This is a genomic window from Streptomyces sp. NPDC048297, assembly GCF_043201585.1.
Taxonomy (GTDB): domain Bacteria; phylum Actinomycetota; class Actinomycetes; order Streptomycetales; family Streptomycetaceae; genus Streptomyces.
This window is the reverse complement of the sequence record NZ_JBICZA010000016.1, coordinates 36498-94168: the sequence shown is the minus strand read 5'-3', so window position 1 is coordinate 94168 and position 57671 is coordinate 36498. Positions and strand designations below refer to the sequence as shown.

Sequence of the window (57671 nt, the reverse complement as noted above, 5' to 3'; positions counted from 1 at the left end):
CGTGCTGATGCTGCCGCTGCTGCTGGTCTCGATGGACGTCTCGGTCCTCTACTTCGCCATCCCGGCGATCAGCGCGGACCTGGAGCCGAGCGGCACCCAGCAGCTGTGGATCTTCGACGTCTACGGCTTCGTCCTGGCCGGCCTGCTGATGACGATGGGCTCGCTCGGCGACCGCATCGGCCGCCGCAGGCTCCTGCTGATCGGCGCCGCCTCCTTCGGCGCCGCCTCCTTGGTCGCCGCCTACGCCGACAGCGCCGAGACCCTGATCGCGGCCCGCGCCGTCCTCGGCCTCGGCGGGGCGACCCTGATGCCCTCGACCATGGCGCTGGTCCGCACGATGTTCACCGACCCCGGTCAGCGCGCGAAGGCGATCGGCGTCTGGTCCGGCGTGATGACCGGCGGCGTCGCACTCGGCTCGGTCCTCAGCGGTGTCCTGGTCCAGTACTTCTGGTGGGGCTCGGTCTTCCTGGTCAATCTGCCCGCGATGGCGCTGCTGCTGGTGCTGGGCCCGATCCTGCTGCCCGAGTCGAAGAACCCGGCCCCCGGCCGCTTCGACCTCCTGAGCGTCCCGCTGTCGCTGGCCGCCGTGCTCCCCGTGATCTACGGCCTGAAGGAGATCCCCTCCGAGGGCTGGCACCCGCAGTACGTCGTCTGTGTCACCGTCGGTCTGCTCTTCGCGGCCCTGTTCGTCCACCGCCAGCGCACGGCGGCCTCACCGATGATCTCGCCCGAGCTGTTCCGCGGTCGCGGCTTCGCCCCCGCCGTCCTGCTCAACCTCGTCTCGTCCTTCGCGATGATGGGATCGGTGTACTTCACCACGCAGTACCTGCAGTCGGTGCTCGGCAAGAGCGCCATGGAGGCGGCCCTGTGGGCGCTGCTGCCGTCGGTGCCGATCGGCATGGCCGCTCCGGCGGCGACCGCCCTGGTCCAGAAGGGCGTCGACCGCGCCCACGTGGTCACCGCGGGCTTCGCCGTCGCGGCGGCCGGCTACGGGATGCTGGCCCTGGCCGGCACGGACTCCCTCTGGCTCGTCCTCGCCGCGTGCGCCGTCCTCGCCTCCGGCATCGTCATGGTGATGTCCCAGATGACGGACCTCGCCCTCGGCGCGGCCCCGGTGGAGAAGGCGGGCGCCGCGTCCTCCCTGCTGGAGACGGGCGCGGAGTTCGGCGGCGCGCTCGGCATGGCGGCCCTCGGTTCCATCGGCACCGCGCTCTACCGCCACGACATCCCGGCCTCGGCGCCGTCCGCCGCGCACGAGACCCTCGGCGGCGCCCTGGCCGTCGCCGCCCACCTCCCGGGGCGCGCGGGAGACGCCCTGGCCACGGCGGCCCGCGAGGCGTTCACCCACGGGATGCAGGGCGCGGCGACGGCGGGCGCCGCGGTTCTCGTCCTCGCGGCGATCGCGGCGACGGTGACCCTGCGGGGCATGCGGGTCCGGCAGACCCCGGCCGAGGAGCCGAAGGAGACGGCCACGGTCTGAGCCCCGCCCGGCACACGGTACGCAGAAGGCGCCGGGCCGGCTGGAACTGTCCAGCCGGCCCGGCGCCTTCGGGGTCGAGGTCAGACCAGGTTCACCGAGCGGGCGGACGCCGCGCCGATCTCCTCGGCGACCTCGGCCAGAACGCCCGGGGCGACGGTGTCGTCGACGGTCAGCACGGCCAGCGCCTCGCCGCCCACCGCGGCACGCGCGACCTGCATGCCGGCGATGTTGAGACCCGCCTCGCCGAGGATGCGGCCGACGGTGCCGACGACACCGGGGCGGTCCTCGTAGCGCAGGACGAGCATGTGCTCGGCGAGCGCGAGGTCGACGTCGTAGTCACCGATCGCGACGATCTTCTGGAGGTGCTTCGGACCGGCCAGCGTGCCGGAGACCGACACCTCCTCGCCGGTGCCGAGCGTGCCGCGCACGGTGACCACGTTGCGGTGGTCGGCCGACTCCGAGCTGGTGGTCAGGCGCACCTCGACACCGCGCTCCTGAGCGAACAGCGGCGCGTTGACGTAGCTCACGGTCTCGTCGACGACGTCCTCGAAGACACCCTTGAGCGCGGACAGCTCCAGCACCTTCACGTCGTGCTGGGTGATCTCGCCGTAGACCTCGACGTCCAGGCGGACCGCGACCTCACCGGCGAGCGCGGTGAAGATGCGGCCGAGGCGCTCGGCGAGCGGCAGACCCGGCTTGACGTCCTCGGCGATGACACCGCCCTGGACGTTCACCGCGTCCGGCACCAGCTCACCGGCGAGCGCGAGGCGCACCGACTTGGCGACGGCGATACCGGCCTTCTCCTGCGCCTCGTCGGTGGACGCGCCGAGGTGCGGGGTGCACACGACCTCGTCCAGCTCGAACAGCGGGGAGTCGGTGCAGGGCTCCTTGGCGTACACGTCGAGGCCGGCGCCGGCGACCCGGCCCTCCTTCAGCGCCGCGTACAGCGCCGCCTCGTCGACGATGCCGCCGCGGGCCGCGTTGACGACGCGCACGGTGGGCTTGACCCGGCGCAGCGCCTCGTCGCCGATCAGGCCGAGAGTCTCGGGGGTCTTCGGCAGGTGGACGGTGATGAAGTCGGAGACCTCCAGCAGCTCGTCCAGCGACAGCACCTTGACGCCCATCTGCGCGGCGCGCGCGGGCTGCACGTAGGGGTCGTAGGCGACGACCTTCATGCCGAAGGCGGACATGCGCTGGGCGACCAGGGCGCCGATGCGGCCGAGGCCGACGACACCGAGGGTCTTCTCGGCCAGCTCCACACCCGTGTACTTGCTGCGCTTCCACTCACCGTTCTTCAGCGCGGCGTTGGCCTGCGGGATGTTGCGGGCGGTGGCGAGGATCAGACCGCAGGCCAGCTCGGCGGCGGTCACGATGTTGGACGTCGGCGCGTTCACGACCATCACGCCGGCCTTGGTGGCGGACGCGACGTCCACGTTGTCGAGGCCGACACCCGCGCGGGCGACGACCTTGAGCTTCTTCGCGGCGGCGATGGCCTCGGCGTCGACCTTGGTGGCGGAGCGGATCAGGATCGCGTCGACTTCGGCGATCGCCGGCAGCAGTTCGGCGCGGTCGGCGCCGTTGCAGTGCCGGATCTCGAAGTCGGGTCCGAGCGCGTCGACAGTCGCGGGCGACAGCTCTTCAGCGATGAGTACGACGGGTTTCGAGCTCACGTGAGGTCCTCACAAGTCCAGAGCATGCGGACGGCCGTCCCGACGGCCGCAGGCGGAGGAGGGGCTAGCCGCGGAAGACGCACGACGCTGTGGGCCTGACGCGTTGGTGTGCAGCAGTCTAGTAGCGCCACGGAGGCCGTCTTGCGCCTCTGCGGAAGGATCACCCGTCCGGGGCTGGACGGGGTGGACAAAGGGGGCCGGAGCAATCTGCTCCGACCCCCCTGGCATGAGGCTTACGCCTCCTCGTTGACCCAGCTCATCAGCTTGCGCAGCTGCTTGCCGGTGGTCTCCAGCAGGTGCTCGGAGTCCTGCTTCTTGTACTCGTTGTACTTCTTCAGACCGCCGTGGTACTCGTCCATCCAGTTACGGGCGAACGTGCCGTCCTGGATCTCGGCGAGGACCTGCTTCATCTCGGCCTTGGTGGCGTCGGTGATGATCCGCGGGCCGGTGACGTAGTCGCCCCACTCGGCGGTCTCGGAGACGGACCAGCGCATCTTCTCCAGGCCGCCCTCGTACATGAGGTCGACGATCAGCTTCAGCTCGTGCAGGCACTCGAAGTAGGCGATCTCGGGCTGGTAGCCCGCCTCGACCAGGGTCTCGAAGCCCGCCTTGACCAGGGCGGAGGTGCCGCCACACAGCACGGCCTGCTCACCGAACAGGTCGGTCTCGGTCTCCTCGGTGAAGGTCGTCTTGATGACACCGGCGCGGGTGCCGCCGATGGCCTTGGCGTACGACAGGGCGAGCGCGAAGGCGCCACCGGTGGCGTCCTGCTCGACGGCCGCGATGGCGGGGACGCCGCGACCCTCCTCGTACTGGCGGCGGACCAGGTGGCCCGGACCCTTCGGGGCGACCAGGGCGACGTCCACACCGGCCGGGGGCTTGATGAAGCCGAAGCGGACGTTGAAACCGTGGGCGAAGAAGAGGGCGTCGCCGTCGTTCAGGTTGGGGGCGATGGACTCCTCGTAGACCTGGGCCTGGATCGGGTCCGGGATCAGGATCATGATGACGTCGGCCTCGGCGGCGGCCTCCGCCGGGGTCACCACGCGCAGGCCCTGCTCCTCGGCCTTGGCCTTGGACTTGGAGCCCTCGTGCAGACCGACGCGGACGTCGACACCCGAGTCCCGCAGCGACAGCGCGTGGGCGTGGCCCTGGCTGCCGTAGCCGATGACCGCGACCTTGCGGCCCTGGATGATGGACAGGTCGGCGTCAGCGTCGTAGAACAGCTCGGCCACTTTGGGTTCTCTCCTTGGTGTGCAGGTTGTGCGTCCCACCGTATGCCGGTGGGGGGAAGGGAAGTCTGAGGGTCTCGCCATCCGGTCGGCGCGCGTCGTCCCGGCCGACCGGACAGGGCGTCATGCGGACCGGTCGAGTGCGCGCAGCGAGCGGTCGGTGATCGAACGCGCGCCACGCCCGATCGCGATCGTGCCGGACTGGACCAGCTCCTTGATGCCGTACGGCTCCAGCATCTTGAGCATGGCGGACAGCTTGTCACTCGATCCGGTGGCCTCGATGGTCACGGCCTCCGGGGAGACGTCGACGGTCTTGGCGCGGAACAGCTGGACGATCTCCACGATCTGGGAGCGCGTCTCGTTGTCGGCGCGCACCTTCACCAGGACGAGTTCGCGCTGGACGGCCGAACCGGGTTCCAGCTCGACGATCTTCAGCACCTCGACGAGCTTGTTGAGCTGCTTGGTGACCTGCTCCAGCGGCAGTTCCTCGACGCCCACGACGATGGTGATGCGGGAGATGTCGGGGTGCTCGGTGACGCCGACCGCGAGCGAGTCGATGTTGAAGCCGCGGCGGGAGAACAGGGCGGCGATGCGGGCCAGGATGCCCGGCTTGTTCTCCACCAGGACGGAGAGCGTGTGCTTGGACATTTCTCGTTCGTCTCTCTCGGTCGTCTCTCGTTCGTCGTCTCGCTCAGTCGTCTTCGCTGTCGCCGAAGTCGGGGCGGACGTCCCGGGCGGCCATGATCTCGTCGTTGGAGGTGCCGGCGGCGACCATCGGCCACACCATCGCGTCCTCGTGGACGATGAAGTCGATGACGACCGGGCGGTCGTTGATGGAGTTCGCCTCGTCGATGACCTTGTCCAGGTCCTCGGGCCGCTCGCAGCGCAGGCCCACGCAGCCCATGGCCTCGGACAGCTTCACGAAGTCCGGGACCCGGGTACCCCGGGCGGCCGGGTTCACGTCGTCCGGGCCGCTGTGCAGCACGGTGTTGGAGTAGCGCTGGTTGTAGAACAGGGTCTGCCACTGGCGGACCATCCCGAGGGCGCCGTTGTTGATGATGGCGACCTTGATCGGGATGTTGTTCAGGGCGCAGGTGGTCAGTTCCTGATTGGTCATCTGGAAGCAGCCGTCGCCGTCGATCGCCCAGACCGTGCGGTCCGGCATGCCGGCCTTGGCGCCCATCGCGGCCGGGACCGCGTAGCCCATCGTTCCGGCGCCGCCGGAGTTCAGCCAGGTGGCGGGCTGCTCGTACTGGACGAAGTGCGCGGACCACATCTGGTGCTGGCCGACGCCCGCGGCGAAGATCGTGCCCTGGGGGGCGAGCTGCCCGATCCGCTCGATGACCTGCTGCGGGGCCAGGGAGCCGTCCTCGGGCTGGTCGTAGCCGAGCGGGTAGGTGTCGCGCCAGCGGTTCAGGTCGCTCCACCAGGCGGTGTAGTCGCCCTTGCTGCCCTCGCTGTGCTCCTTCTGCACGGCCTGGACCAGGTCGGCGATGACCTCGCGGGCGTCACCGACGATCGGCACGTCGGCCTCGCGGTTCTTGCCGATCTCGGCCGGGTCGATGTCGGCGTGGACGATCTTGGCGTACGGGGCGAAGCTGTCGAGCCTGCCGGTGACGCGGTCGTCGAAACGGGCTCCGAGGGCGATGATCAGGTCGGCCTTCTGCAGCGCGGTGACGGCGGTGACCGCACCGTGCATGCCCGGCATTCCCACGTGCAGCGGGTGGCTGTCGGGGAACGCGCCGAGCGCCATCAGGGTGGTGGTGACGGGCGCTCCGGTGAGTTCGGCGAGGACCTTCAGCTCGGCGGTGGCCCCCGCCTTGAGGACGCCGCCGCCGACGTACAGGACGGGCCGCCTGGCGGAGGTGATCAGCTTGGCGGCCTCGCGGATCTGCTTGGCGTGCGGCTTGGTCACCGGGCGGTAGCCGGGCAGGTCCATGGTGGGCGGCCAGGAGAAGGTGGTCTTCGCCTGGAGGGCGTCCTTGGCGATGTCGACCAGGACCGGACCCGGGCGGCCGGTGGAGGCGATGTGGAACGCCTGCGCGATGACCCGCGGGATGTCCTCGGCCTTGGTGACCAGGAAGTTGTGTTTGGTGATCGGCATCGTGATGCCGACGATGTCCGCCTCCTGGAAGGCGTCCGTGCCGATCGCCTTGGAGGCGACCTGGCCGGTGATCGCGACCAGCGGCACCGAGTCCATGTGGGCGTCGGCGATCGGCGTGACCAGGTTGGTGGCGCCGGGGCCCGAGGTGGCCATGCAGACGCCGACCTTGCCGGTGGCCTGCGCGTAGCCGGTGGCCGCGTGGCCGGCACCCTGCTCGTGCCGGACCAGCACGTGACGGACCCGGGTGGAGTCCATCATCGGGTCGTACGCGGGGAGGATCGCACCGCCGGGAATGCCGAATACCGTCTCAGCGCCGACCTCCTCGAGGGAGCGGATGAGGGACTGCGCACCCGTGACGTGCTCGACGGGCGCGGACTGCTGTCCTCCGGAACGGGGCCGCGGCTGCGGATGGTGGGCCCCGGTGGCCTGCTCGGTCATCGGCATTCTCTTCTCGATGCTGAGGGTTTTTGCGAGGTTTGTTCGGAGTTGGACTGCCGCACGAATGGTGCTCGTGCAACAAAAAACCCCTCGTGCCGTAAGGCAAGCGAGGGGAGCGCGTCGGTGTGGTGGGCGCTGGGGATTGCGGAGCGTTCTCCGGTGTGTCCCAGCTCAGCCGACGCGCTGTCCAAGTACGAGAATTCGGGTGCGCATGGAACTGACCCTCTCCCCGACGTGCACCTAGTGTCAAGTGGGTGGGACAGGCGTCTCATTATGTGAACGAAGGGCACTTCCACCTCCGAGGACAGCGGCGGACACACCCCCTGTGTACACCCCCGCGCCGCCCCTTTGCAGGGCCCGCTCGCCTCCCGTGTGTCCCTGCGGCTCGCGCACCCCGCCCACGAGGGCCGGTTCGGCCGGTGCGCCCGGTACCGGGTAGTGGCCGGAACCGAGCGCCCGGCGCAGCCGGTACTCGTCCAGCGGGCCGGCGAACGCCATGCCCTGCCCGTGCGTGCAGCCCATCGCGCGCAGCGCCACGACCTGTTCCGGCCGGTCCACGCCCTCGGCGACGGACGGCAGCCCGAGATCGCAGGCGATGCGCAGCAGCCCGCCGGTGATCTTGTGCAGTCGCGCGGACTCCACGACGCCCTCGACCAGGCCCCGGTCCAGCTTGAGGATGTCCACGGGCAGTCTTCTGAGGGCCGCGATGGCCGCGTGGCCGGTGCCGAAGCCGTCCAGCGCGATCCGTACCCCGAGCCGGTTCAGGGCGGTCAGCCGGCGTTCCAGATCGTCCAGGCAGATCCTGGGGTCGGTGTCGGCCAGCTCGACCACCAGCGCGCCGGGCGGCAGCCCGTGCCGGGTCAGCAGCGCCTCGATGGAGCCGAGCGGCATCGAGCGGTCCAGCAGCCGCCGGGCGCTCATCCGTACGGCCACGGGTACGGCGAGCCCGGCCGCGGCCCGCTCGGCGGCCTCCTCCACGGCCTCCTGGAGGATCCAGCGCTCCAGCTCCGCCGTCTTGTCGCCGTCCTCGGCCACCCGGAGGAACTCGGCCGGGGTGAACAGCACGCCCTGGGAGGAGCGCCAGCGCGCGTGCGTGGCGACCGTCGTGATCCGGCCGCTGTCCAGGCACACCACGGGCTGGTGCAGCAGGGCGAACTCGCCGTCGTGCAGCGCGGCCCGCAGCCGGGTGGCCAGCTCCGCCTTGCGTACGACGTCCTGCTGCATCTGCGGCCGGTACAGCTCGACGCGGCCCTTGCCGGCCGCCTTCGCCCGGTACATGGCGAGGTCGGCGTTGCGCAGCAGTTCGCCCGCGCCGAGGCCGGGCTCGGCGAAGGCGACGCCGATGGAGGCGTTGACCCGGACGTCGTTGGTGTCGATGGCGTACGGCTGGGAGAGGGTCCCTCTGAGGCGGTCGGCCAGCTCCAGGATGTTCCGCTCCCGGGCGGCGCGGTCCCGGCTGCCGTCCCCGGTGATCAGGGCCGCGAACTCGTCGCCGCCGAGGCGGGCGGCGGTGTCGCCCTGCCGGACGGCGTCCTGGAGTCTGCGGGCGGCCTGGACGAGCAGTTCGTCGCCGGCCTGGTGGCCGATCGTGTCGTTGACGGCCTTGAAGCCGTCCAGGTCGATGAAGAGCACGGCCGTGCCGCACGGGGCGGCGCCCCGGTCGGTGGCGCGGCGGCCGGACAGGGCCTGCTGCACGCGCCGGGTGAACAGGGCGCGGTTGGGCAGGTCGGTGAGCGGGTCGTGCTCGGCGTTGTGCTGGAGCTGGGCCTGCAGCCGCACCCGCTCGGTCACGTCCCGGCTGTTGAAGATGAGGCCGCCGTGGTGGCGGTTGACGGTGGACTCGACGTTGAGCCAGCCCCCCCCGCCGCCGGAGCGGAAACGGCACTCGATGCGGGTGGTGGGTTCGTCGAAGGGGCTGGCGGCGAGGAAGCGGCGCACCTCGTGCACCACGCAGCCCAGGTCCTCGGGGTGGATGAGCCCGGCCAGTTCCGTGCCCACCAGGTCCTCGGCGGGGCGGCCGTAGACCCCGGCGGCGGCCGGGGAGACGTAGCGCAGGACGCCGTTGGGGGCGGCGATCATGATGACGTCGCTGGAGCCCTGCACCAGGGAGCGGAAGTGGTTCTCCTTCTGCGCGAGTTCCTGGGTGAGGGTGATGTTGTCCAGCAGCATGATGCCCTGCCGGATGACGAGGGCCAGGACGACGGCGCCCGCGGTGATCAGCACCACGTGGTCGGGCCTGCGGCCGTTGAGGACGTTGTACAGGATGCCGAGGGTGCACACCGCGGCGGCGAGGTACGGGGTGAGAGCGGCGAGCGAGCCGGTGAGGGGGCGGCCCGCCGGGTACCGGCCGGGCTCGGCGCCGGGGGCGGCGCCGTGTTCGCCGCCGGGTGCGGGCACGGGCGCGGGCTCGTGGGGGTGCGCGGCGGACGCGGTCGGCGCGGGAGGGTGCGCGTGCTCGGCGGACACGGGCGGGTGCGGGTGTCCGTCGGGCGCCGCGAGGGGGTGCGGGTGTCCGTCGGGTGCGGTCGGGTGGGTGTGTTCGGCGGGCGTATGGGCGTGCGAAGGTGCGGCGGGCGAAGGCGTGGCGGGGGTGCCGCGCTGGCCGGGCACGTGTTCGTGGACCACGCGCGCGTGCCCGTCCGGTCCGTGCGCCGGCGGCGCGCCCTTGCCGCGGGGTGCGGCCCAGGGGGCGTAGGCGAGCAGCAGGGAACCGGCGAACCAGCCCGCGTCCAGCAGTTGTCCGGAGTGGTAACTGCTGTGCAGCAGCGGCGAGGTGAACAGCGCGTCGCACATCACGGTCAGGGCGAGCGCGCCGATCGCGGTGTTCACCGCCGTGCGGTTGCCGGGGCTGCGGCGGAAGTGCAGCGCGAGGACCATGCTGACGAGCACGATGTCGAGCAGCGGGTACGCCAGCGACAGCGCGGTGTGTGCCACGCTCGGTCCGTCGAACCGGGCGGCCTGGGCGAGCGCGAGGCTCCACGACAGGGTGAGCAGCGACCCGCCGATCAGCCAGGCGTCCAGCGCCAGGCAGATCCAACCCGCCCTGGTCACCGGCCGCTTAGCGAGGACCAGCAGGCCCACGATGGCGGGCGGCGCGAAGCACAGGAAGAACAGGTCGGCGTAGCTCGGGCTGGGCACGGCCCGGCCCAGGACGACCTCGTACCACCCCCAGATCGCGTTGCCCAGGCAGGCCATCGCCGAGGACAGGGCGAACAGCAGCCAGGCGGGGCGGAAGCGGACCCGGGAGCTGCGGGCGAAGCGGAAGCAGGAGACGGCGGCGGTGCCGGCCGCGGCGCTCAGCCCGAAGTCGCCCATGAACAGCGCGACTTCCGGCGAGCCCCAGTCGAAGGCGGACCCGATTCCATAGGCCGCGCAGACCAGCGCGAGGGCGAGCTGCTGGGCCAGTCGCGCCCTGTCGCCGGTCAGCCGCGGACGGGACGGCGGCGCGCCCTTCGGCCGCGGCGCGCGCAGGGCTTCGTCGAGCGGGGCCGTCACGGAGGTCGGCGCGTTCACCGGAGACTCCCGGTTCGGGGCGCCCCCAGGTCCCTCGGGTCCCGGTGCGCGTACTTCCTGCGGCCGGCGTGACTGCGGTGGTGACTGTGCTGGGCCGCGTGGTGGCCGCGTCCGCGCGTGGGCGCCCGCCAGGGTCGCCGTCGGCGGCTCCGCCGCGTCGGATCGTTCGTCCATAGGCCGTACATCGCCCGTCGCCCCCCTCGCAGATCTGAAGTGTCCGTCCCCCGCGCCGAACGTCGACGGCGCAGCCCCTGTCGGGACGATACACCAGGATCGTCACTCAGGGACATAGGTTCTCTACGCTCCGTGACGATCACCGCATGGGGGACTACACCCCCGTGGTCAGGACCACGTTCCGCAGGGGCTCGTGGTTCACGAAACGGTTCAACTGGTCCACGAGCAGGCGTTTGGCGCGCGGCAGGAAGGCCGAACTGGGGCCGCCCACATGCGGGCTGATCAGCACACCGGGCGCCTGCCACAAGGGGTGCCCCGGCGGCAGCGGTTCGGGGTCGGTCACGTCGAGGGCCGCCGTGATGCGGCCGCTCTCCAGCTCGTCGAGCAGGGCCTTGGTGTCCACGACCGGCCCCCGGGAGACGTTCACCAGCAGCGCGCCGTCCTTCATCCGGCCCAGGAAACCGGCGTCGGCCAGGCCCCGCGTCTCGTCCGTGAGGGGCGTCGAGAGGATCACGACATCGGCCTCGGGAAGCAGTGCGGGCAATTCGGTGAGCGGGTGCACGGGACCGCGCGCCGTGGCGCGCCGGGAGCGCGCGACGCGCGCCACCCGCGCCAGTTCGAAGGGCGCGAGCCGGTCCTCGATGGCGGCGCCGATGGCGCCGTAGCCCACGATGAGGGCACTGCGGTCGGCGAGGGAGGGGTGGAACCCGCCCTGCCAGTGCTCTTCCCGCTGAGCGCGCACGAACTGGGGGATGCCGCGCAGGGAGGCGAGGATCAGGGTGAGCGCCAGCTCGGCCGTGCTCGCCTCGTGCACCCCGCGCGCGTTGCAGAGCCGCACACCCGGCACGATCGACGACAGCTGCGCGGTCATGTCGTCGACGCCGGCCGTGAGCGTCTGGATGACCCGGACGTTGGTCAGCCGCTCCAGCGGGCGCACCTTGACCGGGTACCGCTTCATGTACGGCACCACGTACATGACGCAGTCCGCCGGGTCGCCCGGGAACTCCTGGCCGCCGTCCTCGCCCCCGTCCCAGAACAGGTAACGGGGTCCTTCGGGGAGCCCCTCGATCTCCTCGGGCGGGATGGGAAGCCACACATCAGCAGTCATGCATGGAGGCTATGTCAGGCCGCGAAGAGGCAGAGGTTAGGTTGGGGACCGGGAAGAGGGAGGTTCGCGGGCAGGTGGAGCGCAGGACGATCGGCGCGGGGGCGCTTGCGGTGGGGGCCGTCGGACTCGGGTGCATGCCGATGAGCTGGGCGTACAGCGGCTCACGGCAGCGGGGCGAGGAGTCACTCAAGGCGGTGCACCGGGCGCTCGACATGGGCTCGACCCTTCTGGACACGGCCGACATGTACGGCCCGTTCACCAACGAGCTGCTGCTCGGGCGGGTGTTGAAGGAGCGGCGCGCGGACGCCTTCGTGTCGACGAAGGCGGGGCTGCTAGTGGGCGAGCAGCACATCGTGGCCAACGGCCGCCCCGGGTACGTGAAGCGGGCCTGTGACGCCTCGCTGCGGCGCCTGCAGACGGATGTGATCGACCTCTACCAGCTGCACCGCGCCGACCCCGAGGTGCCCGTCGAGGAGACCTGGGGCGCGATGGCCGAGCTGGTGCGGGCGGGCAAGGTGCGGGCGCTGGGGCTGTGCGCGGTCGGCGCGCGCGGCGGGCGCCGCTCGGGGGCGCGGCTGCACGACGTCACGCTGCGCCAGCTCCAGCGGGTGCAGCAGGTCTTCCCGGTGAGCGCCGTGCAGGCGGAGCTGTCGGTGTGGTCGCCGGAGGCGCTGGACGCGCTGCTGCCGTGGTGCGAGGCGCGCGGCGTGGGTCTCCTCGCGGCGATGCCGCTGGGCAACGGCTTCCTGACCGGCACGCTCACCCCCGGCGAGGGCTTCGAACCGGACGACGTACGCGCCCGCCATCCGCGCTTCACCGCCGAGATGATGGCCGCCAACCAGCCGATCGTCGCCGGTCTGCGCCGTGTCGCCCGCCGCCACGGCGAGGACGTCACCCCGGCGCAGGTGGCCCTGGCGTGGGTGCTGGCGCAGGGCAGGCACGTGGTCGCGGTGCCGGGCGCCAAGCAGGAGCGCTGGGCGCGGGAGAACGCGGCGGCGGCCGGCCTGCGGCTGACCCCGGGCGACCTCGCGGAGGTGTCCGGGCTGCCTTCCGCACAGGGGTCCTGGGACTGACGCGGACGGTGTCCTGGGGCTGACGGGATGACGTCGTGGAGCGGGACGTTTGCGCATACGGTTTCCGTGGACCGGGAACCCGGGCGGAGCGAGCGGTGGATGAGAAGGAGACGCCGTCTCGGGCCGCCGCTGCGAAGGGACATGATCGTGCGACGTCGTGCTGTGCCGGCCGTGCTGGCCGCGGCCACGCTCCTGCTGACGGCGGGCTGCTCCTCCGGCGGCGGAGGCCTCCCGTACGGCGGCCCGAGTTCGGCTGCCGGGAGTTCGGCTGCCGGGGGTACGGCACCGGGCGCGGCCTCCGCCCCGGGCGCCACGGAATCGGTCCCTCCCGCCACCGGCTCGGTGAAGGTGCTGCGCACGGTCGCGGAGGGCCTGAAGTCGCCGTGGGGCCTGGCGCCGCTGCCCGGCGGGGACCTGCTCGTCTCCGACCGCGACGACGGCACGATCGTCCGGATCGACGCGAGGACGGGCGGGAAGACCGAGCTGGGCACGGTCTCCGGGGTCTCCCCGGCCGGCGAGGGCGGCCTGCTGGGCCTCGCCCTGTCCCCCGACTACGCCTCGGACCACATGATCTACGCCTATTTCACCTCGGCCTCGGACAACCGCATCGTGCGGATGCTGTACGACGAGCACAAGCCGGCCGGTGAGCAACTGGGCGCTCCCGACACGGTGTTCCGGGGCATCCCGAAGGGCTTCATCCACAACGGCGGCCGGATCGCCTTCGGCCCCGACAAGATGCTCTACGCGGGCACGGGCGAGAGCGGCGAGCGGGGCCTGGCCCAGGACAAGAAGTCCCTGGGCGGCAAGATCCTCCGCATGACCCCGGAGGGCGCGCCGGCCCCGGGCAACCCGTTCCCCGGCTCCCCGGTGTACTCGTACGGCCATCGCAACGTCCAGGGCCTCGCCTGGGACTCCCGGCAGCGCCTGTTCGCCTCGGAGTTCGGCCAGGACACCTGGGACGAACTGAACGCGATCAAGCCCGGCGGCAACTACGGCTGGCCGGAGGCCGAGGGCAGGTCCTCCACTCCCGGTCTCCAGAACCCGCTGGCCCAGTGGCACACCGACGAGGCCTCCCCCAGCGGTATCGCCTGGGTCCACGGGGTGATCTGGATGGCCTCCCTGAAGGGGCAGCGGCTGTGGCGCGTCCCGCTGCGCGGCACCGATGCCTCGGCGCCCCCGCAGGCCTTCCTCACCGGCGAGTACGGCCGCCTGCGGACGGTGGTCGCGGCGGGAGGCGACAAGGTGTGGCTGGTGACGAGCAACACGGACGGCCGGGGGAAGCCGAAGGCGGGCGACGACCGGGTGCTGGAGGTGCGGGTGAAGTGATCCTCCGGCTGGAGTGATCCTCCGGTTTCAGCAGGCCGACCTCTGGCTCAAGCAGGCCTCCGGCTCAAGCAGGTCTCCGGCTCACGCCTCCCCGGGTTCGTCCCCGGTGGCCGTTGCCGTCCCCTCCTCCACCCCGTCCATCCCCTCGTCCGTCGCGTCCTCCCCCTCCGCCGTGGGCTCTTGTCCGGCCGGGGGTGAGACGGGCGGGCGTACGACGACCTTTCCCGAGGCCAGGTCGATGGGTCCGCGCCCGGGATCGTTGTCCCCGACGTCCTCCCGGGTCAGCTCCAGGCGCTTCTGCTCGTCGTGGGTGTGCTTGCGGCCCGGCGCGAACAGTTCCTCGAAGGCGTTGAACACGGCCTCTCCCCCTCTGCCGGATTCCCCCAGCGTACGGCTCAGTCCGGCGCACCGGCAGTGAGCGCGTCGGCCGGGAACAGCCCCAGCCGATGGGCCACCGCCGCCGCCTCGCCCCGGCCCGAGACGCCGAGCTTGGCCAGGATGTTGGAGACGTGGACGCTCGCGGTCTTCGGCGAGATGAACAGTTCCTCGGCTATCTGCCGGTTGGTGCGGCCGGCCGAGACCAGGCGCAGGACGTCCCGCTCCCGGCTGGTGAGGCCGAGGGCCTCGGCCGGATCGGCCGGTGCGAGGGCGCCCCGAGGAGCGCGGGTGAGGGTGAGGCGGGCGCGCTGGGCCAGCCGGGCGACCGCGTCGGCCAGCGGCCTGGCGCCGAGGTGCTCGGCGACCGCCCCGGACAGCCGCAGCAGCTCCACGGCACGCTCGCGCTCGTCCTCGCCGCCGTCGGTGAGCAGGGCCTCGGCGAGCCGGTAGCGGACACGGGCGAGGTCGTAGGGGCGGTCCAGGCACTCGAAGGCCGTGACCACCGGGGCCCAGGTGTCCGCGCCGCCCCGGTCCTGGGCACGGAGCAGTTCGGCGCGGGTCCACTGCTCGTACGCCTGCCACAGGGGCACGCCCGTGGTGAGGGTGCGGACGGTCTCGAAGAGGCGGTCGAGGAGTTCGGCGCGGCCGGGGTCGGCGGCGGGCAGGGTGCGCGCGTCGGCCTCGGCGGTGGCGGCGGCCCGCAGCAGGGGCCAGGCGTAGCGGTGGGTGCCGGGTGGGAAGCCGGCGTCCAGCACCGGGAGGACTTCGGCGCGGGCATCGAGAACGCGGCCCTGTGCGGCGGCCACGCCGAGGGCGACCCGGGCGACGGGCAGTCCCTGCTGGGGCATCGGGTCGTGGCTGCCGTAGTGGGCGCGAGCCGTGTCGAGGTGGCGTGCGGCGTCGGTGAGATCGCCCCGGGCGAGGGCGAGGTGGGCGAGGCGCAGGGCGCCCATGCCGCGGGGCTTCGTGCTGTGTCCGATCCGGAGCGCGTTCGTGGCGGCCTCGGCGGCCTCCTCCCACCGGCCGAGCGCGTAGCCGGCCTCGGAGAGGTTGCCCCACGCCCACGCCTCGGAGTCCGGCATCCCGTGCCGGCGGCTGAAGGCGACCCCTTCGCGCAGCACGGGCCGCGCCTCGCCGTCGCGGCCGACGGTCTGCAGGGAGGAGGGGAGGTTCGTATAGGCGCGGCCGGCGACGTGGGCCACGCCTTCCGCCAGCGCCTGCTCCAGGACCGTGCGCAGCTCCGCGAGCCCCGCGTCGGTCTCACCCGCGTCGACGCTGAGGCCGCCCAGGGTGAGGCGCGCGTGCAGCTCGATCTCACGGGCGCCGACCATGCGCGCGTACTCCACGGCCCGCTCGGCGGCGGCGAAGGCCTCGGGTCCGGGCCGGTGCAGCATGGACCAGTTGGCGACGACGGCCAGCACCTCCGCGTGCACCTGCGACGGCGGCAGACCGCGCACCAGGTCCTGGGCGGTGGCCAGTTCCTGCCAGCCGTCGCCCCGGGCCTGCGCCTGGACCAGGCGGGAACGCTGCACCCAGAACCAGGCGGCGCGCAGCGGGTCGGGGTCCTCCTCCAGGATCCGCAGCGCCCGCTTGGTGATCTTCAGGGCGCGTTCGCGTTCCCCGCCGAAGCGGCCGGCGACCGCCGCCTCCGCCATCAGGTCCAGGTAGCACAGCGGGGTGGTCCCCGGGTCGCAGCCGCAGGCGGGGTAGGCCTCGGCGTGGTCGAGCGGGCGCAGGGCGGAGCGGACCTCCTCGGGGGCCGTGTCCCACAGCTCCATCGCCCGCTCCAGGAGCCGCAGTTGCTCGGTGTAGGCATGCCGGCGGCGGGCCACCACGGAGGCGTCCAGGACGGCGGGCAGGGCCTTGGCGGGGTCGTGGGCGTGGTACCAGTAGCTGGCCAGGCGCATCACGCGGGCGTCGGCGGGGACGAGCGTGGGGTCGGCCTCGACCGCCTCGGCGTAGCGCCGGTTCAGCCGTGAGCGTTCGCCGGGCAACAGGTCGTCGGCGACGGCCTCGCGGACGAGGGAGTGCCGGAAGCGGTAGCCGTCGCCGTCGGGGGCCGGGGTGAGGATGTTGGCGCCGACGGCGGCCCGCAGCGCCTCGATGAGGTCGTCCTCGGCGAGCCGGGTGACGGCGGCGAGCAGCCGGTACTCCACGGTGGAGCCGCCCTCGGCGACGACCCGGGCGACCCGCTGGGCGCTCTCGGGCAGCTTCTCGACCCGGACCAGCAGCAGGTCGCGCAGGGAGTCGGTGAGCCCGGTGCAGCAGCCCTCGAAAGCGGCGACGGCGAGTTCCTCCACGAAGAAGGCGTTGCCGTCGGAGCGTTCGAAGATGTCGTCGACCTGGGCGGGGTCGGGTTCGGTGGCGAGGATGCCGGCGATCTGGCGGCCGACCTCCTCGCGGGTGAAGCGGGCGAGTTCGATCCTGCGGACGGTGCGCAGCCGGTCGAGTTCGGCGAGCAGGGGGCGCAGCGGGTGGCGGCGGTGGATGTCGTCGGAGCGGTAGGTGGCGAGGACCAGGAGCCGGCCGGTGCGCAGGGTGCGGAAGAGGTAGGCGAGGAGGTGGCGCGTGGAGGCGTCGGCCCAGTGCAGGTCCTCCAGGGCGAGGACGACGGTGTGCTCGGCGGCGACCTGCTCCAGCAGCCGGGCGGTGAGTTCGAAGAGGCGGGCCATGCCCTCCTCGTCGTGGCGGCCGCCGGCCGCCTCGCCCAACTCGGGCAGCAGCCGGGCGAGTTCCCCCTCCTGTCCGGCCGCGGCGGCGGCGAACCGGTCGGGCAGGGCGTCGCGCAGGGTGCGCAGGGCACGGGAGAAGGCGGCGAAGGGCAGCCCGTCGGCGCCGATCTCCACGCAGCCGCCCACGGCGACGACGGCGCGGCCGGCGACGGCCGCAGCGAACTCCTCGACGAGGCGGGTCTTGCCGACCCCCGCCTCGCCACCGAGCAGCAGCGCCTGCGGCTCTCCCCCAGTACCGAAAGCCTGGGAGGTACCCCCACCGACGGCACGGGCGAGCGCGTCGTTCAACGTGTCCAACTCGTCGGCGCGGCCGACGAAAACGGGACTGACGGACCTGTTCTCCACGAGCCCGAGCATCGCACGAGGTCCGGACAAGGGGTCACTGGTTTTCCACAGGTCCGGTGCGATGGTCGTACCGGAAAGTGGGACGGTCGTACCGGCAGGCGGGACGGTCGTACGTCCCCGTCCCGCCGGTCGTGCGTTCACGCGGGGCGTGGGAGCCGGAGCCGGCGACGGCGGCCGGTATGGGTCTCGGCACCGGCGCCGTCGTGCCGGGCCGCCTCCTCGCGGCGGGCGGCGCGTACCGCGCGTGCGGTCTCGCGTGCCAGGCGCTCCGACGCGGCCTCGCGGCGCAGTTCGGCGGAACGCATCCGGTGCAGGTCGAACTCGTACATGACGTCTCCTTGGGAGCGGGTGTCGTGCCTCGCTGTCTGCGATGCCTCCACCTTCGTCCCCCAGGGGGTGCGCCACATCGGGAGAGTTCCGCATCTTCGGGCGAGTGAAGGGCCGTCGGACACGGATAAGGGGCCCCAGGGCGTCCGTAAGGTGCTGCCGGACGCCCTAAGGCCCCTGTGACGTGCGGTTCTCCTCAGCTTGCCGAGGGCAGGCCGAGCAGGGCGTCGGAGTACTTCAGGACGGCCAGGAGCAGACCGACGACGCCGAGCGAGACGCCCGCCCACGCGACCGACCTGATCCAAGGGGCCTGAGGCCGGCCGGGGGCGCCGAACGCGGGCCGGGCGAGCACGACCGCGCCGGTGATCAGCGCGACCACCGCGAACAGGCCCGCCCACAGGGCGGTGGTCTGCCAGGCGTTGCCGTAGACCGCCGTGAGCTGCTGGGCGACGCTGGCCGAGGACGACGTCCGCAGCTGGCCGATGAGCTGCTCCCGCGCGGAGGCGACGCCGCCGATCCAGCCACCGTTCAGCGAGACCAGGCCCAGCGCGGCGGACACCACGGCACCGGCGCCCTGGCCGACCCCGGAGGGCGCCTTCTCCTCAAGCTCCTCGACTTCCTCAAGCTCCCCGGATTCCTCAAGCTCCTCAAGCCCGTCGGTTTCCGCGTTCTCCGCTTCGGTGTCGACGGCCGGTGCCTGCTCGTCGTCCGCCTTCGTCACGTCGTCCGTCTTCGTCACGTCATCTGTCTTCGTCACGTCATCTGTCTTCGTTGCCATGCCCGGCACCGTACGGACGAACTCTGAGAAGGTCCTTAATGACCGGTCGGAGAGAGTCCTTGATGATCGTTCAATGCGGGTCTCAGGCGGTACGCGCGCGTGCCGCGTGCCACTCCGGGGCCAGCACCGCCCAGATCTCGGTGTCCGCGCGCACGCCGCGGTGCGGGTAGTTCTGCCGGAGCATGCCCTCACGGGTCATCCCGAGCCGCTCGGCCACCTGGACGCTGGACCGGTTGGCGGAGGAGGCGAACCACTCCACGCGGTGCATGCCGCGCTCGTCGAACGCCCAGTCCAGCAGGGCCCGCATGCCACGGGTGACGAGCCCCCGCCCGGCCGCCGCGGGCTCCAGCCAGCAGCCGGCCTCGCAGACGCCGCCCGGGGTGTCCCAGACCCGGAACAGCAGGCCTCCGACGAGCTTCCCGTCCAGCCAGACACCGTGCAGGCTGCCGGCGTCGGCGGCGCGCTTGTCGGCGTACGACTTCACGAAGGCGCGGGCGGAGTCCAGGTCGGTGATCACGTCCGGCAGCCCGATGTGCCGGCCGATGAACTCCCGTCCGCGGTCGATGTTGGCGAGCAGGTCCGCCGCGTGCCAGACCTCCAGGGGCCGCAGTTCGGCACCGTCGTCACCCAGTGATGTCGCGTACATCGCGCTGTCGTTCCTTCCGCAGTTCCTCCACGCCGACGGTCGAGCCTCTCATGGGCGGCGCGGGACTCCGGCAGGGGCGGGCCTGTCAGTCGAACTGGTCGCCGAGCGCCATGACCATCGTCCCGGCGATCAGCAGCCACAGAGCCCGCCGGGTGCGGCCCCGGAATCCGAGGGACGCGGCGCTCGCGCACACGGCGGCGCCGAGGGCGTAGGCGGCGGACACGAGGGCGGGCGCGGATCCGGTGAGCCGCAGCAGTGCGGCGCCCAGCCCGGCGAGGGTGAGCAGGCCTCCGGTCCCGGCGGCGATCCAGCGGGCCCGGCGGGCCTCCGGGACACCCTGCGCGCCGTCCGCCGGTTCCTGTGCCCGCTCGTCCGCCCGCTCGTCCGCCTCGGTTATGACGGGGGCGGAGTCGGTGCCGGTATCGGAATCCGTGCGTCCACTCATGACGGTCGAGCGTAGTACCCGCGGTGGAGCAATTCGGATGCGGTGCGCCGGGTGAGCTGTTAGCGTCCCGCCGTCCGTTCCCGGCATGTCGCCGACGACCGAAGCAGGTGCTTTTTTGACGGTCCGACCGAGCTCCCGCACACCCCTTTCCCGTACGAAGGAACCAAGGAGCCCGTTCACCGATGTCCGACATCACCCCGAGGACCCCGAGGACCCCGGACACCCCGCTCACTGACCGTCTCACCCACCCCCGCTACCCCCGCAGCAACCGCTACGACGCCCGCTGGACCATCGAGAACCAGATGGGTCCGCACGCCCTGTGGCTGCTGGAGTGGCTCGCGCCCGCGCTCGGCCTCGACCGGCTGCGGCCCGGCGCCCGCGTGCTCGACCTCGGCTGCGGGCGCGCCATGACGTCCGTCTTCCTGGCCCGCGAGTACGACGTCCAGGTCGTCGCCGCCGACCTGTGGGTGAAGCCCGACGACAACGCCGTACGCCTCGCGCAGGCGGGCGTCGCCGACCGGGTGCTGCCCGTGCGCGCGGAGGCGCACGACCTGCCGTTCGCGGAGGGAAGCTTCGACGCGATCGTGTCCGTCGACGCCTACCACTATTTCGGCACGGACGACCTGTATCTGCCCACGGTGACCCGGCTGCTCAGGCCGGGCGGCCGGATCGGCGTCGTCGTGCCGTCGGTGCGCGAGGAACTCGACGGGACCGAGCCGCCCGCCCGTCTCGCACCCCACTGGGAACCGGGCTTCTGGTCGTTCCACTCCCCCGCCTGGTGGCGCCGGAACTGGACGCGCACGGGTGCTGTGACCGTCGAGACGGCCGACTGGCTCCAGGACGGCTGGCGCGACTGGCTGCTGTGGAGCGAGGTGTGCGCCGAGGAGAGCCCGAGCGAGTTCATGGCGGGCCTGGCGCGTGACTCGGTGGACCTGATCAACGCCGACGAGGGGCGTCTGCTCGGGTTCACCCGGGTCGTGGGACGCCGCATCTAGCCGCATCTGGTCGTCGGGCTCCGCAGCGCGAGAGGCGACAACGACCACGGCCCCGCAGGACATGCCGGGACATGTCCTGCGGGGCCGTGGGGAGCGGCGTGGGCTCAGCCCTCGCTGACGCCCAGCTTCTCCAGGATCAGTTCCTTGACGCGGGCCGCGTCGGCCTGACCGCGGGTCGCCTTCATGACCGCGCCGACCAGGGCGCCGGCCGCGGCCACCTTGCCACCGCGGATCTTGTCGGCGACGCCCGGGTTGCCGGCGATGGCCTCGTCGACGGCCGTGCCGAGCGCCGAGTCGTCGGAGACGACCTTGAGACCGCGCTTGTCGACGACCTCGTCCGGGGTGCCCTCGCCCGCGAGGACGCCCTCGATGACCTGGCGGGCCAGCTTGTCGTTCAGGTCACCGGAGGTCACCAGCTCGGTGACCCGGGCGACCTGTGCCGGCGTGATGGCCAGTTCGTCCAGCGACTTGCCCGACTCGTTGGCGCTGCGCGCCAGTTCGCCCATCCACCACTTGCGGGCGGAGGCCGCGTCGGCACCGGCGTCGATCGTGGCGACGATCGGGTCCAGCGCACCGGCGTTGAGGATCGCCTGCATGTCGGTGGCCGAGATGCCCCACTCCGCCAGCAGGCGGGTGCGGCGGGCCAGCGGCATCTCCGGCAGCGCGGTGCGGATCTCCTCGACCCACTCGCGCGACGGGGCCACCGGGACGAGGTCGGGCTCCGGGAAGTACCGGTAGTCCTCGGCCTCCTCCTTCACGCGGCCCGAGGTCGTGGACCCCGTGTCCTCGTGGAAGTGGCGGGTCTCCTGGATGATCGTGCCGCCCGAGGAGAGCACCGCCGCGTGGCGCATGATCTCGAAGCGGGTCGCACGCTCGACGGAACGCAGCGAGTTGACGTTCTTCGTCTCGGAGCGCGTGCCGAACTTCTCGGCGTCCTTGGGCATCAGCGACAGGTTGACGTCGCAGCGCATCTGGCCCATCTCCATGCGGGCCTCGGAGACACCGAGGGCACGGATGACCTCGCGCAGCTCACGCACGTACGCCCGCGCGACCTCGGGGGCACGCTCGCCGGCCCCGACGATCGGCTTGGTGACGATCTCGATGAGCGGGATGCCGGCGCGGTTGTAGTCCAGCAGCGAGTGCGAGGCGCCGTGGATACGACCGGTCGCGCCGCCCACGTGGGTCGACTTGCCGGTGTCCTCCTCCATGTGCGCGCGCTCGATCTCCACGCGGAAGGACTCGCCGTCCTCCAACTGCACGTCGAGGTAGCCGTTGAAGGCGATCGGCTCGTCGTACTGGGAGGTCTGGAAGTTCTTCGGCATGTCCGGATAGAAGTAGTTCTTCCGGGCGAAGCGGCACCACTCGGCGATCTCGCAGTGCAGCGCGAGGCCGATCTTGATGGCCGACTCGATGCCGGTCGCGTTGACGACCGGGAGCGCGCCGGGCAGGCCGAGGCAGGTCGGGCAGGTCTGCGAGTTGGGCTCGGCGCCCAGCTCGGTCGAACACCCGCAGAACATCTTGGTCTTGGTGCCGAGTTCGACATGGACCTCAAGGCCCATGACGGGGTCGTACGACGCCAGCGCGTCCTCGTACGACACCAGGTCGGTCGTGGTGGTCACGGTGAAACTTCCCTCTCAGCCCAGCAGGACGTCGTCGTCGCCCAGCCGCTTCAGCTCGCGGTAGAGGATGGCGAGGCCGGTGACGATCGCGACGGCGGACACGGTGGCGTCGATCAGCCGCAGCGTGTCGTGCTCGGCGCGGGCCTTCTTGATCTGCTTGGCCACACCGATCGCGCCGAACGCGGTCGTGCCCATGGACAGGTACGTGCCGGACTTCGACTTCTTGAAGCCCTTGGCCTTCGACAGTGCGTTGCTCACAGCGACGGTGCCTCCTCCAGCAGCGGGTGGCCCCACTTTTCCACGAAGGCGGCCTCGACGGCTGCACCCACCTTGTAGAGGCGATCGTCCTTCAGCGCCGGAGCGATGATCTGCAGGCCCACCGGGAGGTTGTCCTCCGGGGCGAGGCCGCAGGGCAGGGACATGGCCGCGTTGCCCGCCAGGTTGGTCGGGATGGTGCACAGGTCCGCGAGGTACATCGCCATCGGGTCGTCGGCGCGCTCGCCGATCGGGAAGGCGGTGGTGGGCGTCGTCGGCGAGACGATGACGTCGACCTGCTCGAAGGCCTTCTCGAAGTCGCGCGTGATGAGCGTGCGGACCTTCTGGGCGGAGCCGTAGTAGGCGTCGTAGTAGCCGGAGCTGAGCGCGTACGTGCCGAGCATGATGCGGCGCTTGACCTCGGGGCCGAAGCCGGCCTCGCGGGTCAGGGAGGTGACCTCCTCGGCCGAGTGCGAACCGTCGTCACCCGTCCGCAGGCCGTAGCGCAGGCCGTCGAAGCGGGCGAGGTTGGAGGAGCACTCGGACGGCGCGATCAGGTAGTACGCCGACAGCGCCAGATCGAAGGACGGGCAGTCCAGCTCGACGATCTCGGCGCCCAGTTCCTTCAGCAGCGCGACCGACTCGTCGAAGCGCTGGATGACGCCGGCCTGGTAGCCCTCGCCGCGGAACTGCTTGACGACACCGACGCGCATGCCCTGCACCGAGCCGTTGCGGGCGGCCTCGACGACCGCCGGGACCGGGGCGTCGATGGAGGTGGAGTCCAGCGGGTCGTGGCCGGCGATGACCTCGTGCAGCAGCGCCGCGTCCAGGACCGTACGGGCGCACGGGCCACCCTGGTCGAGCGAGGACGAGAACGCCACCATGCCGAAGCGGGAGACCGCGCCGTACGTCGGCTTGACGCCGACCGTGCCGGTGACGGCGGCCGGCTGGCGGATGGAACCGCCGGTGTCGGTGCCGATGGCGAGCGGGGCCTCGAAGGAGGCGAGCGCGGCGGAGGAACCGCCACCGGAGCCACCGGGGATCTTGGTGAGGTCCCAGGGGTTGCCGGTCGGGCCGTAGGCGCTGTTCTCCGTCGACGACCCCATGGCGAACTCGTCCATGTTGGTCTTGCCGAGGATGACGACGTCGGCGGCCTTCAGGCGCTTGGTGAGAGTGGCGTCGTACGGCGGGATCCAGCCCTCGAGGATCTTCGAGCCGACGGTGGTCGGCACGCCCTCGGTGGTGAAGATGTCCTTGAGCGCGAGCGGGACGCCGGCCAGCGGGCCGAGCTTCTCGCCGCGGGCCCGCTTCTCGTCCACGGCACGAGCCTGGGCGAGGGCGCCCTCGCGGTCGACGTGCAGGAAGGCGTGCACCTTCTCGTCGACGGCCTCGATACGGGCGAGGTGGGCCTCGGCGACCTCGACGGCCGTGAGGTCGCCGGAGGCGATCCTCTCGGCGATCTGGGCCGCGGTGAGCTTGATGATGTCCGTCATGACTTCTTAGTCCTCCCCCAGGATCTGCGGCACCTTGAAACGCTGCTGCTCCTGGGCCGGGGCGCCGGAGAGCGCCTGCGCGGGGGTGAGCGAGGGACGGACCTCGTCCACCCGCATGACGTTCGTCAGCGGGAGGGGGTGCGAGGTCGGCGGTACGTCTTGGTCGGCGACCTCGCTGACGCGGGCGACCGCGCCGATGATGTCGTCCAGCTGGCCTGCGAAGTGGTCGAGTTCTTCGGGCTTCAGCTCCAGACGCGCCAGCCGGGCGAGGTGGGCGACCTCCTCGCGCGTGATGCCAGGCATGCAGCGATCCTCTGGGGTGAGTGTGTGTGGTTTGGGGCCAATCCTATGGGGCAGGGCGCCGTGCCCGTGAAACGGTTTGCCGGTGCCCCGCCGCCGGGGCACCGGCTCGGCCCTCCTCAGCGGGGCCGGGCGTCCAGACCTCGCTTGCCAGGACGTGGTTGTCGTACCGCTCCTGGACCTCCAGCAGGCTCTTTGGGGTCAGCTCCCCGAGGAGCTCTTCCGGCTCGGGTCGTGCCGGTGCTCAAGCCCTCATCCGCGGTCCGTCGATGCCTCCGAGCCCGGTGACACCACCCCCCAGATCATCAACACCAGGAGGGGAAAGTCATGCCGGGCCCGAAGGCCGGAGGCCCCGTTGCGGAGCCATGAAAACGGTAACGGGGGAAACGAGCAGGGTGGGGAGACCAGCGGGGTGGGGGACTACTCGGCGGCCGGGAGCGCGGCGCGTGGCCGCTGCCAGCCCCGGGACCCCCGTGCCAGCAGCCACGCCGTCGTCTCGTCCGGAGGCATCGCGGCGGCGACCAGCCACCCCTGCACCGCGTCGCACCGCAGGTCCCGCAGCCGCTCCCAGGTCTCGTCGTCCTCCACGCCCTCGGCGACGACGACGAGCCCCAGCGAGTGCGCCAGATCCACGGTGCACCGCACGATCTCCGCGTCCTCGGTGTCCACCGCGAGCCGCGCCACGAACGACCGGTCGATCTTCAGCTCGCTCACCGGGAGCCGGCGCAGGTGCACCAGGGAGGAGTACCCCGTGCCGAAGTCGTCCAGGGACATCTTCACGCCGTGCCCGGTCAGCGCCGCGAGCGTGTCGGCGGCCCGCTGCGGGTCCTCCAGCAGCACGTGCTCGGTGATCTCCAGCTGCAGCGCTCCGGCCGGGACGCCGTGCCGGGCCAGCCGGGCCGCGACCGATCCCGCGAAGCCGGGCGTGTGGACGTCGCGCGGGGAGACGTTGACGGCCACCGGCACGCGCAGCCCCTGTGCCCGCCAGCGGGCGACCTGCCCGAGCGCGGTCTCCAGCACGTACTCCGTCAGATGGGGCATCAGCCCCGAGGACTCGGCTATCGCGATGAACTCGTCCGGCGGTACCCTCCCGCGCTCGGGATGCACCCACCGCACCAGCGCCTCAAGCCCGGCGACCTGCCCGTCGAAGCGGACCTTCGGCTGGTAGTGCAGCTGCACCTCGTGCGCGTCCAGCGCCCGCCGCAGGTCCCCCAGCAGGCCCAGCCGGTCCGGGGTGTTGGAGTCCCGCTTGGACTCGTAGGCCTCCACGCCCGTGCGGTCCCGCTTCGCCTGGTACATCGCCACGTCCGCGCGCCGCAGCAGCCCCTCGGCGTCCAGGGCGTGGTCCGGGAAGACGGCGACGCCCGCGCTGGCCTCCAGGACGAGGGTGAGCCCGTCCAGGTCGAGCGGGGAGCTGAGCGCGGCGACGAGGCTGCGGGCGATCCGGGTGGCCGACGTCGTGGAGTCGGCGACGGGCAGTAACACCGCGAACTCGTCGCCGCCCAGCCGGGCGACCTCCGCGCCCCGCGGCAGGGCGAGCCGGAGCCGGTCGGCGATCTGCAGCAGCAGCCGGTCACCGGCGAGATGGCCGAGGGTGTCGTTCACCGACCGGAACCGGTCGAGGTCGATCAGCATGAGGGCCGCGCGTGCGCCGATGCGCTCGGCGTCGTCGAGGGCGGTCCAGATCCGCTCCAGCAGCCACTGCCGGTTGGGCAGTCCGGTCAGCGGGTCGCGCAGTTGCTCCTCCGCGCGGGCACGGGCCATCCACAGGGTGGAGTCGAGGGCGACGAGCGGGACGGCGAACAGCGGGAGCAGGACGGGCTGGGTGTCGGCGACCACGCACACCAGCGGCGCGATCCCGAGCAGGGCCGCGGCCACCAGTGCCTGGCGGACCAGGGCGGTGCGGGCGACGGTGGGCACTCCGCCACCGCGCGGGGCGTTCAGGTACCACAGCAGGCCGCGGCTGACCGCGAGATAGGCGCCCGCGGCGAGCACCACCGCGGGCACGGTGGCGATGCCCCAGCTGTCGGGCCGCCAGGGTTCCTCGACGCTCGGTACGCGGCCGAAGGCCCCGAGCATCAGGGCGCCGGCGCCGATGCCGAGGATGTCCACCGCGCCGTGCAGCACCCCCTGGCGCCAGCTGTGGCGCCTGGCTATGCCGACCAGGACGACGACGGTGAGGCTGACCATGCCGGCCGGCACCCAGCCGTACAGCAGCAGGACGGCGAGGGTGAGGGCGGCGCCGGATCCGGTGCCGCCCCACCAGCGGGCCCGGCCGAGCATGACGAGGTGGCCGACGATGATGCCGGTGAGCAGGGCCAGCGACCAGCCGACCGTGCCGGACGGGAAGAGCGCGTGACTGCCGGAGAAGGCGCGGTAGAAGCCGACGGCGAGGGCCAGTGCGGCGGCGGCCACGACGCCCGTGGGCAGCGCGGGCCAGGACACATGTCGTTCGGGATCGGTGCCGGGCAGGCCGGGGGCGGCCTTGACGGCCAGGGGGAAGGCGGTGGGGGAATGGGCCGGGGCGGCCGGTCCGGTCCGGCGGGCACGCAGGCCCGTGTGTACGGCCGCTCGGCCGGCCCACCGGGTCCCCCGCCACGCGACCGTGCGCAGGCGCAGGCGCACCCGTGCGTACGGGGCGGCGCTCTCGGTCGGTTCCATTCCCGTCCCTCTCACAGCCGGCGGTGCCCGCGCCACGCGGCCCGATGCCCGACAACCATCAGCGGCTCCGCGTCGATTTGCCCTTCCCTGTACCGTTTTGCGGGCACGGGGATGCGCCAGCCGTAGCTGGGCACGGCAGGTGCACATCTCAACAGTAGGCCGCGGATGGGGTCCTCGGGCAGCCGTCGTCGACGGTTGCCCGAATACGACCGAGCCACCCGTATGCAACTGATATGCACCGTACGGGTGGCCTTCAACCGCTACTCCTCGGTCGGAAGCGCGACTTCCGCCGCCGCCTCGGGGCCCTGCTCCAAGAGGACCGTGAAACCGGCCTCGTTCAGAACCGGAACCTTGAGCTGCATCGCCTTGTCGTACTTCGATCCGGGGTTCTCGCCCACCACGACGAACGCGGTCTTCTTCGACACCGAACCGGTCACCTTGGCGCCCTGGCCCTGCAGCGCGTCCTTGGCGCCGTCCCGGGTGAAGTTCTCCAGGGTGCCGGTGACGACGACGGTGAGCCCCTCCAGCGGACGCGGCCCCTCGTCCTCACCACTCGCCTCGTCCTCCAGCGGTACTCCGGCCGCCTTCCACTTGCGGACGATCTCGCGGTGCCACTCCTCGGCGAACCAGTCCTTGAGGGCCGCGGCGATGATGGGCCCCACGCCGTCGGTGCTCGACAGCTCTTCCTGGCTCGCCGCCTCGATGCGGTCGATCGAGCGGAACTCGCGGGCGAGGGCCTGTGCGGCGACCGGGCCGACGTGCCGGATGGACAGGCCGTTCAGGAAGCGGGCGAGCGGACGGGTCTTGGCCGCCTCGATGTTCTCCAGCAGGGCGAGGGTGTTCTTCTTCGGCTCGCCCTTCTGGTTGGCGAAGACCATGACGACCTTCTCCTCGCCGGTCTTCGGGTCCCGCTTGGGCAGACCGCTGTCCGGGTCGAGGACGTACGCCTTGATGGGCAGCAGCATGTCCACCGTCAGGTCGAACAGGTCGCCCTCGTCCACCAGCGGCGCGGTGGCCGGCTCCAGCGGCCGGGTGAGCGCGGCGGCGGCCACCGCGCCGAAGTTCTCGATGTCCAGGCACTCGCGGCCGGCGAGGTAGGTGACGCGCTCGCGCAACTGGGCGGGGCAGGTGCGCGCGTTCGGGCAGCGGAGGTCGATGTCGCCCTCCTTCATCGGCCGCAGCGGCGTCCCGCACTCGGGGCACTCGCTCGGCATCACGAACTCCCGCTCGGTGCCGTCGCGCAGGTCGACCACGGCGCCGAGGATCTCCGGGATGACGTCACCGGCCTTGCGGATGACCACGGTGTCGCCGATGAGCACGCCCTTGGACTTGACGACCTCCTGGTTGTGCAGGGTGGCGAACTCGACCTCGCTGCCCGCGACCGTGACCGGCTCGACCTGCGCGTACGGCGTGACCCGGCCGGTGCGTCCGACGCCCACCTTGATGTCGATGAGCTTGGTGTTGACCTCTTCCGGCGCGTACTTGTAGGCGATCGCCCAGCGCGGGGCGCGCGCGGTGGAGCCGAGGCGACCCTGGAGGCGGAGCTCGTCGAGCTTGATGACGGCGCCGTCGATCTCGTGCTCCACGGAGTGGCGGTTCTCGCCGTCGTAGTGGGCGATGAACCGTCGTACGCCGTCGAGGTCGTCGACCACGCGGTTGTGCGGGGAGGTGGGCAGGCCCCAGGTCTTCAGCAGGCCGTACGCCTGGGACAGCCGGGTCATCCCGGTGAAGCCCTCCAGGGCGCCGATGCCGTGGACGACCATGTGCAGCGGGCGGGTGGCGGTGACGCGCGGGTCCTTCTGGCGCAGCGAACCGGCCGCCGCGTTGCGGGGGTTGGCGAAGGGCTTGTCGCCGGCCGCGACCAGACGGGCGTTCAGCTCCTCGAACTTCTCCATCGGGAAGTAGACCTCGCCGCGGATCTCCACGAGGTCGGGGACCTCCTCGCCGTGCAGGCGGTCCGGGATCTCCGCGATGGTGCGGACGTTCGGGGTGATGTCCTCGCCGGTGCGGCCGTCGCCGCGGGTGGCCGCGCGTGTGAGCCTGCCGTGCTCGTAGGTGAGGTTGACCGCGAGGCCGTCGACCTTCAGCTCGCACAGGAAGTGGTACTCCTGGTCGCCCAGTTCGCGCGCGATGCGGTCGGCCCAGGCGGCCAGCTCCTCGTCGTTGAAGGTGTTGTCGAGGGAGAGCATGCGCTCGCGGTGCTCGACCGCGGTGAACTCCGTCGCGTACGAGCCCGCGACCTTCTGGGTCGGCGAGTCCGGGGTGCGCAGCTCCGGGTACTGCGCCTCCAGCGCCTCCAGCGACTTCAGGAGCCTGTCGAACTCCGCGTCGCTGACGACCGGGGCGTCCTTCACGTAGTACCGGAAGCGGTGCTCCTCGACCTGCTCCGCGAGGTGGGCGTGCTTCTCCCGTGCCTCGGCGGGAACCGCCGTCTGTGCCTGCTGCTTGTCGCCGGCCACCGTGGTGTCCTCCCGTTACTCAGGGTTGTCCGCGAGGGATCTCGCCGCCCGGACGCAGTGGGCGAGCGCCTCGCGCGCGTAGGCGGGGGAAGCGCCCGCGAGACCGCAGGCCGGGGTGAGCGTGACCGCCTCCGCGAGCAGCCCGGCGCTCAGCCCCAGCCTGCGCCACAACGTCCTGACACCCATGACGCTACCGGCAGGGTCTGACAACGGGCCGTCCGTGCCCGGCACGACACCGGTGAACAGCCGGGTCCCGGCCTCGACGGCCTCGCCGATCACGTCGTCGTCACGCTCGGTGAGAAGCGAGAAGTCGAAGGAGACGCCGGCCGCGCCCGCGCGGCGCAGCAGCGCGAACGGCACGTCGGGGGCGCAGGAGTGCACGACCACGGGCCCGCCGCCGTGGACCGCGATCACGTCCCGCAGGGTGCCCTCCACGACCTGCCGGTCCACCGGGCGGTGCGTGCGGTAGCCGCTGGCGGTCCTCACCTGGCCGCGGAGGACGGAGGTGAGGGAGGGTTCGTCGAGCTGGAGGACGAGGCGGGCGCCCGGGACGCGGTGGCGCATCTCGTCGAGGTGCAGTCGCAGTCCCTCGGCCAGGGAGGCGGCGAGGTCGCGGCAGGCGCCGGGGTCCGACAGGGCGGCCTCGCCGTTCTTCAGCTCCAGGGCGGCGGCCAGGGTCCACGGCCCGACCGCCTGCACCTTCAGGTCCCCCTCGTAACCCTGCGTGAACTCCTCCAGGGCGTCAAGGTCCTCCCCCAGCCAGGACCGGGCCCGCCGGGTGTCCCGGCCCGGCCGGTCGCCGATACGCCAGCCGCTGGGCTCCACGCGCGCGTACAGCTCGACGAGCATCCCCGCGGTACGGCCGATCATGTCGGCGCCGGGCCCACGCGCGGGCAGCTCGGCGAGGTACGGAAAGTCCTCGAAGCTGCCGGTCACGGTCTTGGCGGCCTCCCGGGCGTCCGTACCGGGCATGGACCCGACACCGGTGGCTCCCGGAAAGCTGAACACGCTCTTCTCACTCACCCCGGCAGCGTATGCCGTGCGGCCGCCCGGGGGGTCCCGCCCGTCAGCTGTCCGCGGCTGTGCCCATCGGCTGTCCGGCGCCCCGCCCGCCAGCGGTCCGGACGCACCGTCAGCGCCCCGGTCGCACCGTCAGGTCGTTGACCTCCGCGTCCCTCGGGAGGTCGAGGGCCATGAGGATCGTCGTGGCGACCGACTCGGGGTCGATCCACTTCGTGGGGTCGTACTCCCTGCCCTCCTGCTGGTGGACCTTGGCCTGCATGGGGCCGGCGGTGCGGCCGGGGTAGACGGAGGTGACGCGGACGCCGCCCGCGTGCTCCTCCTCGCGCAGGGCGTCGGCGAGGGCCTTGAGCCCGTGCTTGGAGGCGGCGTACGCGGACCAGCCGGCGTGCGCGTTCAGCCCGGCACCGGAGTTGACGAAGATCACATGGCCGCGGGCGACGCGGAGCTGGGGCAGGAAGTGCCGGGTCAGCTCGGCGGGCGCGACGAGATTGACGTCGAGCTGGTGGCGCCAGGCCTTGGGGGTCAGCTCGCCGACCTCGCCGAGGTCCACCACGCCGGCGATGTGCAGCAGCGAGTCGACCCGGTCCGGCAGGGTCTGGTGGGAGAACGCCCAGGACAGCCGGTCGGGGTCGGCGAGGTCCCCCACCAGCGTGCGCGCCCCGGGGAACTCGGCCGCCAGCTCCTTCGCACGGCCCGCGTCGCGCGCGTGCAGCACGAGGTCGTCCCCGCGCGCGTGCAGGCGGCGGGCGACCGCCGCGCCGATGCCGGAACCGGCCCCGGTGATCACATGAGTAGCCATGCCCGCCATGCTCGCATCACCGGGCGCGCTCCCCGGCGGCGGTGGCCCCTCATGTCGCGGACTCCAGGTAGGCCAGTGCGCCGGCCGGCTCGTCGGCGAAGAACACCAGCTCGGACAGCGGACGCGGCAGGAAGCCCTCGGCCTCCATGCGGCGGAACTGCGTCTGGAGGCCGTCGTAGAAGCCCGCGGTGTTCAGCAGCACCACCGGCTTCTCGGTGCGCCCGTGCTTCTTCAGTTCCAGGATCTCGGCGGCCTCGTCGAGCGTCCCGGTGCCGCCCACCATGATCACCACGGCGTCGGCCTTCTCCAGCAGCAGCCGCTTGCGCTCGGCGAGGTCGGCCGCGATGACCATCTCGTCGGCCCCGGGCCGCGCCTTGAGTGCGAGGAAGTCCACGGACACGCCCACCAGCCTGCCGCCGGTCTCCTGCACGCCGTCGGCGACGACCTTCATCAGACCGACGTCGGAGCCGCCCCACACCAGGGTGTGGCCGCCCTTGCCGATCAGTTCCGCGAACTCGCGCGCGGGGCGCGTGTAACGCTCGTCGAGGTCGGCGGCGGAGAGGAAGACACAGATGTTCATGCGCTCCACCGTATCGGGAACAAGAAGGGGCCCCGCGGGCGCTTGTCCCGGTATGGCCGAAGGACACACCATCACCATCGAGCAGGGCGACCGGCACGTACGCGTGGTGCACGACGGCACGGTCCTCGCGGAGACCGACCGGCCCCTGCTGCTGCGCGAGACGGGCTGTCCGGTGCGGTACTACATCCCCGCCGAGGACGTCCGCACGGATCTGCTGATCCCGTCCGGCACCCACACCGTCTGCCCCTTCAAGGGCACCGCGTCCTACTGGTCGCTGCCGGACTCCCCGGACCTGGTCTGGGGGTACCCCACTCCGAAGGCGGAGGTGGCGCAGATCAAGGACCACCTGTGCTTCTACGAGGTCGAAGTGGCCTGACCTTCCCCGATACCGCCGTGTCGTGACCGATGAGTCGGCCACGGTGCGGCAGTCTGCACCGGCATGGACAAGAAGACGACTTCCCGCGACGGCACCTCCCTCGCCTACGAGGTGGTCGGCCAGGGGCCCACCGTCATCCTGGTCAGCGGTGCGATGTCGACCGGCGGCACCCTGGCCCCTCTGGCGCAGCGGCTCGCCGGGCGCTGCACCGCCGTCGTCTACGACCGCCGGGGCCGCGGCGGGAGCGGTGACACCGCGCCGTACGCGGTGGAGCGCGAGGTGGAGGACCTGGCCGCGCTGCTCGACGCGGTGGGCGGCGAGGCGTCGCTGTTCGGGGTGTCCTCGGGCGGCGCGCTGGTGCTGGAGGCCGTGGCGAGCGGGCTGCCGGTGCGTCAGGCGGCCGTGTACGAGGCGCCGTTCGCGGACTTCCTGCGCGGCGGCGCCGAGCAGAATGCCGCGTACACGGCGAATCTGCGCGAGGCGCTGGGCGAGGGCCGGCGCGGGGACGCGGTGGCGCTGTTCCTGCGGCTGACCGGGCTGGCCGAGGAGATGATCGAGCGCGCCCGCCAGTCCCCGATGTGGGCCGGCATGGAGGCCGTCGCGCCGAGCCTGGCGTACGACAACGCGGTCATGGGCGACGGTCTGCTGCCCCGCGAGCGGCTCGCCGCCGTCTGTGTGCCCCTGCTGTCCGTGGCGGGCGGAGCGAGCCCGGCATGGATGCGAGAGGCGGCCCTCGCGGTCGCCGAGACGGTGCCGCGGGGGACGTACCTCGAACTGGCGGGCCAGACACACATGGTCGAGCCGGGCGTCCTCGGACCGGTCCTGGCGGACTTCCTCACCGGCTGACCATCACCGGGCACACACGTACGGCGCGCGTCCGACCAGACCGGGCCACTACCGCCACCGCCACCGCGCGGATGCGCCTCGTGGCCCCGTCAGACCGTCGTCGCTGTCGCGCGCGTGGTGGAGGCGATCGTTGCCGAGCCGACCACGCGGGTGCCGTCGTAGAGGACGATCGCCTGGCCGGGGGCGACGCCGCGGACCGGCTCGGTGAAGGTGACGCGCAGTTCGCCGTCGACGGGTTCGGCGCTCACCTCGGTCTCGCCGCCGTGGGCGCGCAACTGCGCGGTGTAGGTGCCGGAGCCGGTGGGGGCGGTGCCGCACCAGCGGGGCTTGATCGCGGTCAGCGCGGTGACGTCGAGGGCGGCGGCCGGGCCGACGGTCACCGTGTTGGTCACCGGGGAGATGTCGAGGACGTAGCGCGGCTTGCCGTCGGGGGCCGGGGTGCCGATGCGCAGGCCCTTGCGCTGGCCGATGGTGAAGCCGTACGCGCCCTCGTGGGTGCCCAGCCTGCTGCCGGACTCGTCGACGATGTCGCCCTCCGCCTTGCCGAGCCGCTGGGCGAGGAAGCCCTGGGTGTCGCCGTCGGCGATGAAGCAGATGTCGTGCGAGTCGGGCTTCTTGGCGACGGCCAGGCCCCGGCGCTCGGCCTCGGCGCGGATCTCGTCCTTGGTGGTGACGGTGTCGCCGAGCGGGAACAGGGCGTGGGCGAGCTGCTTCTCGTCCAGGACGCCGAGGACGTACGACTGGTCCTTGGCCATGTCGGAGGCGCGGTGCAGTTCGCGGGTGCCGTCCTCGTTCACGATCACCTTCGCGTAGTGACCGGTGCAGACCGCGTCGAAGCCGAGGGCCAGCGCCTTGTCGAGCAGCGCGGCGAACTTGATCTTCTCGTTGCAGCGCAGGCACGGGTTCGGGGTGCGGCCGGCCTCGTACTCGGCGATGAAGTCCTCGACGACGTCCTCGCGGAAGCGGTCGGCGAGGTCCCAGACGTAGAACGGGATGCCGATGACGTCGGCGGCACGGCGGGCGTCGCGGGAGTCCTCGATGGTGCAACAGCCCCGCGCGCCGGTGCGGAAGGACTGCGGGTTCGCGGAGAGCGCGAGGTGGACGCCGGTCACGTCGTGCCCGGCTTCCGCGGCGCGCGCGGCGGCGACGGCGGAGTCGACACCGCCGGACATGGCGGCGAGGACGCGGAGGGGGCGCTGCGGGGTATCGGTCATAGCCCCTCCAGGGTACGGGGCCGCGGGAACCGGGACCGCCGGATATGCGTTGACGATCACGTGGGGGTATCGCGGACGGACTCGGGGTGGGTATGAGCGACTCGGATCGGCGGCTGGGGCGGCGCGCGCTGCTCGTCGGCGGGGCCGCGGCCGCCCTGGGGACGGCCGCGCTGGCCCGGGAGGAGCTGTCGCATCTGTGGTGGCGGCTGCCGGGCGTGGAGAAGTCCCGGGTGGCGGGGGCGGTCGACTTCCGGGGTGCGCGCTGGGTGGCTGCCTCCCCCGCGAACTACCGCCGGGCGGACCGGCCGGACGACTATCCGGTGGACCGGGTGGTCATCCATGTCACCCAGGGCGGCTACGCGTCGGCGGTACGGGTCTTCCAGGACCCGGCGCACCGCGCGGCGGCCCACTACATCGTGCGCAAGGACGGGCGGATCACCCAGCTGATCCGGGAGCTGGACGTGGCCTTCCACGCGGGCAACCGGGGGTACAACGAGCGCAGTGTCGGCATCGAGCACGAGGGCTTCGTGGAGGACGCCTCCTCCTTCACGGACGCCATGTACGAGGCCTCGGCGCGGCTGACGGCGGCGATATGCGGGCGGTACGGCATGTCCGTCGACCGGGAGCATGTGATCGGGCACGTGGAGGTGCCCGGCACGGACCACACCGACCCGGGGCCGCACTGGGACTGGGAGCGGTATATGAAGCTGGCGCGGCGGACGGCGTGAAGCGGGCGCGGACGGTCACGGCGCGGCGCGGAGCGTAGCAGGGTAAAGAATCCCGGTTCGGCCTGTTTTTTCCGTATGGGCGGTTCTATCCTGGAGTCAGGCCTACGAGGCGAGTGAGGGAGTCCGAGCGGAGTAGCCGACGTCAGCGCGAGGTTCAGGTTTCCGCTGGTGCCGACGTCGACGGTCGGACTGAGAGGCCAGAAGGTGCAAGGACTGACCCGACGGCGACCCCCAGTCACCTGATCCGGGTAATACCGGCGAAGGGAACCCGTCTCGTAGGTCGTTTTCGTGCCCGCCGGGCTTCCGCGCCTGCGGGCATTTCCACGCCCGCGACACCTCTCCGTGCCCGCGGGCCTCTCCGTGCCCGCATCCGCTCGGGCTCAGCTGAGCCCCGCCGCGCGGGCCCTTTCCACCGCGGGACCGATCGCCTTGGCGACCGCTTCGACGTCCGCCTCCGTGGAGGTGTGGCCGAGGGAGAAGCGCAGGGTGCCGCGGGCCAGCTCCGGGTCGGTGCCGGTGGCGAGCAGGACGTGGCTCGGCTGGGCGACGCCCGCCGTGCAGGCGGAGCCGGTGGAGCACTCGATGCCCTGGGCGTCCAGCAGCAGGAGCAGGGAGTCGCCCTCGCAGCCGGGGAAGGCGAAGTGCGCGTTGGCCGGGAGGCGTCCGCCGGGTGCGGGGTCGCCGCCGAGGACCGCGTCCGGGACCGCGGTGCGCACGGCGTCGGTCAACCGGTCGCGCAGGGCGCCGATCTCGCGGGCGAACCACTCCTGCCGTTCGGCGGCGAGACGGCCGGCCACCGCGAAGGAGGCGATGGCGGGGACGTCGAGGGTGCCGGAGCGGACGTGCCGTTCCTGGCCGCCGCCGTGCAGGACGGGGACGGGTGTGTACTCGCGGCCGAGGAGCAGCGCGCCGATGCCGTAGGGGCCGCCGATCTTGTGGCCCGAGACGGTCATCGCGGCGAGGCCGGAGTCGGCGAAGCCGACCGGGACCTGACCGAAGGCCTGGACGGCGTCGGCGTGCAGCGGGACGCCGAACTCGGCGGCGACGTCGGCGAGTCGGCGGACCGGCAGGACGGTGCCGATCTCGTTGTTGGCCCACATCACCGTGACCAGGGCGACGTCGTCGGGGTTGCGGGCGAGGGCCTCGCGCAGGGCGTCCGGGTGGACGCGGCCGTGGGTGTCGACCGGGAGGTACTCGACGGTGGCGCCCTCGTGTTCGCCGAGCCAGTGCACGGCGTCCAGGACAGCGTGGTGCTCGACGGGGCTGGCGAGGACACGGGTGCGGGCCGGGTCGGCGTCGCGGCGGGCCCAGTACAGGCCCTTGACCGCGAGGTTGTCGGCCTCGGTGCCGCCCGAGGTGAAGACGACCTCGCTGGGGCGGGCGCCCAGTGCGTCCGCGAGGGTTTCGCGGGACTCCTCGACCGTGCGGCGGGCCCGGCGGCCGGAGGCGTGCAGGGAGGACGCGTTGCCGACAAGGCCCAGCTGGGCGGTCAGCGCCTCTGCCGCCTCGGGGAGCATCGGAGTGGTGGCAGCGTGGTCGAGGTAAGCCATGGTGCGGCCGATTCTACGGGCCCTTGGCTGTCGGCCTGGGCGGCGGGCGCCCGGATCGGGGCGCGGCGGGGGCCGGCGGTCGGCGCGTCAGGGCGGTCACCCGGGCGGCCGTACCCCGTCGTCCTCGGGGCCCGGCTCCGGTTCGTACGCCGGTCAGACACCGAACGGCCGCGTCACAGGCTCCACGACACCGTGTGGGACAGCTGCATCGCGACGACCAGGACGGCCAGGTCGGCCACACCGAGGGCGAGACCGAGGTAGGCGCGGCCACGGCGGGCGGTGCCGCGCCAGAGGGCGACGGCGGCCAGGGCGATGGCGACGGGGCCGAGGAAGATGTTGAGGACGAGGAGGCCGAGAAGGCCGAGGATGAAGGACGCCACGGCCATGCCGTCGGCGTCGCGTGGACGGGTGTCGGTGCGGCCGGTGGCCGGTGCGGTGAGGTGCACGGTGCTCAGCTCCTGGATGTCGTTGGAGGTCAGCCGGCCGAGTTGTGGCGGCGGCCGTGGCGCTCGCGGATCGCGAAGACGCCGAGCCAGAGCGCGATGCCGGCGGCGACGGCGACGCTGACGGTCAGTGGCGCGTGGGCCACGGTGCCGAGGACGACGCCGAGCAGCATGAGTGCGGCGACGAGGAACAGCATGGGTGGGGGTCCCCCCTCAGTCCGGGTGTGAAGTTTGAGTGCAGTCCGGGTGTGAAGTTTGGGTGAACAGTTGTAGTAACAGTTGTTCACTGACTTAGAGTCTAGCGTCGTGCACGGCTTTTCAATTCCAGAGAACAGTTGTTAACTGGATGACATGAGTCACACCCTCGGCATCCGGCAGGCCCAGAAGCAGAAGACCCGGCAGGCGTTCCTGGACGCGGCGCTCACGCTGCTGGCGGAGCAGAGCCTGAGCAGCCTGGGGCTGCGCGAGGTCACCCGGGCCGTCGGGGTCGCCCCGACCGCCTTCTACCGGCACTTCCGCTCCACCGCCGATCTCGGTGTCGCGCTGGTCGACGAGGCGCTCGGCAGCCTGCACCCCATGGTCCGCGACACGGTGGCGACGACGGAGGACAACGACGAGCGGATCCACCGCGCCATCGAACTGATCACCCATCACGTCGACGCGCACCCGGCGCACATCCGCTTCATAGCGCGCGAGCGCAACGGCGGGGTCCAGCCGGTGCGCGAGGCCATCCAGGCCCAGCTCTCCCGGTTCGCCGAGGAGGTGAAGGCCGAGCTGGCCAAGGACCCGCAGGCCGAGGGCTGGAGCGACGACGACCTGCTGATGCTCGCGCACCTCTACGTCGACCAGATGCTCATCACCGCGTGCCTCTTCCTGGACACCGTGGACGCCTCGCCGCAGGAGCGGGACGAGGTCACCCGGCGCGCCACCCGGCAGCTGCGGCTCATCGGCATCGGCCGCCGGCACTGGCTGGACTGACAGGCCCACCGGGGACGCCACCCGCCCGCGTCACCTGCCTGCGCCGCCCGTCTCCCCGTACAGCGCCTCGACCGCACGCACTCCCCGCACCAGCTCCGCCCGCGCCTCGGGCGGGCCGAGGATCTCCACGGTGTCGGAGAACGCCAGCAGTTGGCGCACCGCGCGCAGCGCCGGGTACGACAGCCGGGCGGTGACCCACTCGCTCTCGCCGTCGTCGTCGGGGAAGTCGGTGATCTGGGACGCGGCCATGCGCCGGAACATGTCGAGGCGTTCGCGCCGCAGCCGGACCGTGACGTCGATCCCGTCCTGCGGATCCTCCACCCGGCGCCGCAACTCCTCCCATACCTCGGCGAGTTCGACACCGTCCCGGCGCCGCACCGGGTCGTCGAGCAGGCGGGCCGCGTGGACGCGGTCGGCGCGGAAGAGCCGGGGCCGGGCGCGCCGGTCGGCGACCAGGTACCAGACGCCGGCCTTGGCGACCAGGCCGTACGGGTCGACGGTGTACGTCCGCGGGGCCTGTTCGCCGCTGTGCCGGTAGCGCAGCCGCAGGCGCCGGTCGAGGAACACGGCGTCCTGGAGCACCTCCAGGTCGACGGCCTCCAGCGGGCCGCTGCGCCAGCGGGTGGCGTCGACGAGGATGCGCCGGCTGGTGACCTCGGCGGCGGGCCGGTGCGGGGCGGGCAGGGCGGCCATCACCTTGCGCAGGGCCGAGCCGAGCGCGGCGTCCAGGCCGAGCGCGGCGTGCGCGCCCTGGGCGGCGAGGATGAACAGCGCGCGGGACTCGTCGGCGGTGAGTCCGGTGACGTCGGTGCGGAATCCGGCGAGGAGTTCGATGCCGCCGTGCCGGCCGCGTTCGGCGTACACGGGGACACCGGAGGCGGACAGCGCCTCGACGTCCCGGTAGATCGTGCGGACCGACACCTCCAGCCGGCCGGCGAGTTCGTGCGCGGGGACACGGCCCCGGGTCTGCAGGAGCAGCAGGATCGACAGCAGCCGGTCGGACTTCACGGACCCAGGATCCCGCCCCGCCCGTACCTCGCACAAATGCTGACGGATTCTGTCAGGTTAACGGCGCATCCTCTGCCTACCGACTCAGGGAGAGGCACACCGTGACCACCTCGAAGACCACCACCACACCCGACGCCACCACCACGCCCGACACCACGCCCGCCACCGAGGCCGCCGCCACGACCGAAGCCGAAGCCGCCGCCATCCCCGAGGCCAAAGCCGCGACCGCGACCGAAGCCCCGACCCTGACCCCGACCCCGACCACAGGCACCCCCCGCTTCACCGACCCCCGCCCCGTCTACACCCGCGCCACCGCGCAGGCCGCCGCGCTCATCGCGACGGCGCGGCCGCCGCAGCTCACCGGCCCGACCCCCTGTACCGAGTTCGACGTCCGCGCCCTGCTCGGCCACATCGTGGACGGCACCCGGCGCATCGCGGTGGTCGGCGAGGGCGGTGACGGGTTCGCGGTGGAGCCGATCGCGGACGGGATCGCGGACGACGGCTGGGCGAAGGCCTACGACGAGGCCCGTGTCCGGGTGCTGAAGGCCTGGGCGAGCGACGAGCGGATGACGTCCATGGTGCGGGTGCCGTGGGGCGAGGTCCCCGGCCACGCGGCGCTGTCGGGCTATGTGATGGAGATCGTGACACACACCTGGGACCTCGCCGAGGGGCTCGGGCACCCCTTCGAACTCGACCCGGAACTGGCCGGGTTCGCGCTCGACACCGCGCGCCGGCAGCTGCCCGACTCCCGTCCGCGCGACGCCGGGACCCCCTTCGACGACCGGCGGGAGGCCGCCGAAGGAGCCGGGATCCACGAGCGGTTGGCCGCGTGGATGGGGCGGGTGCCGCTCAGCCGAGCCTGACGCGGGCGAGCTGCCTGGACTGGGCGACCAGCCGGTCCTCGCTGTCCCAGACCTCGGCGTCCTCCTCCAGGAATCCGCCGGCCAGGTTGCGGGTCGTGATGGACACCCGCAGCGGGCCGGGGGCCGGACGGTGGCGGACGTGGACGGTGAGTTCGACCGTCGGGACCCAGCCCTTGACGCCGATCTCGAAGGCGGTGGGCGGCAGGGCGTCCACCGCGAGCAGCAGCGACAGCGGGTCCGCGTCCCGGCCGTCGGCCAGCCCGAACCAGGCACGCATCTCCCCCTTGCCGGAGGGCGCGCCGAGCGCCCAGCCGAGGGTCGCCGGGTCCAGCTTGATCATCAGCCGGTCGGCGATGGCGGAACCGCCCCCGACCGGGGTACCGCTCGACGGCAGCCGGACATCGGATGCGGAGTCCTGGGGGCCGAAGCACCGGTCCATGGGCGGTATCGCGGGCGGCATGGCCGTCGTACGGACGTCGTCGGGGAGGCCGGCGAGGTCGCCGTAGGAGGCGAGGACGCGGATGCGCTCGACCTCGCGGCCCTCGGCGTCGTACTGGAGGAGCGAGGCCTGGCCGGTGGAGAGGGTGCGGCCGGTGCGGACGGTCTCGGTGCGGACGACCGCGGGGCCCGGCCGGGAGGCGCTCAGGTAGTGCGCCGTGATGGTGAACGGGTCCGGGTGCGGGAGCGCGTCCGCGAGCGCCCGGCCGAGAATGGCCAGCAGGTACCCGCCGTTGACGGCGTCGAAGACGGTCCAGCCGGCGGAGAGGTCGACGTCGTACACGCCGGGCTCGCGCCGGGTGACCGCGGTGTCGCGGTCGAACTCGCTGACGAACTCGCCGTCGAACTCGCTGTCGCCGATCACGGCCCGCGACGGGGTTCCCCCCGCTCGCGCGAAGCCGAGAGTGGGCGAGGTTGCGGAAGCTGCGTCTGGCATGGCTGAACGGTACAACAGGAGAATACTAAGCGGTAGCTTTTCCATGGAAGGCTTGTTGACGAGATCGGGTCACCCGGTTGACCGCGTCCCGCGCCCGGGTGAGGTTCCGGCAATTTCTCGGTAAGTGTCCGGACACGTCCACAACCCAGGGCCGTTCATCGCCCTCTATGGGGACATGAGCCTCACCGGGACTCCGTTCCTCTACACGACGATCGTGCTGTCCGTCGTCGCCCTCATACTGCCGCTCGTGCTCTGGTCACGGCTGCAGGGCCCCCGGCCCCTGCGCACCGCCGCCCGGGTACTGATGCTGCTGTTCACCCAGGGCACGGCGGTCACACTGGTCTTCGTGCTGGTCAACAACCAGAACAACCTGTACGACAACTGGGCCGACCTGCTCGGCACCGGCGACCACGTCCAGCAGGCGGCCGATCTCGGCAAGGACGGCACGGGCGGCATGGCGCTCAGGAGTCTCCCCAAGGTCAGGCAGGTGTTCAGCCCGACCGACGGACCGGGGATGCGCACGGCCGGCGGAGTCCGCGTCACCCAGCTCAAGGGCCAGGTGTCCGGAGTGAACGCCGAGGTCTACGTCTGGCTGCCGCCGCAGTACGGCGAACCGGCCTACCGGAACAAGAAGTTCCCGGTGGTGGAACTGCTGCCCGGCTACCCCGGCTCGGCGAAGGCCTGGTTCGGGTCGCTCAAGGCGCACGAGCAACTGCTGCCGCTGATGCGCAGCGGCCAGGTGGCGCCCTTCATCCTGGTCGCGCCCCGCACCAACCTGCTGGCCGGTGTGGACACCGGCTGCGCCAACATCCCCGGCCAGGTCAACGCCGACAGCTGGCTCAGCGTCGACGTGCCGAAGATGGTCATGGACAACTTCCGCACCCAGCCGGCGCCGCAGGGCTGGGCGGTCGCCGGGTACTCGGCGGGTGCGCACTGCGCGCTCAAACTGGCCGTCGCCCACCCGGACCGCTACCGGGCCGCGGTCAGCATGTCGGGCTACAACGACCCGATCGGCGAACGCAATTCCCTCGCCGCGCAGAGCCCCGGGCTGCGCGCCGCGAACAACCCCTACCTGCTCCTCAAACGGCGGGCCGTGCCGCCCAAGATCGCGCTGTACGTCTCCGGCGAGTCCGGTGACGGCTACCAGGGGGGCGTGGCGCTGGAGTCGGTCGCCAAGGCGCCGACGACCGTGCACGTGGTGTTCCTGCCGCGCAGCGCGGGCGGTCACACCATGGCGCTGTGGCGGCCGCAGGTGCCCGCGGTGTTCCGCTGGCTGACCCTGCAGATGGGCCAGAACCGGGCCAGGGGCATCGACCACTCCATCGCGGGGACGACTGCCGGAACCACGGCCGGAGCCACGGCCGGGGCCGCCGCCGAGTCCATGGCCGGGTCCGCGGCCGGGACTACTCCTCGACCACCGTCGAGCGACGGTTCCACGCACGCGGCGCTCGCCAGTGGAACCTCATCGCGAGCAGGCGCAGGACGAAAGCGGTGACGACCGCGACCCCGCTGGCCAGCGGGGTCAGCACGTCGTAGTGGATGCACACCACCACCATGGCGGCGCCGACCATCGCCGGGACCGCGTACAGGTCGCGGTCCCAGCGCAGCAGCGAGGGAACCTCGTTGGCGAGCACGTCCCTGAGCACGCCACCGCCGACCGCGGTGGCGAGGCCCAGGGTCGCGGACGCGGTCAGGTTGAGGCCGTAGGAGTACGCCTTGGTCGTACCGGTGACGCAGAACAGGCCGAGGCCGGCCGCGTCGAAGACCAGGACCGCCGACTGGATGCGCTCCACGTGGGGATGCAGGAAGAAGACCACGAGCGCGGCGAGCAGCGGGGTGACGAAGTACCCGAGGTCCGTGAAGGCGGCCGGCGGGACGGCCCCGATGATCAGGTCACGGAACAGCCCTCCGCCCAGCCCGGTGACCTCGGCGAGCACGGCGATGCCGAACACGTCGAAGTTCTTCCGGACGGCGAGCAGCGCGCCGGAGATCGCGAACACGAAGATGCCGATGACATCCAGCGTGTGCTGAACGGAGGGACTGAAGAGTTGCTGTACCTGCACCCCGACATTCTCACCTGTCAAGGGCCGAGCGGGTGCCCCGGTACTCCGCGGGCGCGTGCCGGACGGGAGAGTGGCGGGAGAGTGCCGTGAGTCGTCCCTTCGAGCGTGTACCGGCCGGTGGACGGTCACGACGGTCACGGACGACTCCGCACTCTCCCGTCACTCTCCCGTTCGGGCATGCACATGACTCCGCCCGGTCGCCATGTGCTCGTTGTCGTTCGACCTCTTGTCGTTCGACTACTTGTCGTCCGACTCCTGGGCCTTGGGGGCCGGGGACTCGGGGGCGGGGGACTCGGGAGACTCGGACTCCTCCGTCGCCGCCTCGGCTTCTGCCGCGACCTCGGCCACGGCTTCGGCTTCGGCTTCGGCTTCGGCTTCGATAACGGCCACGACCTCGGCTTCGGCCTCCGCTTCCATCTCCGCGACCTCCGCCGCCACCGCGGCCGACGTCTCCGCCGACTCCTCCAGGACCGCTTCGCCGACCAGCTCCGAGGCCTCCTTCGCCGCCGTCAGCAGGACCGTGTCCTGCGGGGCCTGGTCGGCGAAGTTCTCCGGGTGGTGGCAGGCGACCTGCTGACCGGGCTTCAGCTCCAGGAACGGCGGCTCGGTCGTCGCGCAGATCTGCGTGGCCTTCCAGCACCGGGTGTGGAAACGGCAGCCGGAGGGCGGCGCGATCGGCGAGGGGACGTCACCGCGCAGCAGGATGCGCTCGCTCTTGGCACCCCGCCGCTTCGGGTCGGGAATCGGCACGGCCGACATCAGCGCCTTGGTGTACGGGTGCATCGGCGCCCGGTACAGCGAGTCACGGTCGGCCAGCTCGACGATCTTGCCGAGGTACATCACCGCGATCCGGTCCGAGACGTGCCGGACGACCGAGAGGTCGTGCGCGATGATCACGTACGTCAGGCCCAGTTCCTGCTGGAGGTCGTCCATGAGGTTGACGACCTGGGCCTGGATCGACACGTCCAGCGCGGACACCGGCTCGTCGGCGACGACCAGCTTCGGCTTCAGGGCGAGCGCGCGGGCGATGCCGATGCGCTGGCGCTGACCGCCGGAGAACTCGTGCGGGTAGCGGTTGTAGTGCTCGGGGTTGAGGCCGACCAGCTCCATGAGCCGCTGGACCTCCTTCTTCACCCCGCCCTCGGGCTCGACGCCCTGGAGCCGGAAGGGCGCCGAGACGATCGAGCCGATGGTGTGCCGGGGGTTCAGGGAGCCGTACGGGTCCTGGAAGATCATCTGGACGTCACGGCGCATCGGGCGCATCTGCCCGGTGCTCAGCCGCGTGATGTCCCGGCCCTCGAACTCGACGGTGCCGGCGGTCGGGTCCTGGAGCCGGGTGATGACCCGGCCCATGGTCGTCTTGCCGCAGCCCGACTCGCCGACGACGCCCAGGGTCTCGCCCTTGCGCACCTCGAAGTCGAGGCCGTCGACCGCCTTCACGGCGCCGACCTGGCGCTGCAGGAGGCCCTTCTTGATCGGGAAGTGCTTCCGCAGGCCCCTGACCTTCAGCAGCACCTCCCCGTCCGTCCTGCCGTCCTCGGGAGCCGACGCCTGCTGCGGGACCGCGGCCTTGCCGGCGGGGTCCTCGGCGGTGTCTGTCTTCTTCGTCTCACTCACAGCTTCGGCGCAATCTCTTCGGTCCAGATCCGCGTACGGTCCTCGGCCGAGAGGTGGCAGGCGGACCAGTGGCCGCCCTCCACCAGCTGCAGCTCGGGAACCACCGTGCGGGTGACGTTCCCCTTGGGGAGGTCCGCGTACGGGCAGCGCGGGTGGAAGGCACAACCCGAGGGGACGTTGATGAGGCTCGGCGGCTGGCCCTTGACCGGGGTGAGCCGTTCGGCGGTCTCGCGGTCGATGCGCGGCATCGAGCCGAGCAGGCCCCAGGTGTACGGGTGCTGCGGCTTGTCGAAGATCTCCTCGACCGGTCCGCGCTCCACGCAACGGCCGCCGTACATCACCAGGACGTCGTCGGCGATCTCGGCGACCACGCCGAGGTCGTGCGTGATCATGACGACCGCGGAGCCGAACTCCTTCTGCAGGTCCCGGATCAGGTCGAGGATCTGCGCCTGGACGGTCACGTCGAGGGCGGTGGTCGGCTCGTCCGCGATGAGCAGTTCGGGGTTGTTGACCAGCGCCATCGCGATCATGGCGCGCTGGCGCATACCGCCGGAGAACTCGTGCGGGTAGCCGTCGATGCGCTTGGCGGGCTCGGGAATGCCGACCCGGTCGAGCATCTCGATGGCGCGCGTGCGGGCCACCTTCTTGCTGACCTTGTGGTGGACCCGGTAGGCCTCGATGATCTGGGCGCCGACCGTGTAGTACGGGTGCATCGCGGACAGCGGGTCCTGGAAGATCATCGCCATCTTCCGGCCGCGCAGCCGGCGCACCTCGTCCGGGTCGGCGCCGATCAGTTCCTGACCGTCCAGCCACACCTCACCGGAGACGTGGGCGTTCGCGGCGCGGTGCAGTCCCATGACGCCGAGGGACGTCACGGACTTGCCGGAACCCGACTCGCCCACGATGCCGAGGGTCTGACCGCGCCGGACGTCGAAGCTGACGCCGTTCACGGACTTGACCACACCGTCGTCGGTGTTGAAGTGGATGCGCAGATCGCGAACGGAGAGGAACGCGTCTTGGGCGTCGGAAGGGGCGGCGACGTCCGTGGCCGGTTCGCCCAGTGCCGCCTTTTCGAGCTTGCTCACGAGTACCTCACGCGGGGGTCGATGGCTGCGTACACCAGGTCGACGACGAGATTTGCGAAGACGATGAAGAACGCCGCCACCAGGGTCACGGCCATCACGATGGGCAGGTCGTTGTCCTTGATGGCCTGGATCGAGTACGCACCGATGCCCTGGAGCGAGAAGACCGTCTCGGTCAGCACCGCGGTACCGATGAGGGTGCCGAAGTCGATGCCGAAGATGGTGACGATCGGGGTGAGGGTGGCGCGCAGGCCGTGCTTGGTGACGACCGTGCGCTCCGGCAGGCCCTTGGCGCGGGCCGTACGGATGAAGTCCTCGCTCATCGTCTCGAGCATGCCGGCCCGGGTGAGCCGGGCGTAGGTGGCCGAGAAGAGGAACGCGAGGCTGATCCAGGGCAGCAGCAGGTGCCAGGCCCACTCGCCCGGGTTCTGGGTGAAGGGCACGTAGTCGGTGCTGTCCCAGATGGGCCACTGGTAGATGAACAGCGCGTTGATGACCTGGCCGGTGAAGAAGATCGGGAGCGAGACGCCGGCGAGCGCGATGAACATCGCGATGCGGTCGACGGGCTTGCCCTTGCGCAGCGCGGAGATGACACCGGTGGTCACACCGAAGATCAGCCACATCACGGCCGCACCGACGGCCAGCGAGAAGGAGACCGGGATGCGCTGCGTGAGCTGCGGCCACACCTCGATGTGACTCTTGAAGGAGTACCCGAAGCAGGGGGCGCTGCAGTGCGTGGCGTCAGGACCGAACTTGTAGTCGGCGCCTACGAACAGGCCCTTGATGTAGTCCCAGTACTGGATGTAGATGGGCTGGTCGAAGCCCAGGTTTTTCTTGATCGCGGCGATGGACTCGGGGTTGGCGTCCTTGCCGACGTACTGGGTGGCCAGCTGGGTGGCCGTCTGGCCGCCCAGGCGGGGCACCAGGAAGAAGATCGCGAAGGTGACTGCGCTGACCACCAGCAGCAGCACTACGGCGCCGAAGACGCGTCGGATGATGTACGCAGCCACAGCTGTGCGGCTCCGGGGGGCCGGGACGGGGTTGTCCGTCCCGGCCGCCCGGAACCTTCACCTGCCTTTCAGGGGTATCCGGCCTGCTGTTACTTCGAGGAGCCCAGCAGCGTGTAGTCGTACATGCCGAGGTACGCCTGCGTGACCGTGACGTTGGTCGCGGACGAAGGCCTGATCAGCAGGTTCTTGCGGTAGATCAGCGGGACGACCGAGGCGTTGTCCAGGACCATCTTGTCGATGTCGCCCCAGGCCTTGGTGCGGGCCGCGGAGTCGGTGTTCGAGATGGCGTCGGACAGAGCCTTGTTGATCTTCGGGTCGTTCAGCTCCATCAGGTTGTTGCCGCCCGAGGGCTTGATGGCGCTGCCGTCGATGATCTGGTCCAGGAAGCCGTAGCCGGTCGGCCAGTCGGCGCCCCACGCCATCATCATCATGCCGAGCTTGTGCTGGTGGACGTAGCTCGGGACACCGGCGAAGTTGGAGAAGTACTTGCCGGAGGGGAACTGCTTGATGTCGACCGTGATGCCGGCGGCCTTCAGCGAGTTCTGGATGGCCGTGGCGGCCGCGACCTCGGCGGGGCGGTCGGCGCGGGCGGTCAGCGTGGTGGAGAAGCCGCTCGGCTTGCCGCACTGCTTCAGCTCGTCCTTGGCCTTGGCCACGTCACCCTTGTGACCGGGCGTGGCGTAGGAGTCGAACTTGGTGTAGCCGTTGACCGACGGCGGCAGCAGCGTGGTGGCCACGTCGCCCTTGGGCGAGCCGCCCATGGCGTCGATGACCGACTGCTTGTCGAGGGCCCACTGGACGGCCTTGCGGCAGTGGACGTTGTCGAACGGGGCGACGTGCAGGTTCAGCGCCATGTAACCCGTCGCGCCCGCGTACGAGTTGTCCGTCTGCGGGGCGTACTTGCCGTTCAGGATCTTCGGCTGCGTCTGCGGCTGCACACCGGCGCCGGTGATGTCGGCCGTGATCTTGTCGGCGAGCAGGTCGTTGTCGACCGTGACCGGGTTGACCTTGAACTTGACGTTGATCTTGTCCGGCAGCGCCTTGCGGATCGGGTCCGACTTCGGGTCCCAGTTCGGGTTGCGGACGAGGGAGGCGCTGGCGCCCTCCTCGTACGAGGCGAACTTGTAGGGGCCGGAGGACACGATGTGCTGGACGTACTTCGCGCCGTCGTCCTTCGCCGCCGGCACGGGGGCCGTCTGGGAGAAGGTCGCCAGGTAGTCGAAGTCGGCGAAGGGCTTGGCCAGGTGGAAGACGATCGTCTGGTCGTCCGGGGTCTCGATCGAGTCGAGGCCCTTCTTGTCCTTGTAGGGGCCCTTGTACTTGTCACCGCCCTCTAGGTACGCCTTGAAGTACGTCGGGCCGTTGGACAGGGCCTCGGGCGCGAAGTTGGAGCGCTCGATCGCGTACTTGACGTCCTTGGACGTGATCGGCGTGCCGTCGTCGAACTTCAGGCCGGAACGCAGGTGGTACGTCCAGGTCTTGGCGTCGGCGCTGGCCTTGCCGAGGGAGTCCGCCAGGTCGGGGACGACCGTGAGGCCGTCCTTGCCCGCGGCCGGCTTGAACGTGACGAGCGTACGCGCGTAGAGACGCGAGAAGTTCTGCACGAAGCCGTAGTACGTGTTGCCGGGGTCGAGGGAGTCCGGGACGTCGGAGTCCTCGAGGTTGACCGTCCCTCCCTTCTTGCTCGACGCGTTGACGATGGAGTCCAGCGCCGCGTCCTTCTTGGCGGTGCCGCCACCGCCGTTGTTCTTGCTGTCGTTACCGCCGCCGCACGCGGCAGCGCCGAGCGAGACCGCCAGGACCGTCGCCACGGCGGCGGTAACCCTTCTCGTCTTCACGTGAGGAATGCCCCCTCGATCGTTGGATCACTTGCTGCGAGGATCGAGCGCATCACGCAGCCCGTCACCCAGCAGGTTGAACGCCAGGACGGTGATGAAGATCGCCAGTCCGGGCACGAACATGAACTGCGGATCTGCGGTGTAGAGATCCACTGCGTTGCTGAGCATTCCGCCCCAGGAGGCCTGCGGCGGTGCGATACCGACTCCGAGGAAGCTCAGCGCGGCCTCGAAGAGGATGTTCGTCGGAATGATCAGCGTCGAGTAGACGAGGATCGGAGCGACGAGGTTGGGCAGGAGTTCCCGGAACAGGATGTACGGGCCCCGGGCGCCCAGGCTGGTGGCGGCCTCCACGAACTCGCGCCGCGCGAGGCTCATCGTCTGGGCGCGCACGATACGGCCGATGTAGGGCCAGCTGAAGAAGCCGATCACGAAGATCAGCACGCCGATGCGCAGCGGCAGCCCGTTGAAGCCGAAGAATCCGTCCTGGACCGAGGCCGAGATGGCGATGGCGAACAGCAGGAGCGGGAACGCGAGGAAGGTGTCCATCAGCCGGCTGATGACGCTGTCGACCCAGCCGCCGTAGTAGCCGGCGACGACGCCGAGCACGGTGCCGATGACGACGGACAGCAGGGTGGCGCCGCCGGCGACCAGCAGCGAGACCCAGGAACCCTCGATGATGCGGGCGAGCATGTCGCGGCCGTACTGCGGCTCGACGCCGAGCGGGTGGGCCCAGCTCATTCCGCCCCAGCTGCCCTTGGGGGCGAGCAGGGCGGGGTCGATGAGGTTCTGGTGGAACTCGTTGGGGTCAAGCCCGAAGGCCCACTCGATCGGCTTGGCGAGCACCGCCATGAGCACGAGCAGGATGACGACGACGCCACCCGCAACCGCCAACTTGTCCCGTTTGAACCGGGTCCAGGCGATCTGTGTGAGCGAACGACCTTCGATCTGGGCTTTCTTGACCCCGGCGAGCACAGCCTCGGGCGGGGTCTCGGCCTCAGCCCCGGTGGTCTCGAGCGGTGCTGTCACTGTGAATCCGACCCCTCCAGCCGGTTGTTGACCGGCCCGCATCTGCCGCCAAGGTTTGCGGCTTTGTCGACTTGCTCAGGACGTGAGGTGAGCACCTGGTGTCCTGAGTGGGGAGTCTTCAGCGTGGCCGCGATCAGCCGCCAGAGCTGACGGCGAAAGTATGCGTAACCGTGATGCGGCTATGGGGGTTCCGTTATCCGAACGTCCGGAACCGACGCGCGGACGAATCGGTCACACACAGTGACGGTTGACCCGCCGACTTCGACTCAGCGCACGCGCTCAGTAGGCCCCGTGGACCGGCGGGTAGCCGTAGCCGGGGGCCGGTGAGCGGGGTTGGGGCTGGGGGGCGGCCGCGTGGGCGTCGCGGTCGTAGAACGGGCGGGAGTTGGCGCGCATCCACATGACGACGGGGTCGTAGTCGTCGGTCATCGCGACCGTCGAGACCGGCAGGCCCTCCGGTACGGCGCCGACGGACTGCTGCATCATCGCCCGCACCGAGTCGACCGCGGCCGGCGAGGTGTCGTACACGTCCAGGCCGAGGGCGAGGTACGGCGCCCCGAGCGCGGGCTGCACCCAGGCGCGGCGCAGCGAGCGCAGCGCGGGGGTGCGGTGGGCGTTCTGCGCGAGCAGGGCGTAGAACTGCGGGATGTCGACGGCCGGTTCGGACAGGCGCAGGGGGCCGGCGGGCTGGCGGTCCAGACCGGTGGCGATGCGGCGCAGGTCCAGCCAGGGGATGCCGACGCCGCCGCCCGGGGCGTGCGGGTTGAGCCAGAGGCCGTAGTGGTCGGGGTAGAGGGTGCGGGCCACGTCGAGCCCGTCGACGACCTCGTAGGACCGGTTCCAGCCGCTCGCGGAGAGTTCCTGCGCGGAGGTGACGCAGGGGGCGTAGTGGGAGCCGTCGACCTCCATGTCCCCGTACTGGGCGTCCGGGGAGCCGGCCTGGCCGTGCCACAGGAACATCCAGATCTGGCCGGAGGAGGGGGTGGCGAGGGCGCGCAGCAGCGCTTCGTAGGCGTCGTAGCGGCCGGGGGTGACCTGGCGCAGCATGTGCTCGACGCTGCCGCTGTGGCTCGCGCTCACCTGTCGTGCCCTTCTCTTTTCAGTGCCCCACGTTTGGAGACAGCTTAAGCGCCTGGTGGCTCGGGGCCTTGTGTGCGTCGGCGGGTGCGGGTTGTGCGTGGTTCTCGCGCAGTTCCCCGCGCCCCTGGGTCTGCTGCACCTGTCGTCGGCTTCCAGTGGGCGTGTTCACGGCTTCTGGTGGGCGTGGTCGCGGCTTCTAGTGGCCGGACTCGTAGAAGGGGCGGACGTTGGTGGTGAGCCAGGTGGCGACGGGGTCGTCGGCGATGTCCATGAGGACCAGGTTGACCGGCCAGGGGACCGGCTGGGTGCCGAGGGCTCTGCCGAGCGCCCCCAGGGGGAGGGCGCGGATGTCGCCCTCGTACGGGGAGAGTTCGACGCCGATGAACATCACGGGGTCGGCCGTCTCGATGGCGGCGAGGCAGCGGCGGGCGGTGCGGACGACGCCGGTCGCGGCGAACTCGGCGGAGGCGGCGGAGAGGAAGTCGACCGGGTCGTCCTGCCAGTCGGGCTCGAAGAGCCGGACGCGACCGCCGGAGGCGGGGCCGTCCAGGGGGGTGCGGCCGGCGCGGGAGAGGTCCGCCACCGCCTCGGGCGGCAGGGGGACGCCGACCACGCCGCCGGGGTTGACCGCCAGGCCCACCTGCGGGGGCAGGCCGCGGGCGAACTCCACGGCGGGGGCGATGGTGTACGACATGTGGGAGCCGGTGGCCTGGTGCAGTTGCTCCTCGGAACTGAAGACCGGGACGTACACCTGGCCTTCGATGTCCAGGGTGGGCAGGTCCAGCGGGCCGCTGTGCGGGCCGCCGCCGCCCGGCAGCGGTATCCAGAGGAAGCTGCGGCCCAGGACCTCGACGATCCGGCCGCCCGCGGAGGGGACGCCCAGGGAGGCGGAGAGCACCTCCTCCAGTTCGTTGCCGGGCCAACCGCCGTGCGGGTGGGGGTGCGCCTGTGCCGGGAAGTCCGCGGGAACGTCCGCCGGGAAGTCCATGTGCCTACCGCCTGCTGGGAACCGTGCTGTGGTGCCAAAGGCTATCCGGTACGGGTGACGGCCCTCACCCTGTGAACACGATCCGCTGCAGGACGTCCGCCGCCGGCCGGTCCAGCAGCACCGCCGAGCCGCAGCCGGCGGGCACTTCGCCGCGCTGCACCGCGCGCAGCAGCCGGGCGGTCGCGCCGCGGTGGCGCCGGAAGGCGTACCGCGACACGTCCCGGCCTCGCTCGCGCCGGCCCTCGCGGGCGGTGCGGGCGGTGACGTCGAGGAGGAGCAGGTGCAGGGTGCCGCCGCGGCGCCGGGCCTCGCGGGCCAGCCAGGCGCGCACCCAGGCCTGGGTGCCGCAGTCGTGCACGACCACCGCCTCGCCGGAGGCGAGGGCGCGGCGCAGGCCGGCGTAGTGGGAGAGGCGGACCAGGGGGCGGTAGAGCGCGTAGGGCAGGAGGCGGGGCGTGCGGGCGTCCCAGCGCTCGCGGGTGTCCTGGGAGTCGATCCGCGGGCCGGGGACCGCGCGCCGCATCAGGGTGGACTTGCCGCTGCCGGGCAGGCCGGTGATCACCACCAGGTCTCTCGGTCCGAAGTGCAGGGTGTGCGGGCTGTGGCCGGCGCGCTCGCGCAGGTCGCGGACGACCGGGGCCGGGCGACCGGTGCCGCGTTCGACGGCGGGGGCGCAGGGCTGCTTCGGCACCGCGATGCCGGTGGTGGTGGCGTAGGCCGTGGTCCTGTTCACCGTGTTCGTCCTCCCCTGCTGGGCCCGGGGCATCCCCCTTGCCCTTCACATGTAAAGAGAAGGTAATGCGCGGTGTCCAGTGGTTCGGTGCGCGTCGTGCGACAGCTCGGTTACAGATGCGGCCCTGACGGTCCGGGGTGTGGCGTGCAATGATGTGCCCGCCAACTGCATACCGGCCGCTTGAATCCGCGCGGGAGAGTTCCCAGCAGTCTTCGCTGGGGCGCCGAAGGAGCAAGTCCCTCCCTTGAATCTCTCAGGCCCCGTTACCGCGCGGGCGAGGCACATCTGAAAAGCGGGCCGCCATGACGGTGGCCCCACCCAAGGTGCAAGTCCTGACCTGCGACTTTTCCCGAGTCGGTGGTCATGGCGAACCTCTCAGGTTCCGATGACAGATGGGGAGGAACTTCCTCGCCCTTCTTGCCTTGGGAGACGACCGACCGATGAGCAGTACCGAACTCCGTCACACCGCGCTGGACGCCCTCCATCGCTCGCTCGGTGCGACCATGACCGACTTCGCCGGCTGGGACATGCCGCTGCGCTACGGCTCCGAGCGTGACGAGCACGTCGCGGTGCGCACCAGTGCGGGCCTGTTCGACCTCTCCCACATGGGCGAGATCACGGTGACCGGCCCGCAGGCCGCCGCGCTGCTGAACTTCGCGCTCGTCGGCAACATCGCCTCCGTCGGGCTCGGCCGCGCCCGCTACACCATGATCTGCCGGGCCGACGGCGGCATCCTGGACGACCTGATCGTCTACCGGCTGGCCGAGACCGAGTACATGGTCGTGGCGAACGCCTCCAACGCCCAGGTCGTGCTCGACGCGCTGACCGAGCGCGCCGCCGGTTTCGACGCCGAGGTCCGCGACGACCGCGACGCCTACGCGCTGATCGCCGTCCAGGGCCCCGAGTCCCCCGGCATCCTGAAGTCCCTCACGGACGCCGACCTGGACGGCCTGAAGTACTACGCGGGCCTGCCCGGCACCGTCGCCGGCGTCCCCGCGCTGATCGCGCGCACCGGCTACACCGGCGAGGACGGCTTCGAGCTGTTCGTGAAGCCGGAGCACGCCGTGCAGCTGTGGCAGGCACTGACCGAGGCCGGCGAGGGCGTCGGCCTGGTGCCGTGCGGCCTGTCCTGCCGGGACACCCTGCGCCTGGAGGCGGGCATGCCGCTGTACGGGCACGAGCTGACCACCTCGCTCACGCCGTTCGACGCCGGGCTCGGCCGGGTGGTGAAGTTCGAGAAGGAGGGCGACTTCGTGGGCCGCGAGGCGCTCACCGAGGCCGCCGCGCGCGCCGAGCAGAACCCGCCGCGCGTCCTGGTCGGGCTGGTCGCCGAGGGCCGCCGCGTCCCGCGCGCCGGGTACGCCGTCGTCGCCGGCGGCCAGGTGATCGGCGAGGTCACCTCCGGCGCCCCCTCCCCCACCCTGGCCAAGCCGATCGCCATGGCCTACGTCGACGCCGCCCACGCGGCGCCGGGCACCGAGGGCGTGGGCGTGGACATCCGCGGCAACCACGAGCCCTACGAGGTCGTGGCGCTGCCCTTCTACAAGCGCCAGAAGTAGTCACTGGCCCAAAGCGCCAGCAGGCTGGGCCCCGGTCGCGTCCCGAGCACGTGACCCTGCCCACATTTCGCCTGCTCATCAGCGCTTTCCGCACTCCCCCGTCGACCAGCACTTTCCCGCATACAGGAGAATTCAGGCCATGAGCAACCCGCAGCAGCTGCGCTACAGCAAGGAGCACGAGTGGCTGTCGGCCGCCGAGGACGGCGTCTCGACGGTCGGCATCACCGAGTTCGCGGCCAACGCCCTCGGCGACGTCGTCTACGCCCAGCTCCCCGAGGTCGGTGACACGGTGACCGCGGGCGAGACCTGCGGCGAGCTGGAGTCGACCAAGTCCGTCTCCGACCTGTACTCGCCGGTCACCGGTGAGGTCGTCGAGGCCAACCAGGACGTCGTCGACGACCCGTCGCTGGTGAACTCCGCCCCCTTCGAGGGTGGCTGGCTGTTCAAGGTCCGTGTCACGGAGGAGCCGTCCGACCTGCTCTCCGCCGCCGAGTACGACGCCGAGATCGCCGGCTGAGGAGTCGTAGCCCCATGACTGTCCTGAACACCCCCCTGCACGAGCTGGACCCCGAGATCGCCGCCGCGGTCGACGCCGAGCTGGTCCGCCAGCAGTCGACGCTGGAGATGATCGCCTCCGAGAACTTCGCGCCGCTCGCGGTGATGGAGGCCCAGGGTTCGGTCCTGACCAACAAGTACGCCGAGGGCTACCCCGGCCGCCGCTACTACGGCGGCTGCGAGCACGTCGACGTCGCCGAGCAGATCGCCATCGACCGGATCAAGGAGCTGTTCGGCGCCGAGTACGCCAACGTGCAGCCCCACTCCGGCGCCTCCGCCAACCAGGCGGCGCTGTTCGCGCTGGCCCAGCCCGGGGACACCATCCTCGGTCTGGACCTCGCGCACGGCGGCCACCTGACCCACGGCATGCGCCTGAACTTCTCGGGCAAGCAGTTCAACGTGGTCGCGTACCACGTGGACGAGGCCGGCCTGGTCGACATGGCCGAGGTCGAGCGGCTCGCCAAGGAGCACCGCCCCAAGGTGATCATCGCCGGCTGGTCGGCGTACCCGCGGCAGCTGGACTTCGCCGAGTTCCGCCGGATCGCCGACGAGGTCGAGGCGTACCTGTGGGTCGACATGGCGCACTTCGCCGGCCTGGTCGCCGCCGGTCTGCACCCGAACCCGGTCGAGTACGCGGACGTGGTCACCTCCACGACCCACAAGACCCTCGGCGGCCCGCGCGGCGGCGTCATCCTCGCCAAGAAGGACTTCGCGAAGAAGCTGAACTCCTCGGTCTTCCCCGGCTTCCAGGGCGGCCCGCTGGAGCACGTGATCGCGGCGAAGGCGGTCTCCTTCAAGGTCGCCGCCTCCGAGGAGTTCAAGGAGCGCCAGCGGCGCACGGTCGAGGGCGCGCGCATCCTCGCCGAGCGCCTCACGGCGGCCGACGCCCGCGAGGCCGGGGTCAACGTCCTGTCGGGCGGGACGGACGTCCACCTGATCCTGGTCGACCTGCGCGAGTCCGAGCTGGACGGCCAGCAGGCCGAGGACCGTCTCCACGAGGTCGGCATCACCGTCAACCGCAACGCGGTCCCGAACGACCCGCGCCCGCCGATGGTGACCTCCGGCCTGCGGATCGGCACGCCCGCCCTCGCCACCCGCGGCTTCACCGCCGAGGACTTCGCCGAGGTCGCGGACGTGATCGCCGAGACGCTGAAGCCGTCCTACGACGCCGAGGCGCTCAAGGCCCGGGTCGAGGCCCTGGCCGACAAGCACCCGCTGTACCCGGGACTGAACAAGTAAATCCCGTTTCATCCGGCACCGCGCACACTGGAAAGGTGAGCGCGGTGCCGGCCCCCGCACCACCCCGTATGTGAGGAGTCACCCCCGTGGCCATCTCGGTCTTCGACCTGTTCTCGATCGGCATCGGCCCGTCCAGCTCCCACACGGTCGGCCCGATGCGCGCGGCGCGCATGTTCGCCGGCCGGCTGCGCAACGAGGGCCTGCTCGGCTCCGTCGCGTCCGTGCGCTGCGAGCTGTACGGCTCGCTCGGCGCCACCGGCCACGGCCACGGCACCCCGAAGGCGGTGCTGCTCGGTCTTGAGGGCGCCTCTCCGCGCACGGTCGACGTGGAGAGCGCCGACGAGCGGGTGGAGGGGATCAAGAAGGCGGGCCGGCTGAACCTGCTCGGCGAGCACGAGATCACCTTCTCCTTCGACGACGACCTCGTCCTGCACCGCCGCAAGGCGCTCCCCTACCACGCCAACGGCATGACCGTCTGGGCGTACGACGCCACGGGCACGGAGCTGCTCGCCAAGACGTACTACTCGGTCGGCGGCGGCTTCGTCGTGGACGAGGAAGCGGTCGGCGCGGACCGGATCGTGCTGGACGACACGGTCCTGAAGTACCCCTTCCGCACCGGCGACGAACTGCTGCGCCTCACGAAGGACACGGGCCTGTCCATCTCCTCCCTGATGCTGGAGAACGAGCGGGCCTGGCGCACGGAGGAGGAGATCCGGGCCGGGCTGCTGGAGATCTGGCGCGTGATGCGCGCGTGCGTGAGCCGTGGCATGTCCCGCGAGGGCATCCTGCCCGGCGGCCTCAAGGTCCGCCGCCGCGCGGCCGTCTCCGCCCGCCAACTACGCGCCGCGGGCGACCCGTTGGCGCACGCGATGGAGTGGATCACGCTCTACGCGATGGCGGTGAACGAGGAGAACGCGGCCGGCGGCCGTGTGGTCACCGCCCCCACCAACGGCGCGGCGGGCATCATCCCGGCGGTCCTGCACTACTACATCAACTTCGTACCCGGCGCCGACGAGGAGGGCGTGGTCCGCTTCCTCCTCGCGGCCGGCGCGATCGGCATGCTCTTCAAGGAGAACGCCTCCATCTCCGGCGCCGAGGTCGGCTGCCAGGGCGAGGTCGGCTCCGCCTGCTCGATGGCCGCGGGCGCCCTCGCCGAGGTGCTCGGCGGCACTCCCGAACAGGTCGAGAACGCGGCCGAGATCGGCATGGAGCACAACCTCGGCCTCACCTGCGACCCGGTCGGCGGCCTCGTCCAGATCCCCTGCATCGAACGCAACGGCATGGCCGCGGTGAAGGCCGTCACGGCCGCGAAGATGGCCATGCGCGGCGACGGCTCCCACAAGGTCTCCCTCGACAAGGTCATCAAGACCATGAAGGACACGGGCGCGGACATGAGCGTCAAGTACAAGGAGACGGCGCGGGGCGGGCTGGCGGTCAACATCATCGAGTGCTGAGATGGTGGGCGCCGATGGGGGGCCACCGTCGGGGGCCGGACTACGGGGTACAGCAGGGAGCGAAGCGTGCGTGTGGGAGGGCGGCTGCCGTTGCCGATGACGGCGGACAGTGGGCGCTGGGTGACCGTCGCGGCGGAGCGGACCGTTCTCGGTGTCGTCCACAACATCACGTCCGCTACCCGGCTGCTCGATCTTCTCGCCGTGTTCGAGGGCGACCGGCGCATCCAGACCGTTTTCACCTGCACGGAGTCGTCGGCGCTGGACGGGGGAACCGTTGAGTTCTTCACGTCCCGGGGAATGCTGCACATACCCTGGAGAGAAGCGACGGCGCGTAAATTCGATGTAGCGATTGCCACAAATCGCGGCGGAAATCTTCACGATCTGCAAACACCATTGATCGGCGCACCTCACGGCGCCGGATACAATAAACAATTAGAGCCGGGAGCCGGGAGCCGGGAGCCGGGAGCCGGGAGCCGGGAGCCGGGAGCCGGGAGCCGGGAGCCGGGAGCCGGGAGCCGGGAGCCGGGAGCCGGGAGC

The 57671-nt window shown here is 71.5% G+C and carries 50 protein-coding genes and 2 riboswitches (1 of these 52 only partly in view); of the genes, 14 read left to right on the top strand and 36 right to left on the bottom strand.

Annotation, left to right across the window (positions count from 1 at the left end; genetic code table 11):
• On the top strand, positions 1–1480 hold the 3' portion of the coding sequence (locus ACGFYV_RS19365; RefSeq protein ID WP_393879612.1) for an MFS transporter. Its footprint begins 68 nt before the window's first position; only the last 1480 of its 1548 coding nucleotides appear in the window; its start codon lies beyond the left edge, outside the window; it ends in the stop codon at positions 1478–1480.
• A gap of 80 nt (positions 1481–1560) precedes the next feature.
• On the opposite strand, the gene serA is transcribed toward ACGFYV_RS19365, so the two are convergent.
• The 6 genes from serA to ACGFYV_RS19335 form a co-directional block, all read right to left on the bottom strand.
• Positions 1561–3150, bottom strand: a complete 1590-nt coding sequence (gene serA, locus ACGFYV_RS19360; protein WP_393879611.1) for a phosphoglycerate dehydrogenase — start codon at positions 3148–3150, stop codon at positions 1561–1563.
• Positions 3151–3383: 233 nt separating this feature from the next.
• Positions 3384–4382 (bottom strand): ketol-acid reductoisomerase, encoded by a 999-nt coding sequence (gene ilvC, locus ACGFYV_RS19355; RefSeq protein WP_393879610.1) that lies wholly within the window; start codon positions 4380–4382, stop codon positions 3384–3386.
• A 120-nt stretch (positions 4383–4502) separates the two neighbouring features.
• Positions 4503–5027, bottom strand: coding sequence for an acetolactate synthase small subunit (gene ilvN, locus ACGFYV_RS19350; protein ID WP_393879609.1), 525 nt, complete (start codon positions 5025–5027; stop codon positions 4503–4505).
• Between the two features lie 43 nt (positions 5028–5070).
• The gene (locus ACGFYV_RS19345) at positions 5071–6921 is read right to left on the bottom strand and encodes an acetolactate synthase large subunit (protein WP_393879608.1); all 1851 of its coding nucleotides are present in this window, start codon (positions 6919–6921) and stop codon (positions 5071–5073) included.
• A gap of 246 nt (positions 6922–7167) precedes the next feature.
• Positions 7168–10434, bottom strand: coding sequence for an EAL domain-containing protein (locus tag ACGFYV_RS19340; protein ID WP_393879607.1), 3267 nt, complete (start codon positions 10432–10434; stop codon positions 7168–7170).
• Between the two features lie 328 nt (positions 10435–10762).
• Positions 10763–11716 carry a 2-hydroxyacid dehydrogenase gene (locus ACGFYV_RS19335; RefSeq protein ID WP_393879606.1) on the bottom strand — a complete coding sequence of 318 codons (954 nt, stop codon included), beginning with the start codon at positions 11714–11716 and terminating at the stop codon, positions 10763–10765.
• Between the two features lie 74 nt (positions 11717–11790).
• On the opposite strand from ACGFYV_RS19335, the gene ACGFYV_RS19330 reads away from it, so the two are divergent.
• Both ACGFYV_RS19330 and ACGFYV_RS19325 read left to right on the top strand, forming a co-directional pair.
• Positions 11791–12789 (top strand): aldo/keto reductase, encoded by a 999-nt coding sequence (locus ACGFYV_RS19330; protein ID WP_393879605.1) that lies wholly within the window; start codon positions 11791–11793, stop codon positions 12787–12789.
• Between the two features lie 141 nt (positions 12790–12930).
• Positions 12931–14115: a PQQ-dependent sugar dehydrogenase gene (locus tag ACGFYV_RS19325; protein WP_393879604.1), complete on the top strand. Its 1185-nt coding sequence runs from the start codon at positions 12931–12933 to the stop codon at positions 14113–14115.
• A gap of 81 nt (positions 14116–14196) precedes the next feature.
• Here ACGFYV_RS19325 and ACGFYV_RS19320 read toward each other — a convergent pair whose 3' ends face one another.
• From ACGFYV_RS19320 to ACGFYV_RS19295, 6 genes are all read right to left on the bottom strand, one after another.
• Positions 14197–14472, bottom strand: a complete 276-nt coding sequence (locus ACGFYV_RS19320; RefSeq protein ID WP_393879603.1) for a DUF6191 domain-containing protein — start codon at positions 14470–14472, stop codon at positions 14197–14199.
• Between the two features lie 38 nt (positions 14473–14510).
• Entirely contained in the window at positions 14511–17582 is a 3072-nt protein-coding gene (locus tag ACGFYV_RS19315; RefSeq protein WP_393879694.1) for an AAA family ATPase, read from the bottom strand.
• 125 nt (positions 17583–17707) lie between these two features.
• The gene (locus ACGFYV_RS19310) at positions 17708–17899 is read right to left on the bottom strand and encodes a hypothetical protein (RefSeq protein WP_393879602.1); all 192 of its coding nucleotides are present in this window, start codon (positions 17897–17899) and stop codon (positions 17708–17710) included.
• Positions 17900–18093: 194 nt separating this feature from the next.
• The gene (locus ACGFYV_RS19305; RefSeq protein WP_393879601.1) at positions 18094–18675 is read right to left on the bottom strand and encodes a hypothetical protein; all 582 of its coding nucleotides are present in this window, start codon (positions 18673–18675) and stop codon (positions 18094–18096) included.
• 82 nt (positions 18676–18757) lie between these two features.
• A complete protein-coding gene (locus ACGFYV_RS19300) occupies positions 18758–19321 on the bottom strand; it encodes a GNAT family N-acetyltransferase (RefSeq protein WP_393879600.1) in 564 nt (187 codons plus the stop codon).
• Positions 19322–19406: 85 nt separating this feature from the next.
• A complete protein-coding gene (locus tag ACGFYV_RS19295; RefSeq protein WP_393879599.1) occupies positions 19407–19766 on the bottom strand; it encodes a hypothetical protein in 360 nt (119 codons plus the stop codon).
• Between the two features lie 182 nt (positions 19767–19948).
• On the opposite strand from ACGFYV_RS19295, the gene ACGFYV_RS19290 reads away from it, so the two are divergent.
• A complete protein-coding gene (locus tag ACGFYV_RS19290) occupies positions 19949–20761 on the top strand; it encodes a methyltransferase domain-containing protein (RefSeq protein ID WP_393879598.1) in 813 nt (270 codons plus the stop codon).
• A gap of 104 nt (positions 20762–20865) precedes the next feature.
• Here ACGFYV_RS19290 and gatB read toward each other — a convergent pair whose 3' ends face one another.
• The 9 genes from gatB to ACGFYV_RS19245 all read right to left on the bottom strand — a co-directional run bounded on the left by gatB (position 20866) and on the right by ACGFYV_RS19245 (position 31950).
• Positions 20866–22380, bottom strand: a complete 1515-nt coding sequence (gene gatB, locus ACGFYV_RS19285) for an Asp-tRNA(Asn)/Glu-tRNA(Gln) amidotransferase subunit GatB (RefSeq protein ID WP_393879597.1) — start codon at positions 22378–22380, stop codon at positions 20866–20868.
• Positions 22381–22395: 15 nt separating this feature from the next.
• Positions 22396–22638, bottom strand: a complete 243-nt coding sequence (locus ACGFYV_RS19280; RefSeq protein ID WP_158925082.1) for a hypothetical protein — start codon at positions 22636–22638, stop codon at positions 22396–22398.
• Entirely contained in the window at positions 22635–24128 is a 1494-nt protein-coding gene (gene gatA / locus ACGFYV_RS19275; RefSeq protein ID WP_393879596.1) for an Asp-tRNA(Asn)/Glu-tRNA(Gln) amidotransferase subunit GatA, read from the bottom strand. The genes ACGFYV_RS19280 and gatA overlap by 4 nt, the downstream gene beginning before the upstream one ends.
• A gap of 6 nt (positions 24129–24134) precedes the next feature.
• Entirely contained in the window at positions 24135–24431 is a 297-nt protein-coding gene (gatC, locus tag ACGFYV_RS19270) for an Asp-tRNA(Asn)/Glu-tRNA(Gln) amidotransferase subunit GatC (RefSeq protein ID WP_393879595.1), read from the bottom strand.
• Positions 24432–24848: 417 nt separating this feature from the next.
• Positions 24849–27089 carry a putative bifunctional diguanylate cyclase/phosphodiesterase gene (locus tag ACGFYV_RS19265; protein WP_393879594.1) on the bottom strand — a complete coding sequence of 747 codons (2241 nt, stop codon included), beginning with the start codon at positions 27087–27089 and terminating at the stop codon, positions 24849–24851.
• 260 nt (positions 27090–27349) lie between these two features.
• Complete coding sequence (gene ligA / locus ACGFYV_RS19260; protein ID WP_393879593.1) at positions 27350–29548, bottom strand: NAD-dependent DNA ligase LigA; 2199 nt, start codon at positions 29546–29548, stop codon at positions 27350–27352.
• 15 nt (positions 29549–29563) lie between these two features.
• Positions 29564–30571 carry a methionine synthase gene (locus ACGFYV_RS19255; RefSeq protein ID WP_393879592.1) on the bottom strand — a complete coding sequence of 336 codons (1008 nt, stop codon included), beginning with the start codon at positions 30569–30571 and terminating at the stop codon, positions 29564–29566.
• 109 nt (positions 30572–30680) lie between these two features.
• Positions 30681–31379 (bottom strand): SDR family oxidoreductase, encoded by a 699-nt coding sequence (locus ACGFYV_RS19250; protein ID WP_393879591.1) that lies wholly within the window; start codon positions 31377–31379, stop codon positions 30681–30683.
• A 40-nt stretch (positions 31380–31419) separates the two neighbouring features.
• On the bottom strand, positions 31420–31950 hold the full coding sequence (locus ACGFYV_RS19245; RefSeq protein ID WP_393879590.1) for a TIGR00730 family Rossman fold protein: 531 nt from the start codon (positions 31948–31950) through the stop codon (positions 31420–31422).
• 52 nt (positions 31951–32002) lie between these two features.
• On the opposite strand from ACGFYV_RS19245, the gene ACGFYV_RS19240 reads away from it, so the two are divergent.
• Positions 32003–32326, top strand: a complete 324-nt coding sequence (locus ACGFYV_RS19240; protein ID WP_393879589.1) for a DUF427 domain-containing protein — start codon at positions 32003–32005, stop codon at positions 32324–32326.
• Positions 32327–32389: 63 nt separating this feature from the next.
• Entirely contained in the window at positions 32390–33172 is a 783-nt protein-coding gene (locus ACGFYV_RS19235) for an alpha/beta fold hydrolase (RefSeq protein ID WP_393879588.1), read from the top strand.
• Between the two features lie 89 nt (positions 33173–33261).
• Here the strand turns inward: ACGFYV_RS19235 and mnmA are convergent, their stop codons facing one another.
• Positions 33262–34386 (bottom strand): tRNA 2-thiouridine(34) synthase MnmA, encoded by a 1125-nt coding sequence (mnmA, locus tag ACGFYV_RS19230; protein WP_393879587.1) that lies wholly within the window; start codon positions 34384–34386, stop codon positions 33262–33264.
• 92 nt (positions 34387–34478) lie between these two features.
• On the opposite strand from mnmA, the gene ACGFYV_RS19225 reads away from it, so the two are divergent.
• A complete protein-coding gene (locus tag ACGFYV_RS19225; RefSeq protein WP_393879586.1) occupies positions 34479–35114 on the top strand; it encodes an N-acetylmuramoyl-L-alanine amidase in 636 nt (211 codons plus the stop codon).
• Between the two features lie 105 nt (positions 35115–35219).
• Positions 35220–35397: riboswitch (TPP riboswitch) on the top strand.
• A 97-nt stretch (positions 35398–35494) separates the two neighbouring features.
• On the opposite strand, the gene ACGFYV_RS19220 is transcribed toward ACGFYV_RS19225, so the two are convergent.
• From ACGFYV_RS19220 to ACGFYV_RS19210, 3 genes are all read right to left on the bottom strand, one after another.
• Complete coding sequence (locus tag ACGFYV_RS19220; protein WP_393879585.1) at positions 35495–36664, bottom strand: cysteine desulfurase family protein; 1170 nt, start codon at positions 36662–36664, stop codon at positions 35495–35497.
• A gap of 173 nt (positions 36665–36837) precedes the next feature.
• Positions 36838–37110 (bottom strand): DUF4190 domain-containing protein, encoded by a 273-nt coding sequence (locus ACGFYV_RS19215; RefSeq protein WP_393879584.1) that lies wholly within the window; start codon positions 37108–37110, stop codon positions 36838–36840.
• A 29-nt stretch (positions 37111–37139) separates the two neighbouring features.
• Complete coding sequence (locus tag ACGFYV_RS19210; protein ID WP_393879583.1) at positions 37140–37304, bottom strand: hypothetical protein; 165 nt, start codon at positions 37302–37304, stop codon at positions 37140–37142.
• A gap of 154 nt (positions 37305–37458) precedes the next feature.
• Between ACGFYV_RS19210 and ACGFYV_RS19205 the strand changes: the two genes are divergently transcribed.
• The gene (locus tag ACGFYV_RS19205; protein WP_393879582.1) at positions 37459–38085 is read left to right on the top strand and encodes a TetR family transcriptional regulator; all 627 of its coding nucleotides are present in this window, start codon (positions 37459–37461) and stop codon (positions 38083–38085) included.
• Between the two features lie 30 nt (positions 38086–38115).
• Here the strand turns inward: ACGFYV_RS19205 and ACGFYV_RS19200 are convergent, their stop codons facing one another.
• Entirely contained in the window at positions 38116–39093 is a 978-nt protein-coding gene (locus ACGFYV_RS19200) for a helix-turn-helix transcriptional regulator (RefSeq protein ID WP_393879581.1), read from the bottom strand.
• 245 nt (positions 39094–39338) lie between these two features.
• On the opposite strand from ACGFYV_RS19200, the gene ACGFYV_RS19195 reads away from it, so the two are divergent.
• A complete protein-coding gene (locus tag ACGFYV_RS19195; protein ID WP_393879693.1) occupies positions 39339–39956 on the top strand; it encodes a TIGR03086 family metal-binding protein in 618 nt (205 codons plus the stop codon).
• On the opposite strand, the gene ACGFYV_RS19190 is transcribed toward ACGFYV_RS19195, so the two are convergent.
• Entirely contained in the window at positions 39943–40890 is a 948-nt protein-coding gene (locus ACGFYV_RS19190; RefSeq protein ID WP_393879580.1) for a thioesterase family protein, read from the bottom strand. The two genes, ACGFYV_RS19195 and ACGFYV_RS19190, sit on opposite strands and share 14 nt — an antisense overlap.
• Before the next feature lie 175 nt (positions 40891–41065).
• On the opposite strand from ACGFYV_RS19190, the gene ACGFYV_RS19185 reads away from it, so the two are divergent.
• A complete protein-coding gene (locus ACGFYV_RS19185) occupies positions 41066–42385 on the top strand; it encodes an alpha/beta hydrolase (protein WP_393879579.1) in 1320 nt (439 codons plus the stop codon).
• On the opposite strand, the gene ACGFYV_RS19180 is transcribed toward ACGFYV_RS19185, so the two are convergent.
• From ACGFYV_RS19180 to ACGFYV_RS19140, 9 genes are all read right to left on the bottom strand, one after another.
• Positions 42294–42953, bottom strand: a complete 660-nt coding sequence (locus tag ACGFYV_RS19180; protein ID WP_393879578.1) for a trimeric intracellular cation channel family protein — start codon at positions 42951–42953, stop codon at positions 42294–42296. The two genes, ACGFYV_RS19185 and ACGFYV_RS19180, sit on opposite strands and share 92 nt — an antisense overlap.
• A 237-nt stretch (positions 42954–43190) precedes the next feature.
• Positions 43191–44570, bottom strand: a complete 1380-nt coding sequence (locus ACGFYV_RS19175; RefSeq protein WP_393879577.1) for an ABC transporter ATP-binding protein — start codon at positions 44568–44570, stop codon at positions 43191–43193.
• Positions 44567–45655, bottom strand: coding sequence for an ABC transporter ATP-binding protein (locus ACGFYV_RS19170; RefSeq protein ID WP_393879576.1), 1089 nt, complete (start codon positions 45653–45655; stop codon positions 44567–44569). The genes ACGFYV_RS19175 and ACGFYV_RS19170 overlap by 4 nt, the downstream gene beginning before the upstream one ends.
• A complete protein-coding gene (locus ACGFYV_RS19165) occupies positions 45652–46662 on the bottom strand; it encodes an ABC transporter permease (protein ID WP_393879575.1) in 1011 nt (336 codons plus the stop codon). Before ACGFYV_RS19165 ends, ACGFYV_RS19170 begins: the two co-directional genes overlap by 4 nt.
• Positions 46663–46751: 89 nt before the next feature.
• Positions 46752–48473, bottom strand: coding sequence for an ABC transporter substrate-binding protein (locus tag ACGFYV_RS19160; protein WP_393879574.1), 1722 nt, complete (start codon positions 48471–48473; stop codon positions 46752–46754).
• Between the two features lie 54 nt (positions 48474–48527).
• Positions 48528–49526 (bottom strand): ABC transporter permease, encoded by a 999-nt coding sequence (locus ACGFYV_RS19155; RefSeq protein WP_393879573.1) that lies wholly within the window; start codon positions 49524–49526, stop codon positions 48528–48530.
• 279 nt (positions 49527–49805) lie between these two features.
• Positions 49806–50573: an enhanced serine sensitivity protein SseB C-terminal domain-containing protein gene (locus ACGFYV_RS19150; protein ID WP_393879692.1), complete on the bottom strand. Its 768-nt coding sequence runs from the start codon at positions 50571–50573 to the stop codon at positions 49806–49808.
• Positions 50574–50802: 229 nt separating this feature from the next.
• Entirely contained in the window at positions 50803–51594 is a 792-nt protein-coding gene (locus ACGFYV_RS19145; RefSeq protein WP_393879572.1) for an enhanced serine sensitivity protein SseB, read from the bottom strand.
• A 64-nt stretch (positions 51595–51658) separates the two neighbouring features.
• On the bottom strand, positions 51659–52327 hold the full coding sequence (locus ACGFYV_RS19140; protein ID WP_393879571.1) for an AAA family ATPase: 669 nt from the start codon (positions 52325–52327) through the stop codon (positions 51659–51661).
• A 181-nt stretch (positions 52328–52508) separates the two neighbouring features.
• Positions 52509–52606, top strand: a riboswitch (glycine riboswitch).
• 161 nt (positions 52607–52767) lie between these two features.
• Between ACGFYV_RS19140 and gcvT the strand changes: the two genes are divergently transcribed.
• The 4 genes from gcvT to ACGFYV_RS19120 all read left to right on the top strand — a co-directional run bounded on the left by gcvT (position 52768) and on the right by ACGFYV_RS19120 (position 57134).
• Positions 52768–53886 (top strand): glycine cleavage system aminomethyltransferase GcvT, encoded by a 1119-nt coding sequence (gene gcvT, locus ACGFYV_RS19135; protein WP_393879570.1) that lies wholly within the window; start codon positions 52768–52770, stop codon positions 53884–53886.
• Positions 53887–54025: 139 nt separating this feature from the next.
• On the top strand, positions 54026–54403 hold the full coding sequence (gcvH, locus tag ACGFYV_RS19130; protein WP_393879569.1) for a glycine cleavage system protein GcvH: 378 nt from the start codon (positions 54026–54028) through the stop codon (positions 54401–54403).
• A 14-nt stretch (positions 54404–54417) separates the two neighbouring features.
• Entirely contained in the window at positions 54418–55680 is a 1263-nt protein-coding gene (gene glyA / locus ACGFYV_RS19125; RefSeq protein WP_393879568.1) for a serine hydroxymethyltransferase, read from the top strand.
• A gap of 86 nt (positions 55681–55766) precedes the next feature.
• Positions 55767–57134, top strand: coding sequence for an L-serine ammonia-lyase (locus tag ACGFYV_RS19120; protein ID WP_393879567.1), 1368 nt, complete (start codon positions 55767–55769; stop codon positions 57132–57134).
• Positions 57135–57671: the final 537 nt, after the last annotated feature.

What these genes read in the sequence shown, in the direction of transcription:
- ilvN (WP_393879609.1), bottom strand. Translation starts at nt 5,027, where the DNA reads ATGTCCAAGCACACGCTCTCCGTCCTGGTGGAGAACAAGCCGGGCATC.
- ACGFYV_RS19345 (WP_393879608.1), bottom strand. Translation starts at nt 6,921, where the DNA reads ATGACCGAGCAGGCCACCGGGGCCCACCATCCGCAGCCGCGGCCCCGT.
- ACGFYV_RS19335 (WP_393879606.1), bottom strand. Translation starts at nt 11,716, where the DNA reads ATGACTGCTGATGTGTGGCTTCCCATCCCGCCCGAGGAGATCGAGGGG.
- ACGFYV_RS19325 (WP_393879604.1), top strand. Translation starts at nt 12,931, where the DNA reads ATGATCGTGCGACGTCGTGCTGTGCCGGCCGTGCTGGCCGCGGCCACG.
- ACGFYV_RS19315 (WP_393879694.1), bottom strand. Translation starts at nt 17,582, where the DNA reads ATGCTCGGGCTCGTGGAGAACAGGTCCGTCAGTCCCGTTTTCGTCGGC.
- ACGFYV_RS19310 (WP_393879602.1), bottom strand. Translation starts at nt 17,899, where the DNA reads ATGTACGAGTTCGACCTGCACCGGATGCGTTCCGCCGAACTGCGCCGC.
- ACGFYV_RS19305 (WP_393879601.1), bottom strand. Translation starts at nt 18,675, where the DNA reads ATGGCAACGAAGACAGATGACGTGACGAAGACAGATGACGTGACGAAG.
- ACGFYV_RS19300 (WP_393879600.1), bottom strand. Translation starts at nt 19,321, where the DNA reads ATGTACGCGACATCACTGGGTGACGACGGTGCCGAACTGCGGCCCCTG.
- ACGFYV_RS19295 (WP_393879599.1), bottom strand. Translation starts at nt 19,766, where the DNA reads ATGAGTGGACGCACGGATTCCGATACCGGCACCGACTCCGCCCCCGTC.
- ACGFYV_RS19290 (WP_393879598.1), top strand. Translation starts at nt 19,949, where the DNA reads ATGTCCGACATCACCCCGAGGACCCCGAGGACCCCGGACACCCCGCTC.
- gatA (WP_393879596.1), bottom strand. Translation starts at nt 24,128, where the DNA reads ATGACGGACATCATCAAGCTCACCGCGGCCCAGATCGCCGAGAGGATC.
- gatC (WP_393879595.1), bottom strand. Translation starts at nt 24,431, where the DNA reads ATGCCTGGCATCACGCGCGAGGAGGTCGCCCACCTCGCCCGGCTGGCG.
- ACGFYV_RS19265 (WP_393879594.1), bottom strand. Translation starts at nt 27,089, where the DNA reads ATGGAACCGACCGAGAGCGCCGCCCCGTACGCACGGGTGCGCCTGCGC.
- ACGFYV_RS19250 (WP_393879591.1), bottom strand. Translation starts at nt 31,379, where the DNA reads ATGGCGGGCATGGCTACTCATGTGATCACCGGGGCCGGTTCCGGCATC.
- ACGFYV_RS19245 (WP_393879590.1), bottom strand. Translation starts at nt 31,950, where the DNA reads ATGAACATCTGTGTCTTCCTCTCCGCCGCCGACCTCGACGAGCGTTAC.
- ACGFYV_RS19240 (WP_393879589.1), top strand. Translation starts at nt 32,003, where the DNA reads ATGGCCGAAGGACACACCATCACCATCGAGCAGGGCGACCGGCACGTA.
- ACGFYV_RS19235 (WP_393879588.1), top strand. Translation starts at nt 32,390, where the DNA reads ATGGACAAGAAGACGACTTCCCGCGACGGCACCTCCCTCGCCTACGAG.
- mnmA (WP_393879587.1), bottom strand. Translation starts at nt 34,386, where the DNA reads ATGACCGATACCCCGCAGCGCCCCCTCCGCGTCCTCGCCGCCATGTCC.
- ACGFYV_RS19225 (WP_393879586.1), top strand. Translation starts at nt 34,479, where the DNA reads ATGAGCGACTCGGATCGGCGGCTGGGGCGGCGCGCGCTGCTCGTCGGC.
- ACGFYV_RS19220 (WP_393879585.1), bottom strand. Translation starts at nt 36,664, where the DNA reads ATGGCTTACCTCGACCACGCTGCCACCACTCCGATGCTCCCCGAGGCG.
- ACGFYV_RS19210 (WP_393879583.1), bottom strand. Translation starts at nt 37,304, where the DNA reads ATGCTGTTCCTCGTCGCCGCACTCATGCTGCTCGGCGTCGTCCTCGGC.
- ACGFYV_RS19205 (WP_393879582.1), top strand. Translation starts at nt 37,459, where the DNA reads ATGAGTCACACCCTCGGCATCCGGCAGGCCCAGAAGCAGAAGACCCGG.
- ACGFYV_RS19190 (WP_393879580.1), bottom strand. Translation starts at nt 40,890, where the DNA reads ATGCCAGACGCAGCTTCCGCAACCTCGCCCACTCTCGGCTTCGCGCGA.
- ACGFYV_RS19185 (WP_393879579.1), top strand. Translation starts at nt 41,066, where the DNA reads ATGAGCCTCACCGGGACTCCGTTCCTCTACACGACGATCGTGCTGTCC.
- ACGFYV_RS19150 (WP_393879692.1), bottom strand. Translation starts at nt 50,573, where the DNA reads ATGCTGCGCCAGGTCACCCCCGGCCGCTACGACGCCTACGAAGCGCTG.
- ACGFYV_RS19145 (WP_393879572.1), bottom strand. Translation starts at nt 51,594, where the DNA reads ATGGACTTCCCGGCGGACGTTCCCGCGGACTTCCCGGCACAGGCGCAC.
- gcvT (WP_393879570.1), top strand. Translation starts at nt 52,768, where the DNA reads ATGAGCAGTACCGAACTCCGTCACACCGCGCTGGACGCCCTCCATCGC.
- gcvH (WP_393879569.1), top strand. Translation starts at nt 54,026, where the DNA reads ATGAGCAACCCGCAGCAGCTGCGCTACAGCAAGGAGCACGAGTGGCTG.
- glyA (WP_393879568.1), top strand. Translation starts at nt 54,418, where the DNA reads ATGACTGTCCTGAACACCCCCCTGCACGAGCTGGACCCCGAGATCGCC.